The following is a 57,671-nucleotide window of genomic DNA, read 5'->3' as shown; positions in this document are numbered from 1 at the left end:
ATCATATGTTCCTTCGCGCACTGGAAATGGCCTTGCTGCCAGCGCAGACGCTGCCGGAACGAGGCGTGAAACCCTGTCGGCTTCTCGTCGTATACCTTCGCGTCGTGCGCCCATACAGGGATAATGCCACGGCGCACACAGCGAATACCAAACTCCAAATCCTCGGTGAGGCCTGTCGCCTTCCAACCCATTTCCTGCAGCAGGGTGTAATCAATGCATAACCCGGTGCCGCCAAGCGTGCAGGAAAGGCCGAGCTTGCGCCGCGCATGCTGCCACAGGCGGTTGTCGAACCAATAGGAAATGGCGAGCGAAACGCTGATCCAAGTATCGAAAGGATTTTTCGTGTCCAGGTAGCCCTGGATGACACGTTCACCGCGACAGAGATGGTCGTTCATCATGGCTAAAAATTCTGGATCGACCAAGTTGTCTGCGTCGAACATGACAATCGCGTCATACTCCGCCTCCATCTTTTTCAGGCGGTTGAGCATCCATTCGATCGCGTAACCCTTCCCCTGGTCAGACGCATTCTCACGCAGGTGCACAGTCGCGCCGTGCATCCGTGCCACATCAGCCGTGTGATCGGTGCAGTTGTCGGCAATTAAGTGAATTTCGTACAGATGCTTCGGGTAGGTCTGTTCCTTAATGCTGTCGATCAACGGACCAACCACGCGCTCTTCGTTATGCGCCGGAATGATCACCGCAAACCGCTTCTTCGGCGCATGGCTGACGACCTGTTTGCGGTGCCACAGCCCGTACAAGGACAAGACAAGCTGATACACGGCCACGATGCCCGTGATCAGTTTGAGAGCCCCATAGAATGTATTAAACAACGCATATAACAGCGTCATTTCAAAGTTCCTCGCTTTCTGCCGGGCGTCTCTGCGGATGTTTCCGGCAAGGTGCGTCCCCATAGCAGGATAAGTCCGACAATGATGAAATAGAGGCTAGCGGTGTAATTGTACTCGAACAGGTTCTCGACAAAGCTATGAACCAAGGCCGCCATGATGCTGGTCAATCCCGCCAAGGCCAGAAAGCGATCGCGCCCCTTCGCTCTCCGCACGACTGTCGTTGCGATCTCGCGGAGAATCGCGACGTGCATCGCAATGAACAGGACGAGGCCGATAAGCCCCGTTTCACCGAGAACCTTCGCGTAGTAGTTGTCCGAAAACGACGATAGACTGTGCGAGGTCGCCACGTAGCCGCCATATTGGCCCAGTCCTGCTCCAAACAGCGGGTTTTTCGCCATCGTGTCGAACGCTTGTTGCCAGAGCAACATTCGTCCCCCGGCCGACGACTTGACCGCGTATACTGGGTTGAACAAATCCATCACACGCGTGTGGATGGACGGAATGAAAAAGGCGATGACCCCCAGTACCACCAGGATCGGCAACAGGCGTCGCTCATAAACAACCGCCACAATAAGGACGGCTGCACCCAGACCGAGCCATGAGCCGCGATCGTACGTGAAAAATAAAGCGGCCAGTGAACAAACACCGCCGGCGACGTAGACAATACGCCGAACAGGATGGCGATCGACGGCCAGCAGCCCAAACATCATGGGGATGGTCATCTCCAAATTGGCACCGTATTCGGCTGGTGACTTCATGACCGAAAAGACCCGCGTCCGGACCACTTCGCCGACATCCAGCCAGTTGCCCGGAATCGGCACTTTGATGGCGTATTGAAACAGACCGTCCACCCCAAGTAGCATCGATGCCGCGATCACGCCATACAATAGTCGCAGCACGTCCCTCGATTCCACGACCCAGGGCAGCAACAGGGCGACAACAATATACTCGACATCGACACTGAATCCGTCAAACGCGAGTACGGGGTGTTTCAAACCATACAGAATCAGCGTTCCACAGTACAGGATATACCAACCTGCGTAGCGACTCCAGCGAAAACCTTGACGGCGCAATCCATATGCAACCCGGACCAGAGCGATGGACGCCAAGCACGCTATTGCGATGCTTCCCCATAGATTTCCTAACCCGGACAAGACAGAAATGTCAAGCCCTTGGTTGACGATTGCAAATGCGCCGAGAGCGTAGACACACCATCTGGCCAGCGCGTCACCATAGTACGTTTGAGCGTCAGACGGGCGGTCTTCTGTCATCGGCACAGACGTCTGCACCATGGCAAAACTCCTATACGTTTGATCAAGCCTTCCGAAAGCAGGCTCGTACACTTCACTATATCAATTCTACCCGAAATTCCCCGGATACCATACTACAGGTTTCCGACACGTTGTCGAATTTTTCGACCGGCCTCGCACATTTGTTCAAATTGTGACAGTTGGCAGAGAGGTTGAACTTACGGCCAGCCTGACGAGTCGTTTCGAGTGTTTAACATCATGGAGTAGGGATGAAGCGCGTGAAACTGCGGAAGAGGAAAAGCCGACCCAAGAATGTGGCGTCCGACAGACAAACCATCGGAAAACGTCGGACATTTCGTGTACGCGTCGTGTATGGTCTCGTATTTCTTTCGTTTTCATCGCTCATTTTACGCATGGCCTATGTTCAGGTCGCACAAGGCAAGACGTTCCGTCAGTCTGAGATGACCACCCAGTATGCCCGGGTGCCTATTCTCCCGCAACGAGGATGGATTTACGACGCGAACGGTCAGGTGTTGGCATGGGATAAGCCCGTTCTCGCAATTGAGTTGGATCGATATACGCCGATGACCGACGCTCAAATGCATCAACTGGCTGCGATTCTAGCGCCGGTATTGGAGACGACGCCAAATTCATTGTATCAAGTTATGCAAAGTCAACCGGGTGCTTTGCAGGTCACCCTGGCGTCGAATGTAACAGATGCACAGGTTGCGTTTGTGGTCGAACATCAGACTGAACTGCCTGGCGTACAGGTTGTACAGGACTACCAACGCCAGTATCCATATGGCGATCTCGCCGGGCAGGTACTTGGTTATGTAGGCGCGATCACCGCCCAAAACGCCAGCCAGTACAAAGGCTACTTATATAGTCAAAAGGTTGGAGAAACAGGCATCGAGTACGAGTACGAACATATGTTGCAAGGCAAACCTGGATATGATCTTGTCACCATCGACAGCGCGGGTAACGCGGTGGGGAGCGTGGGTGAGATTGCACCTGTTGACGGAGATAACATTCAACTGACGCTCGATGGGCGCGAACAGGCCGAAGCGCAGATGATTATGCAAAACATGATCGACAGTAACAGTGCCAATAAAAATAACATTACGGACGCTGCGGCAGTGATGCTCAACGTGAAAACGGGTGGCGTGATCGCGATGGTCAGCTATCCTTACCTGGACCCCAATTGGTATACGAATGGATCGTATGTCCACCACGTTAACTACTTGGAGAATTCGGGTGCGCAGTTGAACAATGCGATTGACACCTATAATTATCCGGGATCGACGGTCAAGCCGGCGAATATGCTGACAGCCCTGAAGGCAGGCGTTGTTACCCCGAAGACATTGATTGAAGACGACGGGTATATTTACATTGGGACGCAACGCAAGAATGAAGATGAAGGATTCGTGTTTGGCCTCGTCAATCCGATCGAAGCCATCACCGTATCGAGTGATGTGTTCTTTTATGAGGTCGGTCTCCATTTGGGTAAATGGTTTGGCAGCACCACGACGAGCGGCGGGGGGTATCCGAGCTCGGATGGTAATTACCAAAACTATCTCGATACGGACTTTGCAAAAGGGATCAACGGGCTATTTCAGGGAGAGGAGAATTTCGGTCTCGGGCTTCCGACGGGTATCGATCTGCCGTATGAAGCGTCAGGAAAGTTCTATATTGAAGACTATCGTAAAGGCAACATACAGGTCCCTTATGATTTGAAGGCGAGCGAGCAGTCGATTGCGAAGACTGGACAGTATGTAAACTATGGATCTCCCGCAAGTCTGGCCGATGCGGCCATCGGTCAATCGCAGATGTTTACGCCGATGGAATTGGCGGACTATGCGATGACCTTGGCTGATCAGGGGCTGCGCCTCAAGCCGCACCTGTTGGAAAACGTCTTTGGCCCCGACGCGACACCGAAGTCTGGGGCAAAGCCCTTACAGTCGTTTAAAACTCAAGTCGTTGGGCAGGTCAAGGGAGATCCTTGGCAGTGGCATCTCATTCAACAGGGCATGTATGGCGTGACATCGAATCCAAGCGGAACCGCGTACTATGCATTCATGGGCGCTCACTACCAGGCGGCGGGCAAGACGGGGACTGCGCAGATTTATATCAACGGCAAGCCGACAGACAACTCGGTCTTTATCTGCTATGCGCCACTCAACCACCCTTTGGTGGCTGTCGCCGTGATGGCGCCAGGCGGCGGCTACGGGGCGCAGTTCTCGGCTGTGATCGCGCGTCAGATGATCGATGCGTATTTTAACGAGCATCACGAGCCGTTCATGCCGAAAAGCGGGTGGACGAGTACGGCTATTCCTGCGAGTTGGAAGACGTCGGCCGCTTATCTCGTGCCAGAACAAAGTCACTAATGCTCCATTGAGAAGCCAACCGGAACGGATTATCATTCAAGTGGGCGAGCCAAGAGCCGCGGGCGCGGTAGGCTCGCCCCTTTCTTGCCTGAATAAAGAGGTGCTGAAATGGGGCAGCGAGAGCAAAGACAGGCCGCAACATGGCGGCGTTTTATCGCGTTATTTGTATTGTTAGTGCTGGTTGCCATCGTCTTTTCGGTCGCACGCGATTCAGCGCGGATGCGCCTTTTGCCGGAGGTCGAGCGAGAGTCCATCCAATGGGGATTGGCCATCATCTGGTTCGTCGTGGGCGTGTTGTTGATTCGCCAGTTACGACGAACGATTTCTTACGTCACGCGTGTTCACACGAGTGCGGACGTGCGGGTGCAAAGCCTGATCGATCGCGTCATCTCCGGGGTCGGTTACGCCTTTGTCCTGATGGTCGGATTACATTTGGTGCAGGTGAAGATTGGAAGCATCCTTGTGGGTGGTGCGGTGACCGGCGTCATCGTCGGCGTTGGTGCGCAGTCGACGCTCGCCAATCTCATCGCGAGCATGGTGCTGTTCACGCTTCGTCCATTCCAAATTGGTCAGTATGTGAGTGTGCGGACGTATCTATTCGGCGGCATCGAATACAGTGGAACCGTCGTCGATATTAACTGGTATCACACGATCCTCCAGGAAGGCGGTATTCGCCGTATTTTGCCCAATTCATCGGTTATCGGTTCTGCGATCACGGTCGGCGCTAATGTAGGCAACAAGCTTTGTGTCGTACCTTTGCCATATACCACGCCCTTTCGAGCATTTGAGCAGCGGCTTGCGGAGGTGACAGGGGGACAAGCAAGCGTCTCCATTAAGGAATTCGGAAGTGACACCTACGTCGTACAGGTGCAACTTCCTGCACGCTTCGACTTGGAGCTCATCCGGGAAGCGATCGCCGATTTTCGCCGTGGGGATCCATTGTGAAGCGTTATGAATTGGGGGGCAGCCCTCTTACGAACCGCCTGCTCAAAGAGAGTATGGCCCATAGTGCGACCAAGGCAATCGTGCCAAACGTGAAGGCATGAATTTCGTGCGTGATCGCAAACCAGCGCTTACCGAGAAAGCTGCCAGCGTAGGTCAGCATGTACACCCATGGGAAGGAGCCAATGAGCGTGTAGGCAACAAAGGGACGGGCGGGCATGCGGGAGACACCTGCGGGGAGGGAAATGAATGTCCGTACGATGGGCAGCATGCGAGCGACCAAAATGGCTGCCTTACCGCGTCCGGCGAACCACCGCTGCGCGAGTTGAAGATGGCCCTCGGAAAGCCGGGTCAGACGAGCATAACGCATGATGGCGAGCATGCTGCCGTAACGGCCAACGGAGTACGCGATCGACGCGCCGAGCACATTGCCAAAGGTACCGCAGGCAACTACGCCCCAAAATTGCAGATGTCCCAATCCAGCGAGATACCCCGCAAACGGCATGATGAGTTCGCTAGGCAGAGGGACACACGCACTTTCCAACGCCATGGTGATAAATACGCCGAGGTATCCTGACGCTTGCAAAAACGACATGATGGCATGTGACACGCTGGTTTCCCCCTGATCTTGAGTATCACACCTAAAGACTAGGTTTGCGGCGGGAAAGTTCATATAGATGAAAGGGACTGGCCTCCAGGCGATCGCACGGAAGAATTAGCTTTCGGTCGAGATCGTGTGATGACTCTATCCTTATATTGAGTTCATGCTGTATACTGGTCGTGTGTTCCACCAAATCGATTTAGCGGGGCGGTCGGGGGTGATAGCGCGCTAGGCTTGGTCTTCGCTTGCAAGGCAGATGTTGACCGTGTATCTGACAGAGCCGATGCGTGGTTGGCGTCCGCGAATCAACTATGCGGGCAGCATCGGGCAGATGCTCTACCCGCCTGGTTGAGTGCCGTGTTTGGCGTGTCGATTATCTATAAGATGTGGCTTCCGAACATGCCAAGCAAGTAGGAGATGACGCCTACGATCACGCCGGCAAATGTCATTTCGATGCCACTGGACCACCAGGACCGAACGGTGACAAGACTTTTGAGTGCACCGACGACAAAGTGTGCGAGCAGGCTGACGATGGCCGCGGCAATCACGGCGCCAATACCGCGCATGATGAAAAAAGGGATGAGTGGGACAATACCACCGATAAACGTCGAGATGGCTCCAGAAATCGCCGAACCCCAGACGTTTCCGCGGCTCGCTTCGTGAACGCCGTGTTTCTCTTGCGCCATGGTCTTTACGAACAGTTCGTCATCTTCTGCAATCCGGTGTGCAATTTCATTTGCTTCGTCGGCCGTAAAACCCTTTGTCTCGTAAATCAACGAGAGGATCTCGATTTCTTTGTCACGGTGCTGCTGGATGCTTTCTTTGGCTTCGTGAATCGCCTTTTCCATCAACTCGTTTTCCGATTTGGTGGCCAACCAAGCACCTGCACCCATTGACAACGTGCTGGCGAGAGCACCGAAGAATCCGGAGACGAGAATGGTATGGCTGTTTGGCGTGTAACCCGCCACGCCAGCGATAATGCCGAAGATAGCACCCAACCCGTCGTTGACGCCGTAAATCGCATCCCCTATCCAGCCTGGGGCTTTTCGTTTTTGTTCGTGTCCTAACAGCTCATCGAGTCGTGCCGATGCTGACATGGTACTCAATGTAATCTTCCTATCCATTGTGAAGTGTCATTGCGCGCGTGGATCCTGCGCATCAACACGGTACCGCGATATGGCAATATAAGTCAATCCTAAATCGGCGAATTTGAGTAGCCTTACTGCAGCAGTTAGGAGACAAACAGTTTTGCAGAGGTTTGGATGTTCATCCAGGTGGATACACCAAAACGCGGCAGTCGATCAGCGATGTTCGCTGCAACCGCCACGCAGGTGCTGACTGGACAATGACTGGACAAGGCATGATGGATAGTTGCGCTCATTTCCGGAGCGTAATCCCGTTCCACAGCTTGCGCACGAGATCGTTCGTTCCAAAGCGGATGCCAAAGGGAGATCGCTGTTGGCTGTATGTTTGGAGCATGGCCTCGTACACACAGCGAGTGGCGATGTAGCTTGATTGTTCCATTCGTATGCACCTCTTTCCCGCATCTGCCTTCATCATACGGTGGCGTTGGGGACTTGGATCATGATTGAAACGCTTCCAATGTGAACAATGCTCCAGGTGAAGCGGTTGCTTTGTGAACGTTTTGATGTAACCGGTTACTCCTAGCTCGATATATGATGAGGAGGACACACAGTGAACCATATATATCGAAATATTCCGTCCCTCGGTGAGCGCTATCGTCCATATTTTCGCATTGGCGCCGCCGTCAATGCGAAGTCGCTACACACGCACCGCGACTTGTTGGTCAAGCATTTTCATAGCGTGACTGCAGAGAATGAAATGAAGTGGGAAGAAATCCATCCGGAAGACAGACGGTACGAATTTGCGAAGGCAGATGCGTTGGTGGAATTTGCACGCAATTGTGGCATGTATGTCCGGGGGCATACCTTGGTATGGCACAATCAAACGCCGGCGTCGGTGTTTTTGGACGATTTAGGCCAACCCGCTGCAGCGTCTGTTATCGAACGTCGACTTGAGGAGCATGTGGCAACGGTGCTGGATCGATACAAGAACGACATTGGCTGTTGGGACGTGGTCAACGAGGCAGTCGTCGATAACGATACAGGATTTTTACGTGAAAGTCGCTGGCTGCAAGCCTTGGGCGATGAATATATTGCCAAGGCCTTCCGTATCGCGCATCAAGTGGCGCCCGGCGCACTGCTCTTCTACAACGACTATAACGAAACAAAACCCGACAAATCGGAGCGTATTTACAAACTCGTTGCTGGACTGCTCGATCAAGGCGTTCCCATCCACGGGATCGGTATGCAAGGCCATTGGATGCTGGACGATCCGGCGCTTGGTGAGATCGAACGCGCCATCGACCGTTACGCTTCACTCGGTGTCCGCCTTCACATTACAGAACTCGACGTGAGCGTCTATGGCAATGTTCATGGTACAGGCGGACAGTCAAAAGCGATGCTGCCTTATGATGACGTACTCGCGAGACGTTTGGCCAAGCGCTATGGCGACCTGTTTTCGCTGTTGCGCGATCGGGCCGATGTCATTGAGAGCGTCACGTTCTGGGGGATAGCCGACGATGACACATGGCGTGACAATTTCCCTGTTCGCGGGCGTAAGGACTGGCCGCTCCTATTTGACGTGAATCACGATGCCAAACTGGCCTTCTGGAGTGTCGTCGAATTTTGACAAGAATGTTATGACTTCTTCCAATTTTGATGGAAGTTGTGGTAGAATCGGGTAGCCAGGGAATGGTGATTGTCACAATGGTGATTGTCACAATGAGAAGCTTACTCGGGGGGACCACATGTGTCTGCAAAAACGAATTTGATCTGCTCGTCGATGGCCGCGATCGCCATTGCGGCGCTGCCGATTGCCGCAATGGCGGAGCCGGTCTCGGCTCAAAGCTTCTTAACGAAGGGCCAGTTTTTAACGATATTTTTAGAATCGGTCAACGTAAAGCCCGATTCATCCGGTAAGTCGACGTTTCAGGACGTGTCATCCAAAGCGGCTCTTTGGGGATATGTGCACAAATCCATGGAATTGGGGTTGGTCACGCCGGATGACAGGACGAAGTTTGGTGTATCGGATGCTGTTTCGGCGGCGTTTGCAGCCAACGTGGCGGCTAAATATTACCACATGGATCTCGCTGGACAGCAACCAGCGACATGGGCGGTCAGTCAAGGGCTGGTCGCAACAGCTTCCGGAAATCTGACGTTTGCGGCAGGAAAACAGTTCATCGCGAAGTTAAAGACCTTAGCTTCCTCCATTGCGTCTATTCCAGGTTCTTGGACGCTTTCGGCAGCACAGCATAAAGAGTTTTCGGGTGCGCTGGCCAGCTACGACGATGCGAGTTTCAGCCAGACCACTTGCGTAGAGACAGATCGCCTGCAATTCCAAGTAGCTCCGAAGTGGAGATCCAACGCGTCCCTCATTTCAGCTTTACAGTCGCAAGCGAATCAATATGAGCGTTACACAAGCACGTATGACGTAGGCACTGTCAATGGCCAGAGTGCCGCCATTGCACAGTCCACCTTGGTCGAGGGAGAGCAAGGCAGCAGTTTTGCGAACACTGAAGGAACGTGGTCGTATGTCAATTACAATAATGATGTATATGTCAACGATGGCTCCAGCGCTTGGTCGAAACAATCGAACTACGGATGGATGACCCCTGAAAGTGTGCAGATTCCCGTGTTTACGACGGGCACGTTACAGGATGTGAAGTATAAGAAGGGCGTCGGCGAAGACCTTTTCAGCGGGCAACTCAAATCTCCAATTGCGGCGGACTATTATGGACCGTTTATCCAGGGATTCTTATCCTCGGCGTTGAATACGTCAACCGTGCCCCAGACTTTGATCAAACAAGTAGCGGAACAAATCGCCACGACCGTTACGCTTCACGTTTCGTTACAGAACGGGGATCCTGTGCTGACGGCAGAAGATGTTCATACGATCGTGCCCTTGCCGAAGAGTGTCATCAGCCGTATGGGTGGAACTGGAGCTTCCGCCAAACTGGCGTCCGAGATCATTCAGGCGATGGACGTCGTCATGTCCGCACATGCGACCATTGCGTATGATCATGCACCTTTGACATTGCCATCCGGATTGACGATACCGGGTTGGCCAAATAGTGCTTCGAATGATACCGGAAATGCAACCAGCAGTTCTGGCAATTCGACGATCAATTCAACAGGCAATGGGGTATCGGGTACTGGAACAGGGAATGATACGGCAACGAATACCACGGCTGCATCAACCAGTAACACGACGGGCAGTTCGACAGATGCGCCAGTGTCAAACGGGATCGGATCGAATAACTCCCCATCGTGATCGACAAGGCTGGTTTTCTGTGGTCATAGGAGGAAAACGAATGGAGCTGAAACGGGTAGCAGACGGTGTTCACGCGTTGGGTGAAGACGGAACGCGCATCGGATACGTATCCTGTTCGCCAATTGGCGAGCGCGCGTGGTCCATTGACCATACGGTTGTCTCACCTGATTACCAAGGCCAAGGGTTGGCTGCGAAATTGATTCGCGATCTGGTGGAAATGGCTCGCGATGAAGGTATTAAGTTGCGGCCCGTTTGCTCATATGCCGTCGCCCAATTTGAACGCCACAAAGAGTACGCGGACGTGCTGCTGTCCCATTGATTGCAGTTATTACGAAAGCATCTCGCGTGGATATCAGCAGGCCGGTCGAGGTGAGGGGTTCCGCACCGACCGGCTTTTGCACGTATTTCAAGATGCTGTGACATTGTCGACAAGGCTGTTCACACTTATTTCATGTACGCCGTCACCAATGTCCGTAATATAAAATGAAGGCTCTCGATCCGTGCGCTGTTTGTATTGTTGTGCAACAGACGCCGTAAACGTGGATACCTTCTCCCGTGCCACGAGACTGACCGTGCATCCGCCAAAGCCGGCACCTGTCATCCTTGAACCGATGCACCCTTGCGCATTCCATGCGGCCTCGACCAGTGCATCTAACGCTTCGCCGGTCACTTCGTAATCGTCGCGCAGGGAACGGTGTGATTCGTTCATCGACTCGCCGAATGCCTGTAGGTCTCCATTTCGCAATAAGTCCGCCGCACGACGGGCGCGATCGCTTTCAAAGATGACGTGGCGCGCACGGCGGACTAAGACGTCGATGTCATGCTCTGCCGATTTCGCCTGTTCAAGCAAGGCAACAGCTTGCGGCCACTGCGCAGGTGAAATATCAGCCAAGGCCGTAAGCTGAGGCCATTCCTTGCGAAGGATGGACAGCGCTGCTTCGCATTCGGCACGCCGCTCGTTGTATTTCGAACCTGCGAGCTTACGCGGTACATTCGTGTTGGCGATGACGAGTTGGTAGCCACTTGCGTGCATCGCCACCAGTTGATACGCGAGCGTCTGGCAGTTGAGGGAGAGCGCAGCGTCTGCCTTCCCCATCGCGACGGCGAACTGGTCCATCACACCACAGTTGACACCGACAAATTCATTCTCTGCACGTTGTGATAAAAGCGCCATCTTTTCTTTGCTGAGCCCGGCGCCTGCGAGTGCATCGACGGCCGCCGCAGTTGCAACTTCTACCGATGCGCTAGATGACAGGCCTGCTCCAATGGGCAGATTGCCATGAAAGAAGAAATCTGCTCCCTCGATTTCGACGCCCTCTCTTTGCAGGATGTCGATCACGCCAAGCGGGTAGTTGGCGTATTCGTATGCGGGATCGTAGGAGATTTGCGCCCTGTCGACATCGACAATGAGATCAGAGAACGTCGATGCGAAGCGAAAACGCCGATCGTTCCGTGGGCGCACGAGCACCCACGTGCCAATACTGAGCGCTGCCGGCAGGACGTAACCCCCATTGTAATCCGTATGTTCACCGATTAAGTTCACCCGGCCCGGTGCGAAAAACGCGCGCAAGTCGGCCTTTGAACCGGGTGAGAATGTCAAGGTTTGTTCGAGGATGTCAGACCAGCGGATCGACATGTTGATTCGCTTCCTTTCGTGTTTGAATGGCGGCTTTGAGCACAGGTGCCGTCTGTTCCACTGCCATTGGGTTACACGGCGCCCAAGCGCCCGTTTCCGAAGAAGCGAGGTATTTCAACCGCGTTTCCGTTTGCAACGGCGGATAGAACTCAATATGGAAGTGAAAGTCTGGTGCGTCTCCGTCCTGGTTCACAGGACTTTGGTGGATGGCCATCATATAAGGGAATTCCCGGTGAAACAGTTCGTCCATACCGCTTGTGACGCGCTTGAGTATACGCGCGAGGTCTGTCCGCTCTTCATCCGTGAATTCTGTCATCGTTCCGACGTGACGCTTTGCTGAAATGAATGCACCATACGGATAATCTGTGAAAAACGGTATATACGCAAGGAAATGTTCCGTTTCGTCCAGCATGCGAATGCCGATGCGCTGCTCTTCCGCGTTGATGTCGCACATCAGGCAGTGTCCTGTCTCTTCCCGGTGCAATGCAAACGACTCTAACTCGACCCGCAGTTTTTGCGGTACGTACGGGTACGCGTAAATCTGGCCGTGTGGATGCGGCATGGTCACGCCAACTTCCGGACCCCGATTTTCAAAGATGAATACATATTTGTGACGCGGATTTTCGGACAGTGCCTGAAACCGTTCCGCCCACAGGTCAACCAATTTACGAATGTGTGCCACAGGAAGCTGTGGCAGGCTTGTCGTATGTTCCTTCGAATAGAGAATCACTTCACACTTGCCGTAAGCCGGCTGTACATGATACAAGTTGGTCGCCACGTCGTCCGGTGTTGGCGGGTTTTGCGACAGCGCAGGAAAATCATTGTCATACGCCAACACTTCATAGTCGTCAGGAACCTTGCCTGAGCCGGGACAAAATGGGCAATTGGTCTTTGGAAGATTAGGGCGCTTATGGCGGTTGGACGCAACCATCGTCCAATCGCGCAACAACGGGTTATAACGAATTTCTGTCATGGTTGTCACCTCATCAGGATAAGCTATCTGATGCAACTGGCACCGGTGTTTCGACAACATGTACATTCATATCCTGCAGTGCCTGACGTTCCGCATCCCCAGGAAGTTTATCTGTGATCAGCACATCGATTTCATCCAGACCGGCAAAACTGCACATCGCTTCGATCCCCCACTTGGTGTGGTCCGCCAGTACAACGACCTTAGCAGCGCGTTCCATCAGCACCCTGTTGATGGACGCCTCATGCAAGTTCGGCGTCGATAGACCGTGGTCGATATGCATGCCGTTTGTGCCCATGAATAGGACGTCTGTTCGGAATTGGCGTGCCATTCGCTCCGCAACAGGTCCCACCAAGGCGTCGGAGGGCGTTCGGTAGAGGCCACCGGTGAGCAGGATATCGGCGTAGCCATTGCGGCACAATTCGCTGGCCACGTTCACCGAGTTGGTCAACAGGGTCAAGTCCCGAAAACCAACGATGGATTGTGCCAACATCCAGGTTGTGGTTCCCGCTGCGATCCCGATGGTCATGCCGGGCTCAATATGCTGTAACGCAGCCTTTGCGATAGCTGATTTTTCGCCAATCTGCATAATGCGCTTATGCATGTAGGGCAGTTCACTTGAGACTTTTGCCACTTGCCCGCCGCCAAACGCCTTTTCCACCAAGCCTTGATCCTGCAGCGCTTTCATATCGCGCCGCACCGTGATCTCGGAGACACCCAGGCGTTCAGCCAGTTGACGGTAGGATACGAAGCCGTGTTGGGCGAGCAATTGCAACAGCAGTTCCTGCCGTTGTTTTGGATACACGCAAACGCCTCCATATGAGAAACCACTGCATTGATCAATGATTATCATACCATAATCGAAGGATGATCAACATGTGATAATGTATGAAAATTTACCTGTGAATAACCATCATGAATTATTCGCTTAGCGAACGCATGGAAACGAAGGGGTATGGATAATCTAACGGCGAGCATGAAAAACAACAATCTACATGTCACGTGGAGGTAATTCATTGATGCAGCAGCAACAGCAACCGAACGCCCCATACGGCGCACATGAAATCATCGGAATGCACGAGGCACTCAGCACAAAGTCAGCCAACGTCGAGATGTTCTCGTTCTTAAGTCAACAGGCGCAGGATATGCAGTTGCGCAATCTGCTCCAACAGCAGGCGCAAATGATTGAGCAGCACTACGTGCAAGGCGTTCAAATCATGCAGGGATCTGCCCAAGCCGGGGGTCAGATGGCGTACCAACCGACGATGCACGTGCAGCCCAAACTCGGTCTTCGCAATCCAAGTCATCCGGCGCCGAATATGAACGCACAATCGTTGTCGGATCGTACGATCTGCACAGTTGCACTCAACCTGCATAAGTTCGGAGCTGTTGCTTGGACGACCTTTGCACTCGAGTGTGTAAATCCACAGTTCCGCGCTTACCTCATGGCGGGAGCGAGTATGTGCGATCGCATGGCGTACGACATTTTCTCGTTCATGAACCAGAAAGGCGATTATCAGGTGCCAACACTGCAACAGAACACGACGCAGACCATGATTCAGTCCTATCAGTTGCCGCAACAACCGACCATGCAGCAACCCCACGTGCAGTGAGGACTCGCTGAAAAAGGCCACGGGCGATCCGCACCTTTGGCGGATCGCCCTTTGCGCGTTTCAAACCTAGAATTCAATGTAACTTCGAAACAGATTGGGTATCCTGTTTGACAGAGGTCACCACTTGTATCCAACCCAAAGCAGATGAGGCAAGGAGTCTGGTTTATGCAGTACTATGCAAATGTTGAGCAGACGATGGTTGCGTATTGCTTTGGCCGACCCGAAGATTTGTCGAACACGTTCAACCATTTCGAGCACACTGTGGACGAGCTGCTGCATGATGGTGAACTGGTCTGGACAGCATCCGATAGTGCTGGGCTTGTGTTGAGGGGAGAAAGTTGGTACCTGTGGTTTCAACATGCACACGAAGATGGACGCGTGGAGGGAAAGGTTTACGAGTTACAGGATGACGGGGCGGTTTTGGCTCGAGTGAGCGAAGAACTGCCATGGCTCGATGCCGATTGTCGCATGCGTTTGTTGCGGTCATTGTTGGCCAAGCGAAGAGGCGCATAACGCCTCCTTGCTTGGTGTAGCCGCGTTGTATTTCGAAGGAAAGCACAGCATTCCGTGCGGGCCTTGATCCGAATATGCGGATGGTCAACCGGATGGGGTACCACGTCGTCGCACCGCGAAGCGGCTTTGGTGCATAGACTTGTAATTTTGAACATGTTTGTCTAGCGATCGAGCAGGAGGTTGCGGCACCTTTCTCTAAATAGTCTGATGCGAGCGGTTACAATCGCGGTTGGATTGTAGCTGGCTCGGATTAACGACGATGCGGGGGAATGTGCGTGAAACGAATACGGAGATTTGGTTCTTGGGCGCTAGGCGGCGCGATCATCGCAACGATGGTGGCTGCCGGTGCAGGTATCGCATCCGCTGACACGACTGGTGCAAGTACGCCTGCAACAAGCGACAATAGCTCGTCCAGCGTGGGAAGCGGAGCGGGCGGGTCCAGTCCAATGGGCAGCGATGTGCTGGGGCAAACAGTGGAAACGCCTTCGGTGATCGACTTTAGCGATACATACCCGACAATTGGTCAACGTGTGTCGTACAGCGCATCTGGGCTTGTTCCTAAGCAAACCTATCGAGTGCTGTGGGAGACCTTTCAAGGTACCTGGGACGTGGATGGCAACACGTTTATCGGTGAATCCTACACGCCTGCTGTCACAGTGTTGGGTACGGTGACGGCGGACGCGAACGGCGAGGTGCATAGTGTACTGCAAATCCCAACTGGTTATGGTGATATTCACCAAATAGGGCTAGCTGATGCCAGTGGGATCGTCGTGGCACAAGGCAGCGTTACCATCAAACCATCGGTCAGCGTCAGCCGAACGCAGGAACCGGAAGGAAACTTTTTTACCCTTCGCGTGCAAGGCATAGGGTATGGCGCATACTCGAGTGCATACGAAGTCTTGTATGACAATCATCTAATGGGTAACATTGCGGCCGTGACGACAAACGGCACAGCGGTCTTCCAGGTACGTGCAGAGGGTATTGGGCCACATCTGATTGAAATTGCACCCTGTTCCATCGGTTCACCATACCTCAATGAACAACAATCCCCCTATAGTTGGAAGCCAACTTTTTCGATCCCAGTCACCGTTACGAAGGGGCACCCCGGCGATGTTCAGGATCCTATACCCGCGCCTTCTATCAGCACCGGAAATCACTTGACTGCGTCTCCAGGGCATGGTGTTGTTGGCAGCACATTTACACTGACAGGGCAAGGGCTTCCCGCAAATGAATCGTTGACGATTGAATGGTCGAACACGGTCGGTAATCACGTGACCGCTGCTGGGTACCATGCGGCAGAGACCGTGCTGGGACATGTGACGTCAAGTGCTGCCGGTACGTTTGCGACAAAGATTCAGGTGCCGGTGAATGTAGGGGGGCCGCCACACACCGTGCAGGCAGTCGATGCAGCCGGAAATGTCGTCGGTACAACGACGTATCAAATTTACCCAAACCTCGTGTCTGCACCGAAGGCGGTCAAAGAAGGGCAGATGTTCACGATTCATCTGCAAGGCGGGGGCCCGGACACCTATGACAACTGCTATAGCGTGCTTTACGACAACAGTTCGATTGGGTACGCCTGCGGCTTCAACACCAATGGCGATATGCAAATCCAAATTCGCGCAACGGGTGCACCAGGTATTCATGACATCGATCTCTATCCAACGATTCAGCAAGGTAATCAGAAGGTACCCAATCTCTACGTTTTACCCTTGTTGACCTATAAATCCGATCACCCAGGAGAATCGGAGCCTGCGTTCCATTTGGTCATTGATGTCCAACCGTAAGCCGATGTTGCTCGATGCTGAATGATTGTATTGACAGGCTATCCATTGCCTAAAACGATTTAGTTGTTCGTGCATCATGTCTGCGCCATCTGAAATTTGATATATTCGTACTGTTCCAACGTGGGTATGATAGCGCTTTTATACCACACGTGCCAACCGTCGCTTCAAGTGAGATCTCGGATTTCAGGCAGAGAGGGGAAGTCAAATGGTTAAGCGGGTTTTAGCAGGATTGGCGGCGACATCTGTCGTCCTCGGCACTGGTGTTCCCATGGCCATGGCAATGACGTTGCCATCATGGTTTCAAGCCACCGTATCTGTCGGCGGGCAGACGCTCAGTCAGCCAGAAACCTTTGCGTTGAACAATCAGACCTACTTGCCGGTTTTCTATGTTGACAATGCGTTCGCAAAACTTGGTTACAAGGCGAACTGGAACGGTGCGAAACACGTATGGGATCTCGAACTCCCATCGAATCTCGCATCCGAGGCAGCCTCGGCCAAATGGAGCGGTTCGGGCAGCACGTCCATCTCCATTAATGGCCAGGTGGTTGGAAAGACGGCAACCACCGTTGAGGCCGATCCCGCAACCAATAGCAACACCACTTACGTTCCGGTATCCGTGCTGCAATCTTTGATCAATGCAATCAGTGCGGGAAGCTGGAACGCCAATCAGCGCACGTTGGATATCAACACGCCGAACTCGATTACGGCCGTCGACGCGTACAACGGTCAGATTGTCGTTCAATTTGCAAATTCGTTCACCGTTGCACCAAGCGGTAGCGAAATCAGCATCACTGGCAGCGATGGTTCAACCGTGACCCCAACGGCTCAGCAATTGAGCTCGGATGGCAAGACCGTGACGTACACCATTCCCGAGATCACACCACCGAATCCAGTGCCACACTACAGCGTTTCCTATATGGGAGGCAAGGCCGTGCTCGGCTATGAACCTGTTGTGGCCGTCAACGATGGAACCCCGGGCGTGACATCGGGGGCTTTGCAAGTGGGCAAGACACTTACGGTAAGTGGTGTCAGCGACCAATGCAAACCGATGCCAAGCTTGACGTTCACTTCTGACAACACTTCTGTGGCCACGGTCGCGAGTGATGGCACAGTGACAGCCGTTGCACCAGGCGTCGCACATATTCAGGCGACGGACGGACAAGGGTTCCAAGCGAAAGTGCCGTTCACGGTCTATGTACAGGGTTCGAGCGATCCGACCATCCAATCTGTTACGGAAAGTTCTAACAATCTCGTCGTCACGTTTGATCAAGCTTTCACCGCTGCGCCGGCGGCTGATGAGTTTATCGTGACCGAGACAGATGGTTCGACCCCGACACCCGTGGTCGTCTCCGGTGTGTCGCTTAGCAGCGACGGCAAGACCGTGACACTGTCCTTGCCGGCACCAAGCAGTTCTGGGTCTTCTTCAAGTTCCTCCAGTTCTGGCTCGTCATCTTCCAGTGCGGCGCCGCAATACAGCGTGTCGTTCCTTGACCACACGGCTGTCTCGACTTCCGCAGCAGCAAATGGTTCTTCAAGCTCCGACAGCACGTCGTCGAATGCGAGCAACAGTTCGAACTGAGTGAATCGCGAGGATCAGACGCACGGGTAAAGAATCGAATCCGTTTTTGCCAGGTGCCCCAGGGGATTTTGGGGCACCATTTTCATTTACTCAAAATGTCACAAGGTCTTCATCTATGCATGACGAATACAATCGGATACCATCGAATCTTGTAGAGAGAAACGTCATGTATCACAAAGATCGCGAGGGGACGCTTGTGAAGACGTTAGAAGGTATGCAGGCACTGGACGTGGCCACGCGCTACGGAATCACGTTGTATGATACATATTACGGAAATGAGGTGACCGTTGCGGAGGCTCGCCAATTTATCGAAAGCAGGCGAGATCCATCGACATTCATCCTGAAGGATTGGCCGGACACGGAGAGCGAGGCCGAAGATGTGCTCCTTATGCACATATACCGAGCGCTTAAGGAGAATCAAATCCACAGCGGGCGAGTCGACTTGCTGCTGGACAAGGGACCCGGTCCCCGCATCAACTTGGCTGCGGCTGAGCTTGCGGCACTGCGGCTGGGGGATCGCAGGATCCTGGAGGTTGAAGATAAGGATGACGGCGTCTATTACCATGTACCGCAAACGACCTATTTGACACAGGAGTTTCTGGGCAAGTTGTCCGAGTTCGTATGTGACGAATGCAGGCACATGGATCTTACGGGCCCGTTTCACGAAACCTGTCTGCATTCGCTGATCGACGCCATTCGCCGCGGCCAGTTCGCGTTTGAGGATATTGCGGAAGAGCGGCCAGGTGAGGGTGAGACTCCTTTGAGCCGATTGTTCCAAGGAAACCTCGGGCAATGGTCGCGGCGTGTATCGGAGACGAAATCGAAGCTGCAAAAGGCTTGGAAGGCTAGACGTAAGGCTGTCGTCACAAAAGCCGAAAAACATCGCGACAACCGTGGCACGGTGGAGTCTGATCCCGATTGGCCAACCATTTCGGTTCCGCACCGGACGCTGGAGGATTTGCAGCAAACTCGGCTGGCCGCTCGCGCTGAACAGCGGCACGACGAATCTTCGATTCATCCACAGACCAGCGAGTCATGGCGGCAGGAGCCGATGGTTGATGCCGTCTCGCCAGGATCGTTCGACGGGGATATGGAAGTTGCGTCAGTGCCGGCAGATTCCACCGCAAACCAGCGAGAGCGCATTTCGAAGAAGGAATTGATTGCGTATCTGCAGCGGATCGAGATTGTTGACGAATCTGGCGAACAGTTGCGTCAGTTGGCGGATCTGAGGCAACGCTGCATCGAACTCGAGGCTCTTCTGGAGTCGGCGAACACCCGTTACGACAGATTGCGCGGCGAATGTGAACATTGGAAGGCTAAGTGCGACGACTTACAGAAGGACATGGACACGGTTCTGCAGGCGATGCAAATCGCTCGCAAGCATGCTTCGCAAGAGAGAGACGGATCGCCATTGTAAAACATCGAAGACCGCCTGCGACAGCCAAGGCGGTCTGACTTTTTATCGGGCTGTATGATGTGTTTCGTTCACACTGGGTAGCATGCCGGGCTTGCGCACCACCGTGATCGCTGCGCACGTAACGCTTGCCAGTAACGCCCCCGTAACCCAGAATACGCCATGAATCGAAGTGATGTCCGCGATCGCGCCTCCGACAAGCGGGCCTAAGGTATTGCCAATCTGGTTTGCAGTCTGATTGAGCCCAAACGCGCGCCCGCGGAACGACTGCGACGTCGAGCGCACAATGAGGCCGTTGATGGCTGGATATACCGCACAGAAGAACATGCCGTAGACGAACCGGATAGCCGCGAAGGCGACCACATTGTGAAAGGGAATTTGCATCAGTGTCCAGACCGCACCGCCTATCAGGCCGACGATCATGACTTTTGGGAAACCAACCTTGTCTGCCGATTTGCCCCAGATTGGCGCGAAAATCACACTGGCGATGCCGGCGAGAGAGAAGACGACGCCTGCGATGAACGAAGCATTTTTTGTCGAGGGATCAAGTTGTGTCACATATAGGGTGAGCACTGGTTCGATGGTCATGATAGAAAATGATACGACCATGTTTAGAAGGAGTGCGGTGACCAGTTGGCGGTTGTGCAGCGCTTCGCCGATGGCGCGAATCACGGACGGCCGGGTGGTGGCTCGCCGAATTTGTGCTTCTTTGACCCAAAAGATAGCGAGCAATGCTGAGATCAGTACGAGGATGGAAGCGCTACCAAAGGCGACGCGATTTCCTGCGAGTCTGGCAATCGTCCCGCCAAGCAAGGGACCGACGATACCACCGCCCGAACTGGCTGCGGATATCATCGAGAGCGCATAGCCAACCTTGTCCTCCGGTGTGTTGCTGCCAATGAGTGCGATGGAACCGGGGATGTATCCGGATAGCAATCCTTGCAAAATGCGTAGGCCGAGAAGTTCGTACGGATTCCGAACAAAGGCTGTTAAGCCGTATGTAATGAACAAGGCGATACCAGCCCGGATGATCATTGGTTTTTGACCGAATCGGTCACCCACAGAACCCCAATACGGCGCCGCGATCGCGCCGGCGAGGAATGCGGCACTGTATAAAGCGCCGGACCACAGTTCGGTGTGCGAGTGCACGCCAATTTTCAGAAGAAACAAGGGTAAGAACGGAACGACCATCGAATAGCTTGCAGACGTGAGAAGTGTGCCAATCCAGAGGACGACGAGGTTTCGCTGCCAGGTTTCCATGCTGATCACCAACGTTTTTCTTTCATCTTACTCCTCTTTCGGCCCATCGGAGCGGAAAATTTCAGATCTCGTAAAATTCGCAGACACTTGACTCTGGATTGGTATATGATGGTCGAAGAGATATTCTCGAGGTTGTGACATCCTACAACGCGAGTTTCTTGCATGCAAAGAAACGAGGAGGACATGCGATGCCAGCCATTCGTCAAGTAATCAGCACCCTCACTCAGGATGGAAAGGAATTGATGGGCCCGGACGTTCTGGCCTACCACTACCCCGACAACAATATTCTGAATGGTTCGTTGCTTACGGTCGAATCGAATCACTTTGCCGTTCTGAAGTCGCGGGGCGCCATTTTGAACGTTTACGACACGGGTCAATATGTGATTCAGACGCCGGATCGCCCCATTATCGGAGCCTTTCAGCAGGCATTTTTCGGCGGAAACAGTCCGTGGCAGTACGAGGTCATTTATATCAACCGTGCGAAACTGATCCTTGAAGTATCCGGCATCGCATACTCGCGGGAAATGGCTGAAATGGGCTACCATGTCAGCTGCTATGTACATGTGGATACCAGGGACGACGCCTTGAAGCTGGTTCAGCACATGCCGATGGCGGGTCACTATGTGAGCATGAAAGAAGTCAACTGGTACGCGGGTCCGGTGATCGAGCAGTCCATTAATAAAATCGTTCAGTTAACCGAGTTGGAGCGGGTCAACGAAAAGATGCCCGAAATTCTCGAACTGGTGAAGGATCATCTGCAGGAGTTTTTATCCGTCTATGGGTTGACCTTGAACGATGTCAAAGCGCTTGTGTATCCAAAGGACGAACGCATGAAGGAACTGATTGCTCTGCGGGCGTTTGGCCTGTCGGAACTCGATGCGGTGCGCTATTATACCGCAATGATAATGGCCAGCAAAGGTGTTGTGTCGGCGCCGAACATGGCCATTGGCGAACCATTCTTTGTCGGTAATCCGCAGGTGGCAACGGATCGCATCATGAAGCTCGACGGCAGCCAATCGTAAGGGACGAAGGGAATGTAAGACATGAGTGATCTCATGAAATATGGCATCGCCCTTGCGCCGCGCGGCGTGGTGAACGAGTTGCTCACGGGGTGGATGAACGCTTGGTTCGTCAATGTGAAAGACCCAAAGTATCGATTGCGCGAGCGCAGTCGAGCGCTGCTCAACGCGGTTGACAATGCTATGGGGCAGTATTTGACGCAGTTGCGCCAAGACCTCAAAAGGCTTCGCCAGGCGTTGCCTGAGCCGACGCGTGACAATCCGTACCCCCCTTTGGACGGCCTGGCAGCCGTGAAGGAGATGGAACAGTACATTCGCCGCGTCGAACACGTGCGGACCGTCGCCTTATCGGCCCCAATTCCACCAGACGAGTACGTGTTTCATAGCACGCTGGAAAATGAGCAAATGTTGCGCGAGTTACTCGCTGTGGACGGCGAGATTGCGACGGCCATGCAGACTATGGATGAGACCACCATTGACCACATAGAGGGGCTTCTCGTTCGCCGCAACGCATTATTGCAGCAATGTACCGCACCGTAATCCGTTGCCTTGGGGCATGTACGGCGGGCGGACTCACGTTTACAAGCGCGGCGGCGTGCGTGGAATCATCGACTCGGCGACTGCGCGGGCCGTTTTGTCAGCAGCACCTCGTGCTTCTGCATAGAACTGCATCTGGGAAGCACAAGGCGTATCACCTGCGCCTTGTGCAACCTTCTGGTATCGGCCTGAGGGCAGCAGCAGCCAGCGATTGACGTTATCTGCAAGCTGCATGTCGAGCACATGCTTCAAGCGCTCTTTTAAATTGGCCTGAAGGACGGGGAAGAGAATTTCCACGCGGCTTACCATGTTGCGCGTCATCCAGTCCGCACTGGCCAAAAAGACTTCCTCGTTGCCTCCGTTGTAAAAGTAGTAGATGCGGCTGTGCTCCAAAAAGCGTCCGACAATGCTCGAAACATGAATGTTTTCGCTCACGTCTGCGAGACCGGGCCGCAGGCAGCAAATACCGCGCACCAGCAAGTCGATCTCGACACCCGCCTTCGATGCCCGATACAACGCGAGAATGAGGTCTTTATCGGTCAGCGCGTTCATCTTTGCGATGATGCGCCCCGGACGGCCGGCTTTGCAGTGCTCAATTTCGCGATCGATCAAATCTAAAAACTTCTGCTTCAAGCCATGTGGCGCTGTGGCAAATTGATTCCACGCGGGCGGATCGGCAAAGCCGGTGAGATGGTTGAAAAACAGCGATGCATCTTCGCCGAAATCCTCCCGGGCTGTGAACATGCCAATATCGGTATACAGCTTGGCGGTGCTGTCGTTATAGTTGCCTGTGCTCAGGTGCACATAGCGCACGATATTGTCGCCCTCACGGCGTACAACCAGCGTGATTTTGCTGTGTGTTTTCAGGCCAACCAGGCCATAGATGACATGACATCCGGCCTCTTCCAGCTTCTTTGCCCAAACGATATTGTTCTCTTCGTCAAAGCGGGCTTTGAGTTCCACCAGTACCGTGACTTGCTTGCCGTTCTCCGCGGCTCTCGCCAAAGCCAAGACGATTGGCGAATTGCCACTGACGCGATACAGGGTCTGTTTGATGGCAAGTACCTGTGGATCGTTCGCCGCGAGGCTGACGAAGTGTACAACCGGATCGAATGATTCGTATGGATGAAACAGTAGAATATCCTTTTTTGCGATGGTATCAAACAGGTTGCTTTCACCGATGAAGTCGCGAGGAATCTGCGGTGAAATCGCCGCAAAGCGCAGATGTGCATATTCGGGTTCGGCCGCAAAGCGCATGAGAAATGTGAGATCCAGCGGGCCGGGAATCGAGTATACATCTTCGTGCTCGAGTTCGAGCCAGTCGCGCAGGGTTTCGACCAGTTCCGGAGACATAGCTTGCTCCACTTCCAGGCGCACCGCCGCCCCCCGGTTTCGTTTTTTTAGCTCCTTTTCAATCTCCTCGAGTAGATCTTCTGCGCCTTCTTCATCGACGTTGATGTCCGCGTTGCGCGTGATGCGGAAGCAGGCTTGTTCGACAACCGTATGACCAGGGAACAATGTGTCGATAAACAGTTGAATCACGGTTTCTAGCAGCACGAACGCCCGTTTGTGATGGGTGGCATCGATCTCGATGTACCGCGGCAACACGGACGGCACTTGCACAACGGCGAACAAGGGCGGATCGTCCTCGCGACGGCATTCTATAGGTTGAAGCAGAACGGCCACATTCAGTGTTCGGTTGGCGAGCATGGGAAACGGGTGGCTCGCGTCGATGGCAAGCGGCGTCAGCACGGGAAAGATGTGTTCGTGATAATAGTTTTCCAAATACGCCTTTTGCTGTATGGTCAACTGCTTGCCCGCGAGAAAGTGAATGCCTTCGCGGCGCAACGCAGGCAACAAGGTGCGGGACCACATGCCGTAGAGCCGATCGACATCGGTGTGCACGCGCTTTGAAATCTCGTGCAGCTGTTGTCCGGCAGACATTTGCGTTTTGTCGTCCCGTCGATCCATTCCAAGTTTCAATTGATCTTTTAGGCCAGCGACACGAACCATGAAGAATTCGTCCATGTTCGATGCGCAGATGGCCACGAACTTCAGCCTTTCAAACAAAGGATTAGCCGTGTTGGTCGCTTCTGAAGCCACACGTTCATTGAATGCCAACCAGCTCAGTTCGCGATTGATAAAGTGTGATTTATGGTCCAAGGGCTGCATGTTGAGCTCATACCTTTTCATAGGAGTGGATCGGATGTGTACCGATGATATTCGTATATGCATTGTCGCCGCAATGATGTGGGAAAGCAATGGGGAACCAGTCCGTTCGGAAATAGGAGGCAAGTCGGTTACGGGTTCACCCGGCTCAGGCAGCTTGCCTCCTGTGGGTAGGGGATGTGGGAACTAATCGTTGACGCGAGGTTTTGTTGGGTCGCCCTCGGGTTCAGGGAGATCGGTAACCTCGGCGAGTTTGGTCAGGTAGTACAGTTCTTCGCGCGCCATGTGATCTGGCAAAAGAGGCGCCAGGACGCCGAGCGCTTGGTCGGATAAGCGAAGTTCTTCAAGCTCGTTCAGAAATTCCTGAAATAATTTCAGTTCCATGCCCACTTCCACGTTGAAGCGGCCCAGGGCAGGGAAGTCTCGCAATTTGGTACGTAGGTAGCCTGCGAGTTCGATGGCCTTTAGATAGTATGCCTCAAATTGCTTGCGGAAGGCGTAACTGCGCTTCGCCAACTGGTGTTCTGCCGGATCGACATCGTCGTGTAGCGTGGCGGCGTGACCCATCGCATCTTGCAGCCACAGGACGTGGTGATGAAGTGGATGTTGTGCTTCAGGAATCTCGCCTTTGCAAAGATGGAGCAGGATGCGCAGGTACTCGTCAAGCTCGTTCAGCATGTGGTTGATAAAGGTTGGCGGCAGGTATGTTTGGATGCCACCAATCAGGTGACGGCGTAGAAGATGCAACTTGAAGGCGCGGAATTTGCGTGACAACGTAAGACTTTCCTTACTAAGCTCGATGTGGGCTGCCGGATCCGGAGCCATGGTGTTCACACTGTGAAGGAGCGCATCGTACGCTTGGATGAAGTATAGCGAAGTTGTCAGCTCTTTCTCTTCATCGACAGACAGGCTGTCGCGGATGAAGCGGGCGTGATCGCCCAACACTTGCAGCCAGAATCGCTGCTCAAACTGGGCGGCCTGGACGAAACTCATCGGTTCTCCTCCTCTTGCGGCGATGTGGTAATGTATGCGCCCAAATGAGCCATGGTGAGTGTGGAACGAAGCGTTTGTAAGCGTCCGTTGGTTGTGATAGAGTAGTACGGGTTATTTGTAGCGGAGGGGGCGGCGGCATGTGGTGGCGGCTGCTCGCTGTGTTGCTTTGGATGTGTGTTCTCGCGTATGGGACATGTAGTAACGATCCCTTTCATTTTTATTTGAGTGCGTTCCACTTCCATCCACATGCGAACTTCCGTGATTTACTGCAGCTCGACTTTCATTTTGGCTCGTGGAAATATACGGTTTCGAAGCTTTCTCACTTCTTTGGTTTCATGATTTTCGAGGCCTTGCTGACGAGGCTGCTGCAGCGGCCGCGTTGGTCTGCCACGATCGCGCTTGTCTTCGGCGTAGGCACGGAGCTATTTCAACTGTACTTTGGGCGCGATGGTCGGGTATACGACATGGTGATTGATGCCCTTGGCGTTGTGGTATCCTATGCGTTTCAAAAGTGGAACAAACGTAAAGGAAGCGAAGGATAAAAAATATGGCCCCGAAGGGGGGCCATATCGTGAGAATCAAAAATTTATTAGAGCGTCGGATATGAAGCGGGATATGGTGGTTGCATTGGCTGATAGCCACCGACCGTGGCAGATGTGCCGGACGTCGTCGCTGCGTCAACGACCGCAGGTGCAACGCTCAGAAGTGTAGCAGCAACGAGAGAACCAAAGATCAGAGCCTTTTTTAGATGTTTCATCGAAATTTTCCTCCTTAATCCTCGTATGTAAATGTATCTACGACCTTGAGAAACGCGTTGACAACTTGTGGGTTGTACAACTTTCCACTAAGCGACGCGATTTCACGAACTGCATCGGTCTTCTTCCGAGCAGGTTGGTAAGGCCGATTTGACACCATTGCATCGTAGCTGTCCACCACCGCGACAATCGCTGCCGGAAGATAGATTTCATCTTTCTTCAGGCCGTACGGATACCCACTTCCATCGTAACGTTCGTGGTGTTGTTCAGCCACCTTACTTCCGACATGTAGAAAGGGATTCTCCGGAGAGTCCATGATATCCCTTCCAAAAATGGTGTGCTGTTTGATTATATCAAACTCTTCTGGACTTAGCCTACCAGGTTTCATAAGAATTTCATCAGGAATTTGAATTTTCCCGATATCATGAAAAAGAGCACCGCAACTCAGCGAAAGAAGCTCGATCGCATTAAGATTTAACTCGCACCCAATCATGAGCGAATATCGGCGTATGCGTTCGCAGTGCGATGCCGTGTATCCGTCTTTGAGTGCAATTTGTACTGCGAGTTCATGAAAACCGCTTACTGACCTTTGGTAGGATTGGAAGACTGGCGCCGACGATACATACAAAAACTCGCTATTCTCCATCGCAACTATACACACATGCTCGTGTACCGGGGACGCCACAAGTTTGTCGCCGGGGTAAAGCACAGATGTCTCACTACCGTATGTTACTCGGAGTGAGCCTGACAGTAGACACAGCGACTCCAGCTCATCCCAATGGGTCGCCGGCGTAAGGCCCATTACCCCAGTGCGTGCTAGCCGATGATGGATGATTTCGGTTCCATTTTTACTGGCAATCAATCTGACCATCATGTTATTGGTATATACCGTTTCAAGTCCCTCTTCGCGAGAGAATATGTTTATCCATGAGGACGGTGTCGTCGATGAATTGAACAAGCTCAGCACCTGCTTTTATTATAGATAGTTTTTTCGTACCGGACGCGAAAGCGACATTTGTAGACACGTTGCATCCCTAACAGTAAAGACAGCCAGTTGGCCCGTCAATAGCGAATGATCATCATGTGTTCATGTATCCTTCGACGTGTCAGTGATACTGCCTTGATAGAAGTATCCATTCGAAAAGTGTCAGGGCGTCGAACACACCATAGCAGCTTGCGAACCACAATTCTGTTCTGTCGCCTCCAAAACCTACGACCAAGAGGCCAACGACGATGATGAGAATGAGCAGGGCTAGATGTATACTGAGTGCTGTTCCACGAGATGCTCGCAATCGGCGGAAAATCAGTAAAGCGGTAAGTAGCGTCACTATGCTCAGCACCACGCCAGGATGCGTCGACAATCCGGCCATCAGAGCCGTGAGGATCACGGCGGCAAGCATCAGATAAACAACCCCGAATGTACCGATGGACACTGGCCTTTTCATTGGCGATCCCTCCGCAGTGCAGTCAGTTCATAGCATTTGTTTGTTCTAAACGTAATTATAGCCACATTCTTATCGGGAAAGACAATAGGTTTTTCCATGGCATGAGTCTCGGCACAACGAAGTGATTTCTATGAAACACAGCGAAAAAAGAAAGCATGAACTCCCCGAGCGCTCGGGGAGATGAAATGGAAGGCAGCCGTTAGATACGTTGCGCTTTCACACGGGAGAGACTCCGGGAGGGGCGTCAACTGGTCGATGACCAAGGAATTCGATGCCTCCCCTCAAGAATTACACGGGATGCCCCGCCGGGGGGCACCCCTCCATGTACAACTCATCGAAAAGACGATTTTCTATCAGCTTCAAGCCTGCGTTTACGGAGCGCTTGGACGTGGCTCTGATGTCGGTGTAAAAGCTCTTGCAGGCGAGATTTCGTCGATTCATCGACATCGAATTCTGCGCCGTACTGGAAGATGCTGTTTTGCAGTTCTTTTGCCCATACCACGTAGCCTTCCACCTCGATATTCACGTCTGCCAGCGTATAACGGAATCGCAAACGGAGTTCATGTCGATCAGGCGGAAAGCGAAGTTTGGACAAGAAGCTGATGCCACCAGCACCAGCGTCGACAATGGAAACCTGCGTGTAACCGAGAGACAGCGGTTTGCCTGAGATGGACGCGAGCGTCACTTCGCCCGGCAACGGCTCGTCGAACGACAATCTGACATACTTGCGGCGATTCGTTTGCGTCCGTTGCGCCGTGTCCATGGCTGTCGGTCGGATCGATGATTGAGCGAGCAGTCGTTCAAATGTACCTGCAGGAACAGGTTTACTATATAGGTAGCCTTGGACTTGATCACATTGTTCGGCTTGTAGGAATGCGAGTTGTTCGGCGTTTTCCACGCCTTCGGCGACCACCGTCAGCTTCAGCTGATGAGCCAGTCCAATGACCGACTTGACAATCTGGGAGGGAGCCCACGCGTTTGGCACGTGATCGATAAACGACTTATCAAGTTTTAAGCCGTCTAGTTGAAATTGATGTAACCAACTCAGCGACGAATAACCTGTCCCAAAGTCGTCAAAATAGATGGCAATTCCAGCCTTCCGAAAGGCTTGAATGGTATCGGTCACGGCCGGATCGTTAGGCATGACTGACGTCTCGGTGATTTCGAATTCGATGGCCGAGGCAGGAACGCCACACTCATTCAGAATGGACAACACCGTTTGCACTGCGCCTTTTGCCTGAAACTGCTTGACGGCGACATTGATCGAAATTTTGATAGGTGGATAGCCCTTATTTCGCCAAATTCGAAGTTGTTGGCATGCTGTACGAATCACCCAGTAGCCGAGATCGACAATGTATCCTGTTTCCTCTGCAATTGGGATAAACTCGACGGGCGAGACCAACCCCCATGTTGGGTGTTCCCAGCGTATCAGGGCCTCTGCCGCAACGATTCGTCCACTCTGCACATCTACCCGAGGCTGGTAATACAGGAGAAACGCGTTGTTTGCCAGGGCGTTCCGCAAGTCGTTCGCGAGGACAAACTGTTTGTATGTACCGGTGTGAAGTTGAGTCGAATAGGTCTGCACACTGTTCCGAGTTGCGTCATTGGCACGGCGTAAAGCAACACCGGCACGTTGCACCAAGGTGGCGATGTCATCCCCGTCAGCCGGATAGAAGCTGACGCCGATGGCTGCGGTGACGTAAATAGTGTGCCCTGCAGACGCAAACGGTTCTTCAAACGCTCGCAGCAGCTCGCTCGCGAGGGCGAGCATCAATTCTGTGCCGCGTTCTTCTTGCCGCAGCATGATAGCGAATTCATGATCGCCGATGCGCGCACAGATGCTGTCTTCGGGCAAGCGGCATCGTATCCGCTCCGCCGCGAGGCGAATGACGAAATCGCCGACCGTATGGCCCAAATTCTCGACGATGCGTTCGAACTGTTGTATACGCAGAAGCATTACGGTTAGTGGGTGTTCCGACCCCAATTCGGTAATCCAAGAAGTGGATTTTTGAAAGAAGGCCTTTCGATTCAGGAGCCCTGTCAGTTCGTCGTGCTGTTCGAGAAACTGCATCTGTTGTCGAACAGACCGTGCTTCCGTCACATCGCGAAAGCGAAGCACAACATGTGTTTGACCACCCGGGCTTGTCCACGTAAATAGGGATGATACACATTGGCGATACGCCCCAGAACGGTGTTGAAAGCGAAATTCAATGTCCAGTTGCTCCGTTCGACTGTATGCAACCTTTTGACATGCAAGTTCAAACTCTGTTCGATCCGCTGGATGCACAAGTCCGGCTGCAGACAATTGATGTACATCGGATGGGGCCATGCCAATGACGTGTTCGACGGCTGCGTTTGCGTACAGAATTTTATATTGCTCGTCTAACAACAAGAAGACATCGGAAGCATGTTCGATGAACGGCCGCAGGCGCGATTCGCAGACCAGCGCACGTTCGATGGCATCGGCCGCCCCGGATATGGGCGTGTACATAGTCATCAAACCTTTGGTCACGCCGTTTTTATCATAGAGCGGCCCCAATGCAACAGATACTCTCCGCAGTGATCCGTCCTTATGCAAACGGACTGTGTCGAGCCAAATGGTACCTCCCGTATTCACGACGGCTTGATACAGTTCATGCGTAGAGGACTCCAGGCTCTTGGGGAGGTATGGAACGTGTTGAAATAACACTTCGTTTTCAGACCATCCAAAGAGTTGCTCCGTCCACTGATTTATATGGATAATGCCAAACTCGTGATCGAGAGCAATGGCGGCCTGAGGTTCACGGAGAAAGCTCCGATCATGCCTCAAAAACAGGCGAGTCACAGGCGTATCCAAGAGTGTCGTCACGTCGCGAACCGTACCTTCCAATCCGGACATATGACCGTTGTCGTCGTACGTACAGCGTGCGGTGTATTCTACATATTTTATGCTTGCTCCGACCTTGATTCGGTAGGAGAAACTGCGCCCGACTCGTTTTCCGGAACACAGCATGCGCCAGCAGTGTAGAACCAGGTCGCGGTCCTCCGGAACAATAGACGCGATGAACGGATCTGGGCGTGTTGGTTTGCCAAGTGTATGAAGGCCATAAATTTGGTCCATCTCAGGTGAACAGTAAACTTCATTTTCCTTTAATTTATATTGCCACCGTCCCAGCGCAGGGAAATCAGATTCACCTCCATTCCGATCCGCTTTGCCTCTTAACCACGAGTGTTTCATCATGTTCGTCCCACCCTGTGTCCACAAATGAAAAAAGACAACCGTGACGGCGGTTGTCCCAAACCGAACCACGGCAGCTGGCTGGCATAGCTGCCTGCATTGGTCAGCGTTAGCCCCTGTAGCTTTGCGTCCTCTCCGTTTCCGGAGGGTTGCCTTTTTCGTGCTTTTTCTACATCAATCGACAGAGCGATTATTTCGACAAAATCGTCAGTAATCCTTCCGATTTCGGAGAAAAAGTTGCATAAAGTAGGAGACAAATGAAAAGGCATGGCTCGGGGCCATGCCACATGTCGCGATGAGCCAACTTCACCCCTTGACGGAACCAGCCAGCAATCCGCGAATGAAATAACGTCCAAGCAGAATGTAAACAATCAAAGTCGGAAGTGCCGTGAGTACGGCCCCTGCCATCTGTACGTTCCATTGGACGACGTCGCTGCCGGACAAATTTTGCAAGGCAACCGTCACCGGTTGATGCGGCGGTGACGTCAAGGACACGGCAAACAAAAATTCGTTCCATATGCTTGTGAACTGCCAGATCCCTGTCACCACAAAACCTGGGATGGCAAGAGGCAGCATGATGCGCATGAAGACGCCCCAATAGCCGTTTCCATCGATTTGGGCAGATTCGATCAGATCATCCGGTATGCCAGCGTAAAAGTTCCGGAAAATCAGCGTCGTGATCGGCAGACCATAGACCGTATTGGTTAGGATCAAGCCTGGAATCGTATTGTACAAGTGGATAGCCTGAATGAACTTGAGCAACGGGATTAAAATGCTTTGGTACGGAATAAACATACCGAACAAAATGACTGGAAAGACAACGTTTGAACCTGGGAATTTCCATTTCGAAAGCGCATAGCCATTAAACGCACCGATCACGGAAGATAGCACAGTGGCTATGATGGCGAGATAAAAGCTGTTGCCAAGGTTGGGACCCAATTGCGCCCACGCCGCTGAGTAACTGGCCAACGAGAAGTGATGGGGCAAGGCCCACATATGCGCGATATCGACTTCGCTGTTTGGTTTGAAGCTGGTTGTCAATAATACGTAAATGGGAATCAGGAAAATGAGCGAAAAGAAAACCAATAACGTGTATGTTGCACTTTGTCCAACCCGGCGCATCACCATAGTCATTGCCCTTCCTTTCGCAGACTGTTCCAGAGATATGGAATCACGAAGATCATCATCAAGACGAACATGACAATCGCGATCGCAGATCCCTGTGCGTACTGGTTGGCTTGGAATGTCGTCGTGAACATATCCAGCGACGGAAGATCCGTGACATATCCGTTGCCAGGCCCTGTCATGGCGTATACCAAGTCGAACGTTTTCATCGAACTTTGCACGAGAATAATGACAACGGTCACCGTGACGGGACGTAATTGCGGGAAGATAATCCGCCAAAATGTCTTCCAACCGTTAGCGCCGTCGACATGGGCCGCTTCCTTGATCTCCTCAGGGACAGCGCGTAAGCCCGAGAGGTACAGGGCCATCGCAAAACCGGACATCTGCCATACACTCGCAATGAGGACTGCAATCATGGCAATCGGAAGACCAAATTGAATTTGTCCGACGTGGAAACTTGGTACGATCCGCGTGCTGGTGTACCAAGCTGGCGGATGGCTCGCGCCCAGGGCTTCGAAGATCAGGTTGACGCCAGTCTTCGGATTCAACAGCCATTGCCATACGACACCTGTAACAATAAAGGACAAGGCCATAGGGAACAAAAAGATGTTCCGAAATATGTTTTCGCCTTTGATTTTTTGATCAACCAAGATGGCGAGAAATAAACCCACGACCATACAAGCGAGAATGAAGAACACGGTAAAGAACAACAGGTTGCGAAGGTCTGACTGAAACCGATAATCCTGGAACAAGATTTGGTAATTTTTAAAGCCCCACAGTTGATAGTCCGGAAGGATGGAATTCCATTTTGTAAAGGACACATATCCTGTCCAGCCTAAAAAGCCATAGACAAAGATGAGCACCGCCGCAAGGGACGGTACGAGCGTTAAAAATGACCACATCTTATCCCAGCTGAATTTTTTCTTTTTGTGATATGCGACCGATGGTTTTGCGATAGTCGCCGACTGTGAAGCCAGCACGGGTGTTTTCTCCATTCCTTGATCCCCCTTCAGGGCAGTGGTCAAGTACAGTCTGTACTTGACCACGGTACAAGCCCCGTACGCCTGATTACGAAAGCGGATTTTCTTCAGCCGCCGTGTTGAGGGCGCTGATAAATTCGTTGACGTTCTTGGTGCTGATGAGCATCGTTACAGCTTGTGTAGCTGCCGTTTCAAACGCTGGGTTCGCAGCTTCGCCGTTTGCCAAACTTGGCACTAAGCTGTCCTTCTTAAAGTCGCTCATCGCTTCTTTGCTGTACGTATCAAACAGACTCATGTTCGCGTCCGTACGCGGCGGAATCGAACCCTTCAGCGGGTTGAATTCGTCCTGTCCTTGCTTGGAAGCTACAAGCTTCAAGAAGTCCATAGCTCCGGTCGGGTTCTTCGCACCCTTTGGCAAGCCGAACGAGTCGATTACGTATTCAAAATCGTTGTTCGTGCCCGGGAACGCGGTCCACCCAAACTGGCTGCCTTCCTTCAGGCCCTTCGACTGGAAGTATGCCTTCGCCCAGTCGCCCATCAGGTTGAACGCTGCCGAGCCGTCCGCCACCATTTGATCCGCTTCGTCCCATGTGAGAGCCGAATGGTTCGAGTTGGTGTACTGAAGCAACTCCAGGAACGTATTGGTCGCCTGCTTCACTTGCGGATTATTGAACGAAATCTTGCCTTGCCACAATTTGTCGTAATTTTGTGGACCCATCGTCGCGAGCAAGACGTTTTCCCAGAGCATGACGGAACCAAGCTGATCCTTGTCACCATACGCCAGTGGCGTGACGCCTTTTGACTTCAGCGTCTTCAGTTCGGAAATGAACTGGCTCATGGTTGTTGGCGCCGTAAGATGGTACTTTTTCAACACGGCTGGGTTATACCACAACACGTTTCCACGGCCGACATCCACTGGCACCGCATAGACATGTCCATTCTTCGACAAGTCGTTGATGATCGCTGCCGGAATGACTTTGTTGAGCCCCATGCTCTTGTACAGGTTGTCCAGTGGCTGCATTTTCCCAGCGTTGACCCACGCCATCAGTTCCTGACCAGCGTGAACTTGGAATGTTTCCGGTGGGTCGCCCGCTTGCATGCGGCTGGCCAAGACGGCCTTCGCATTCGATCCACCGCCGCCTGCGACTGCCTCGTTAACGATCTTTTCCTGAGGATATTCTTTGTTGAACGTTTTGATCAGTGCGTTCAAGCCATTGGCTTCTCCGCCTGCCGTCCACCAGCTGAAGATTTCCACTTGATGGGTGGTTGTGCTCGCAGAGCCGGATGACGAAGCATTCGATCCCGTGTTGTTACTCGGTGCACCGCAAGCGGTTACAACACCAAGTGCCAAAACGGCACCGCCGGCAAGAGATAAGTACTTTTTCTTCATCTTAAACCCCCCTGATTATGAGAGCGAGTAATGAGAGATGGAATCGGCCGTGAACGCTTACATCGATTCCGACATCTCTTCTTCGTCGTGATCATAAACTAAGGTGTCGAAAGTTGCAACTTGTTTTTTGGTTTTCAACGGATTGTTCCATCAAAAAAGCGCTCAAGGAGGTTGGGATACGACAGAGTTTTCCTTCGATGGTTTAGACAACTTTCCAAATGGGGTTACATGCATGTACACGTGGGCCGCGTAAACGGGACATGACATGCAACCCCAGTCGTGCATTGGCTAACCTAAGAGCGATGAGCATGCTAGACCTCAAGGGTCAATAGTAGAGTTCGCAACTCACTTGCCATTTCACTCAGACGACCTGCCGTACGATTGATGTGCTGAATGGCTCCCAATTGCCCATTGGCCGTCGAAGCTAATCCTTGCAAGTGGTGGTGGACTTGAGACGTTTCATCCATGAGTGTTTCCACAGTCATCAACCACTGTCGGACGTCTGAAGCGTCTTGTGTCTCAGCCGTCTGTCCGTAGCTGCCCGCGTCAGCAGCGGCTTGTATGGACCAAGACATTTTCCCGCCCAGCTCCTGCAGCTTTGCGAATTGAGACGAGATGGAGTCGTTGAGATGATGAATGGCGTCCGCCATGTGCAGGGCACCGTGCGCCGTGAAATCGCCACTCTCGACGAGTTGTTCAAAATCTGTGTGCAATTCCTCTGCGGTTTGCGCCATGCGTGTAATCAATTGCTGCAAACCACCGGTCATCCGTTCGAAGCTGCGGGCTAGACTGCCAAGCTCATCTCTGCGACGAGTGGATTTTCGGAGATTGACGACAAAGTTGCCGGTGGCAACCTCATTCACGGCGGACATCATAGCCTGCAACGGTTTGGATAAGACTTCGCGCGTAAATAGCCAAGCAGATACCAAGGCGAGGGCGAGAGCACACAGCCCAATGTATAAGATTTCGCTCAGCAATATATGGTTGGAACGGAGATCGCCTGCTATAGACAGCTTGACATCGGCACTATAGGGCATTCCACCGTACCCTGTGAGCGGTACGATGAGATTGATGATGGTTCCGTTGAGCGTCGTCAACACCCTGTGTTCACCCAGCGCAATAGTGCTGGAAGGGGATGCCTGGGTGCCGATACGCCGCGGATTGGTCGACGCGATATCATACAAAAAGTCGTTGAGCTTATAAATATCGAATGATATCAAATCGGGTTCTTGTTGTTTCAAATTCAATAGTACAGATTCAAACTGGTAGTCTGGGACATCGCTCAGTAGGGCCGAATCGATGGTTTGAATCATTGAAACCGCTTTCTCCTTGGAAAGCTGAATAATGGTTCGACGACTTTCCACATAGACGATGGTCAATGTTGCTGAGAGAATTACCAGGATAACCACGCTGAAGAGAATCACCAATTTTCGAAACAGTGACAAGAAAGCTCCCCCTTAATCGCCACTTCTGTTCGGGCGCCGGACAGCGTATACTGATACGTAACATGCCTTGCTCGATAGGCAGATAGGCAAGTCTACGAGCACAATGCTAGGGCATTCGCGACTGCTTTGCAATAGACTCGTACCAGTCAAGGGGTGACCGGCGTTCATGCATGCGAATATCGACGCATCGGCGATGCGCCGGATGAATCGCGCCACTGTTCTCAAATTGATCCGTGATTTGCGGACGACATCCCGCATTGACATTTCCCAGATGACGGGTTTGAACAAGGCGACTGTGTCCAACATTGTCGACGAACTGATATCCGAACAGCTCGTGGTAGAGGTGGGATATGGCTCTTCGAGCGGCGGGCGAAAGCCTATTTTACTCCGCTTTAACGCCAATGCGGCATATGCTATCGGCGTCGACGTGCAAATTTCGCATATGACGACCGTTGTTTGTAATATCCGGGGAGAGCCTGTTTATCGACAGGTTCGCCAGACATCTTTGGCAAGCCCGGGAGATCCGCGTGATTCGCTGCTGGATTTTATTTCGGAGGAGATTTCGAAAGCGGTTGCGGCCGCGCCGTCAAGTCCGTATGGCTTGGTAGGGGCATGTATCGCGCTGCCCGGGATGGTCAATTTCCACCGCGGTCTTGTTTATTATTTGCCGAGTGTGTTCGCAGGCGAATGGGATATTCGGTCACAGCTCGCACAGCGCGTGTCGATCCCGCTGTTTTTCGATAACGACGCAAACTGCGGTGCGTGGAACGAGTATATGGGGCAGGCGATGCGCCTCAAGAATCTCGTCTTCGTAAACATGGGCGTTGGGATTGGCGCTGGCGTCGTGATCGATGGCAGATTGTATCGCGGACGGGACGGAATTGCGGGGGAATTTGGGCACATGACCGTGAATCCCATGGGTTCCGCTTGCATGTGTGGCAGCTATGGATGCTGGGAGGAATATGCATCGGAACGTGGCTTGCTTCGTTATCTCCGAGAAGCAGGTGCAGATGTTTCGACATTGAGCGTTGGTGAGTCGTTGTTGGAACAGGCCATCACGCAGGCGCAAAACGACAACCGCGCGTTCATCCGGGCATTTCATGCACTTGGTCAGCAATTGGGCATGGGCGTTGCGAACATCTTAAACGTGCTGAACCCGGAAGAAGTCATCCTTGGAGGAAACGTGGTAAAGGCTGCTACGTTTGTGTTGCCGGAGGTGGAGCGCGCGATTAAGCACCGAGCACTGCTTACGAATAAGCAAGTACCTGTCCGTATGGGCAACGTGCATGCGGTTGCTGTGGGTGCGTCATCGCTTGTGATGCATGAGATCCTATTTGCTTCCGCCGAACTGGTTGCTCCGTAAGGATAGTGCGATCGCGACGCATTGCAGGGCATGGTATGATCAAGTTACGAAAACCTGTTTTTTATTCACATGGCTCGAATGGATGTGTAATGAATGCGAAAAACTGAATTTTGGAAAAGGAGATAGTCAGCGATGAGAGTTTCATTGTTTGTCGATGGGGCAAACTACTACTACATGCAAAGAGATAAGCTGAAATGGAATATCGATGCCCAAAAGCTCAGGGATTGGGCGGCTTCAAAGGGCGAGTTGGTCGATGCATTTTATTACATTGGAAAGAGCGCTCCGTCCGATTTACGTGAACAAAAATACTTGGATATGCTCGCATATAGCGGATATTCGCTTGTCACGAAAGAGATTAAAGAAATCCTCCAAGATGATGGGTCAATCACGCGCAAAGCGAATTTGGACATCGAGATCGTCCTCGATATGTTCAACACCATTGACAACTACGACATGGCTATTCTCGTCAGCGGCGACGGGGATTTTGAACGGCCGCTGCAGTTGTTGCGGGCGCGGGGCAAGAAATTCATCGTGCTGTCTACGGCCGGGTTTGTCGCTTCCGAAATCCGTATGGTTGCCGGTATGCACTTTGTCGACGTCGCCAACTTACGCGACGAGCTGGAACGAATCACGTGATGCAAATATCCATATGGACGCCACGAAGAAGGGGCAGGCCACATCAGGCCTGCCTTTGTTCAACTTCGCGTAGCGGACGTTGTTGGCGGATAGCAGGTGCCAACCCATATGTGAGAAGCGCTGCCAGTACACTTACGCCGGCTACGCAAAGAAAGCCGCTCCCGATTCCGATGCCGTCGTCGAGCCAACCGACGATGGCTGGGCCGCCAAACATACCAAGTGCGTAAATGGCTTGGTAAAAGCCCATCGCCGTGGCACGTTTGCGCGCTTCCACATGACGGATCGCCAGTCCCATGAGAACCGGCATGCACAGCCCCTGTCCGAAACCGTTGCACGCCTGCGTGATGTAAAGCAACCCTAAATCGTGGACAAACGGAATGGCCGCCGTAAACATCGCCGCGATCACAAAACCGGCCGCGACCACGTTTCGTGCGCCCAACCAGCGAGAGAACGCGCCGCCGCTGTACAGCGACGCGATGGCGTTTGGCAGTGTCGATGCGAGGGTCAACCAACTCAAATCCATTTTGTTGGCGTGCAAGAGCGTTGCCGCCGTTGTCGTGAAACCAAACATCGTCGTAAACGTGACGATCTGCGCGAGAATCGCGAGCGTCGATACGCCAAGTACGACTCGATCGCGCCCGACGGCAAGCATTTCCCGCGGCTCGATGCCCGCATGATCCTGCGACGGTGCGTTATCCGGGATGCCAAAGGCCAACGCGATCCCGATAGCGCCGCCAAGGGCACCGAGCCAAAATGGCGCGTGCCAGCCAAACCGCTCTGCCACCATCCCACCCAGGGTCGACGCGGCAAGCTGACCGAGCGAAGTGTAAAAGCTGATGACGCCCATTGCCTTCGGAGCCTCATCGGGCGTGTGATAGCTGGCATAAAGGACGGTGAACACGACCCAACTTGCTGCTGCCACTCCGGCAAGCAGGCGGAAGATCAACGTCGCGATGACCGAGTGTGTGAGTGCCAACCCCAAACTGCTTACCGCGCCCATGGCCACCCCGCCAATGACGAACGGCTTGCGCCGACCGATGCGATCCGACCATATTCCCAGCGGAATTCGGATTAACATTTGGGAAAAGCCGTACGAACCGACGATCACCCCAGCCATGCTCAATGTGCCGCCAATCGCGAGCACATACGGCGACAAGAGAGGCACGTAGGTATATGTAGAAAACCAATACAACATGGTGACAAAATAGAATAGCCAGAGTCGCTTTGACATATGGCTGCCCCCTTTGCCCGTGCCGCTAACGGCAACTTCGGCTCAACGTTCAGACCGTGCGACCTTGGCGATGGTTTGATGCAGGGAATAGAGTGTGTCGATCAGCATCGGGCCGCATTGTAGCACTTCCCCTGATAGCTCGTAGACGTGCCCTTCGCGCACGGCTGCGATTTGCGCAAACCCTGGTCGCTCACAGAACTCTGGATGCCGAAACGGCTTGCCGCACCACGATGCAAACACAAGGTCAGGGTCTGCCGCGATCACGTCATCGGGCTTAACGACGCGATCCGCTGCCGAAAGTCCTTCAATGGCCTTGGCTCGAAAGACGTCTTCTCCCCCTGCCAATTCGATTAGGTCGCTGACCCAGCCAATGCCCGTGATGAGCGGATCCATCCACTCTTCGAAATATACGCGCGGCCTGCGCGGAAAACGCTCGGCTTTGACGCGAACCTCGTCAATTGCCAGTTGCAGCCGTGCGTTGAGAGCCGAGGCTCGGTCGGATGCACCCACGACGTTGCCGAGAAGTGAAATGGTCGAAAACAGATCCTGCAATCGCTGGGGATAGAGGTGTATGACGGTGATGCCAGCCTGACCGAGCGCGGCCGCCAACCCGTTCTGAACGGCGGACGTCAGAATGGCAACATCCGGTTTTGTCTCGAGAATCTTTTTGATACTTCCGTTTTGAAAGCCAGAGACTTTGGGAATGCTCAACGCTTCAAGTGGACGTGTGGTATAAGCAGAAATGCCGACCACGCGGTCGAGCGCCCCAAGTTCATTCAGGATTTCTGGAATTTCCGCCGCGAGGCAAACGATGCGTTCCGGATACATAGAAGATGCCTTCTTTTCGTTAAGGTGCCCTGGGCAGAACGCCGATATGGGCTCGAGCACCATCCTACCGCACCAAACGGCGAATCGGTAGGGCGTTTGCCAGCCGATTCGCCGAAACTGGCCGTTAATGCTCGACGAGGTTGGACACGTGCACGTCGTATTCCTGTTCCGGCCGTTCCAAGGCGTAGACGCGTGCGGTCTCGTTCTCGAGATCGACCTGTTGAATGTAGATGCGCTGTCCATTGTGCGTGACATTGGCCATGACTGGAGATTCGGAAATCTCCTTGGCGCGATGTGCGTTCAGCATGCGCTTGCCACTCCTTTCGTTGCGAATGAGCAAAGGTGCAACTGTAGAGTGTCCATATGCGCCATGCCATACACAATGCGAATGTGGCGCGAAACCCTCACGATTTTGCCACATCGGACAGACCGCCGTCCGCACAATTTGCGCTATGATCAAAAGCGACAATCTTCGACAGGCGGTGTCACGGTGCAAGGATTATTTGAAATTGCCGGCTTGGTTGTATTGGTTTGGTTCATCCTGCGTTACCGGCGACATGGAGGCTGAGGAAATCACTTATCTTCTTTGCCCCAGCCCCAGTTGACAAATGCCGGTGTGATACAAAGAAACAGAAATCCCCAGTGGGACGTCACCGCCGAGACGATGAGGCTCGCGACAGGGACGGCAATCGAAAGCACAGTAAGCCATCGCGTTGGATTCAATGGAACCACCAATTCCATGGTATCACAATCGCTTGGTTACCCAGAACAGCGCGTTTGTCACTAGTTGCTGTACGCTCGGATGTGCCAGTCCGTCCGGTTTATGGGCTGGCGTGATGCAGCACACGCGTCCGTCGCCATACGAATGCGCCCAACCAGCCGTGGATTCGCCGTCGATCGACGTCGACGACACAAGGATGTCCGTCGGTCCCGAATGCAGTTCGACGAAGTAATGTTCGTCCACGATGGTGAAGGGATCGATCCCGTCCGTGATTGGATGGCTTGCCGGCGTGTATGTAACGGGGGCGTTCACTTTTGGGTGCGATACAAAGTGCCCGCGAAGCATAGATGTATACGGGCCGGGGACAGGGTAACAGGACATACCGGCATGCCACGCGAGCCAACCGCCTCCTGCCTCGACATAGCGCACGATGGCTTGTGCGGCATGTGCATCTTGCCAACGCGTCGGTGGATTTAGCGTCGGATCGACGCGGTCTTCTTTATACATGACGACGGCAGCCGGTTGCTCAAGGAGGCGATCCACCAATTCCGATTCATGGATTTCGGCATAGGTGTAGCCTTGCTCGCTCATTGGTTCAAACATGGCTGCAAACGCTTGCGAAATGGGCGCGGAGGGGTGGTAGTAGTCTCCAAAGACGACGTAGATATGCTTGCTCACCAAGGTCCTTCCTTTCGTGGCGCAGGTGCTTGTTCTACGATGGCGGCGACTCTGCGCGCTAAGACTGTTATGATTATAACTGTGAGACTCGCAAGGGCACAGGTTCATATCAGGTGAAAGGATGTCTGTATGCGCTTCCTCGTAGCTCCGGATTCGTTCAAGGGTTCACTTACCTCGGTTGCGGCAGCCCAGGCCATGGCTCTAGGCGTGCAACGTGCGTGTCCAGAAGCCGATATCCTAGAATTCCCGATCGCCGATGGCGGCGAGGGCACGCTGGCCAGTCTGCTTCGGGCGACGGGCGGCGAGCGAGTGGAGGTCGATGTTCATGATTCGCTTGCGCGGCCGATCCGGGCGGGCTATGGCGTTTTGCCGGACGGCACAGTGGTCATCGAGGCGGCATCGGCGGTGGGCTTGAACTTGGTGCAACCGGCGGATCGCGATGTTTGGCAGGCGAACAGTGTTGGTCTTGGCGAATTGCTGCTTCATGCACTCGCACGTGGTCATCGCAGAATCGTCGTCGGACTCGGCGGCAGTGGTACCAACGATGCGGGGATTGGCTTGCTTTATGCACTGGGTGCCCGTTTTTACGACGCAAACAATCGCTCGTTGCAACCGACTCCAGCGGCTTGCCAGGCTGTCAAGCGTGTCGATCTCGCCAACTTACATCCGGCCCTGCAAACGGCCGAGATCTGGGCGGCCTGCGACGTCGCCAATCCACTGTGCGGCGAGCGCGGAGCGACATATGTGTACGGCCCGCAAAAAGGCGCCACCGGTAAGGATGTACCGCGCCTCGATGCGGCGCTCGGTTCCATCGCCGCCGCCGTAGAACGGGCGTTTGGCCGGAGTTGCCAAGAACAGTCTGGCGCAGGAGCGGCAGGTGGGATTGGCTTTGCACTGTTGGTTCTCGGTGCGCGCTTCGCCCGCGGCGTCGATCTTGTGCTTGACGCGATGAACTTCGATACACACGTACAAACTGCGGATCTCGTCCTGACCGGTGAGGGATGTACGGACGAACAAACGTGCTTTGGCAAGGCGGTGGCGGGCGTGGCTCAACGTGCACAGACCGCCGGTGTACCCGTGATCTGTATTTCCGGCGCCGTTCAAGAGGGCGCTAAAGGCTTATACGATCTCGGTGTCAGTGCCATGTTTTCGATTGCAAACGGTCCCATCTCATCACAGGATGCAATGGATTACGCGTTCGAATTGGCGGCCAACGCTGCGGAGATGGCGGTACGAGCATTTCTGGCAGGTCATCGGCGGACGCAGGCACGATGAATTCCTTATTGTGCTACAATTGACGTGTCCCAATGGATCGCAGTTCTTTCGGAAGACGACGAAATTAGCCAGTTTTTCGATTCCTTTGTAACCGCTTCCGAGCATGGAACCACGAAAGGGGTGTCCGCCTTGCGCCTGTTTGACTTGCGTGGTCGTACAGCCTTAGTCATCGGTGGCACTGGCGTGTTGGGTAGCTATATTGCGGAGGGTCTCGCTGAACACGGTGCAAATGTCGCCATTGCCGGGCGGGACCAAACGAAGGGCGACCAAGTTGCGAAGCGTCTGCAGGATGTCGGCGGTAGCGCGCGTGTCTTTGCAGTCGATGTCCAAGATCGGACTTCCATTGCGGACTTGGTGCGCGATGTGGCGGCGTGGGCCGGGCGCATCGACGTCTTGGTCAATTGTGCGGGTGTCAACAGCAAGACGCCGTTCTTCGACATTGAGGAGAACGAGTGGGATCGCATCGTCGGGACAAACGCCAAGGCTGTCTTCCTGGCCTGCCAGGTTGTTGGCAGGCACATGGTTGAACGTGGCGGTGGCTCCATCATCAACATCTCATCGGTTTCCTCGAATCCTCCTCTTTCCGGCGTCTTCGCGTACTCTGCATCGAAGGCGGCTGTCAACAACATGACGCAGTACCTGGCGCGCGAGCTGGCTCCTCATGTGCGTGTCAACGCAATCATCCCAGGCTTTTTCCCGGCGGAACAAAATCGAAAAATCCTGACGAAAGAGCGGATCGACAACATCGTTCGCCATACGCCGCTGGGCAGGTTGGGGGAGCCCCACGAACTCAAGGGGATAGCCGTCTGGTTGGCGTCAGATCGAGCCTCTAGTTTTGTGACTGGCGCGTTGATTCCAGTCGACGGCGGTTTTACGGCCATGACGATTTGAATGTGGTGTGAAGATTGTAGGCGAAGGTGGGGATTCCATCATGGCAACGCAAACTGAACTCGCGGCGTGGGTGCGCGAAGCCGTGGCGACAGTCAGGGTCACCGACATGCACACGCACCTGTTTCCGCCCTCATTCTCGGCACTTCAGGTGAGCGGTGCTGACCATGTGCTCACGTATCACTATTTGATCGCCGAGGCGATGCGCGTTGGGCAGTTGTCTTCGACGGATTTTTGGGACCTGTCGGCGCCATCACAGGCGGACTGGATCTGGGAACAGTTGTTTGAAAAAACGACGCCGCTGAGCGAGGCGGCATTGGGGGTCGTGCAGATTGCGCAGGCTTTTGGCGTCAATCTGCGCACAGAAAAACTGGCAGGGCTGCGCGCAAAGCTTGAACCAACCGCGACGGACACGTACGCCAACCATGTGCTGGATCTCGCCGGGGTTGACAGTGTGGTCATGACCAACGATCCGTTTGACGAGATCGAGCGGCGTTACTGGGAGCAGGGAACACCGCGCAATCGACGCTTTCATGCGGCGTTGCGGCTCGACGTCCTCTTGAACGACTGGCCCAGGGCCCAAGTGTACCTGTCGAATACTGGGTACCATGTGGGGCCAGAGCTCGGCGAGGTTGACATGGCAGAGGTGCGTCGATTCCTAAAAGACTGGGTCGCGAAAATCAAACCGGTCTATTTCGCGTTTTCGGCACCTGATACGTTCGCGTTCCCGGAGGACACCGTGCGCGGGCGGTTGCTTTCCGATGCGATTTTGCCGGTGTGCAGAGAACAGCGGCTGCCGCTTGCACTGATGATTGGCGTGCGCAGACAGGTCAATCCACACCTTCGTTCTGCCGGCGACAGCACAGCCAAGGCCTCCATGTTGCCGATTGAAGCGCTGGCGCGGCGTTATCCCGAAAATAAGTTTCTGGTGACGTTTTTGGCGCGCGAGGATCAACACGAATTGGCTGTCACGGCGCGCAAGTTTGGCAATGTCATGCCATTTGGGTGTTGGTGGTTTTTGAATACGGAGACGCTCGTTTCGGAAATATCCAATATGCGCTTGGAACTGATCGGCCCCACATTCGTCATCCAGCATTCCGACGCGCGCGTACTCGAACACGTGATTTACAAGTGGCGCCGCGCGCGCAAGGTTGCAACGGCGGTCTTGACGAACAAATATCAGCAGTTGCAAGAAGCGGGATGGGATTTGACACGCGAAGATGTCGATCGCGACGTCAACCAGTTATTCTCCCAAAACTTCTGGGATTTTGTGCAGCGCTGATTGTAAGAGGGGGCATCAGAATTGTCAAAGGTCATGCAATCGCTTGGCCGCGTGCTCACGTTTGGCGAGCCGATGGTCGTGTGTGTTCCCAAAGAGGCCGGGAAGTTGACGGAAGTTCGGGAGTTTCGAACTGACTGCGCTGGGGCGGAGATGAATACCGCTATCGGGTTGGTTCGGCTACAGGTTCCCACATCGTATTTGGCGCGCGTTGGCGACGATCCGTTTGGTGAATTGATTCGCAGACAGCTGCGGGCGGAAGGCATCGATGACACACTCGTCGATGTATCGGTAGAGAGGCCGACGGGGGTGTATTTCAAACAATGGCATGGCCTCAAAAAACAGACGCAAGTGTTTTATTACCGTGCGTTCTCGGCGATGGCGGGCGAGGGATTTGCCGTCGATCGTGCGATCTCGCAGCTCAAAGCCAAGGAATTTGCATGGGTACACGCGACGGGTATCACCTGGATGATTGGCAGCGAAGCAAGACAGTCGAGTTTCGCGATCGTCCAATCCGCTATGTTGGCGGGCGTCCCGGTGTCGTTCGACGTGAACATTCGACTGAAATTGGCGCCTATCGATGCGTGGCGGGAGCTAGTACGCGAAGTGTTGCCGCATGCGGCCTGGATCTTTATGGGGGATGGCGAGGCGGATCAGTTGTATGGCACGAGTGATGCTGATGAGATTTTCAAACGACTTCGCGATATGGGATTCACCGGGACTGGCGTCGTTGTCAAATGTGGTGAGAAAGGCGCCGAGCTCGCGGCCAGCGACGTGCGGTTACAGGTCGGTGCCTGGCCAGTTGAGAACGTGGTGGATACGGTCGGTGCGGGCGACGGGTTCAACGCGGGATTTATCGCAGGGATGATGCGAAGGCTGCCACTCGAGCGTTGCTTGAAGCTCGGATCGCTCGTTGGCGCTTATGCGGTAACAGGAAGTGGCGACTTTAGCCAGTATCCGACCTGGGCGGAAGTGGAGTCACATCTGAACGGAAAGGGAGTTGTGCAACGGTGATATCCGATATTGTGGCGTGGCTGGCAGAGGCGCGAGTGGTCGCGGTGGTAAGAAGGCTGCCAGAAGAGGTGTTTCACGACGTGATCGCGGCCTTGGTTGAAGGCGGCATCACGGCCATTGAGGTGACCATGGATGCAGAGGGCGGTTCGCGCCTCATTGCGGAGACGCGCGAGCGCCATGGTGCGAAAGCGCGCATTGGCGCGGGTACCGTTTTGACTGAACAGCAACTGTTGGACGCGCACGCCAGCGGCGCTGAATTTTTCGTCTCCCCCCATTTCGATCCTGCACTTCTAAGTCTGGCTGCGAGCATTGCGAAGCCGATGGTGCCAGGCGTGCTCTCGCCGACAGAGGTGCGTGCCGCGCGCCAGGCCGGAGCCGAAGCGGTCAAGATTTTCCCGGCGGCGGCCATGGGACCGGGCTACGTGCGCGATTTGCGCGGGCCGTTTGGCGATCTGCAGGCCATGGTCACAGGTGGCATCGACGAGACGAACGCGCGCCAGTTTATCGATGCAGGCGCCATAGCTGTTGGCATGGGCAGCTCGTTGTTTCCGAAGGCGGAAATTGCCGCTCGCGACTTCGCGAGCATCGCGCACCGCGCAGAACGCTTGCGGGCATTGTTAGGATAACGCGGCAGGAGGCGCACATCGATGCAAATGTCTTTTCGATGGTATGGCCCCGACGATCCAGTGACACTTCGCAACATTCGCCAAATTCCAGGGGTCGTCGGCATTGTCACGTCGCTTTATCACTTGTCCGCAGGTGAAGCCTGGCCGGAGGATGAAATTCGCTCGCTCGTGCGGACCGTGGAAGCTGCAGGATTGCGATTGACCGTGATCGAAAGCGTGCCCGTGCACGAGGACATCAAACTGGGGCGGCCAACTCGCGACAGGTACATTGCCAATTATCAGACCACGTTGCGGCGCCTGGCTGCGGCTGGCGTTCGCACCGTCTGCTACAACTTCATGCCATTGTTCGATTGGCTGCGCACGTCGCTCACGTATGAATTGCCCGACGGATCGACCACGCTTGCGTATTTCGACGAAGAAGTCGATGAACAGGCCTTGCTTGCCGGGCGGCTGCGCTTACCGGCATGGAACTTGGAGACGGATAGTCAGCGTTTGCGCGACATGCTTTCGCAGTATCGCGAGATGGGCGCCGCCGCCTTGTGGGATCATCTCGCGTATTTTCTGCAGGCCGTTATACCGGTCGCGGAAGAAGTAGGCATTGCCATGGCTATTCATCCTGATGATCCGCCCTGGTCCGTCGTCGGTATCCCGCGCATCATCGTCGATCGCGCCGCCTTGCAGCGGCTCATTCGCCTCTGTGACAAGCCCGCAAATGGCGTTTGCTTTTGCTCAGGCTCGCTCGGTGCCTCGGCAGATAACGATCTGCCACTCATCCTGCGCGACTTGGGCGAGGCGAAGCGGGTTCACTTCGTGCATCTGCGCAATGTGCGCCGCATTGGCCCGCGATCCTTTTACGAGTCTGGCCACCTTTCCGCCAACGGTTCCATCGACATGTTCGGCTTGATACGGATACTGGCCGAGATGGACTATGCGGGCCCCGTTCGCCCTGATCACGGGCGCATGATCTGGGGTGAGAACGGCAACCCAGGATACGGCTTGTACGATCGGGCTCTTGGTCTCGCCTACCTCAACGGCCTATGGGAAGCCGCGCGGGCTATCGGGTAAACCTGAACGGCAGATGGCGGTCGTGTTTGGACATACCCGGTATAATGGGCATGGAGAGTCCGTCAGGCTCAACTTGCCAAGGAAAGGTTTGTTCATCGTGATCGATACATCGCTGTTACAGGCCGTTGCACAGTTGGTGCGCGATGCGGGCGATATTGTTGAGGATATCGCGAAAAAGGGCTATGACACGCAATTCAAGGGGGCCTCGGATCCGGTCACCACGGCTGATCTCGCGTGTGATACGTTTTTGCGAGAGCGCTTGCTCACACTTTTGCCTGGATCCGGTTGGCTCTCGGAGGAGACGCGCGACGATCTATCAAGGCTGGATATGGAATATGTTTGGATTGTCGATCCCATCGACGGCACGCGCGAATTTGTCGAAGGCGTTCCGCAATATGCTGTCTCTGTTGCATTGGCTGAACGCGGCAAAGCGGTGCTTGGGGTCATTTGTAACCCGGCTTTGCGCGACCTGTTCGCCGGGTTGGCCGGCAGTGGAGCGTGGCTCAATGGCAATCCGATTCGATCTTCACGGGCGCGCGGTGAACGGTTGACGGTATTGGGTAGTCGCTCGGAGATCAAGCGGGGAGAATTTGTTCCATTCGAGCGAACGATGAGTGTCGAAGCCGTGGGATCCATCGCGTACAAGTTGGCCCTGATTGGGGCGGGCCACGCCGACGCCACGTTTAGCCTCGGGCCGAAAAACGAGTGGGACATCGCGGCGGGTGTCGCGATCGTAGAAGCAGCTGGCGGCCGGGTGACCGACAAGACGGGTAGGCCTTATGTGTTCAATCAGCGCCATACTTTGGTCAATGGCATTGTGGCTGCGACAGCTGAGGCGTATGCGGATGTGATGGAGCAGCTTCACGTCGAGTGACGGTTGTACCTCGTTCAGCCGCGCACACCAAGTTGTGTCGCGGCGATGCCGAGGTATTCGCGCACGGCAATGGTCGTATCGGAGAGCCCTGCGATGGATGGCAACCAGCCAAATGCGTCGTTGCTCGCCGCGCGATTGACCAAGTAGCCAACAGGATAGGGTGTGGCTGTTACACCAAATTTGTTGAAATCGAGTACGGCGCGCCGCATGTGGTACGCAGAAGTCATGATGAGGGGTGTTTGCGCGTGGTGCGCCCTCAGGATGATCGCAGAAAACGAGGCGTTTTCTTCTGTGTTGCGACTATTCGGCTCTTGCCAGATCATGTTGTTGGGCACGCCGAGGGCGGCGAGATCGCGAGCACCGATGGCGGCAAACGAATATGATCGGCCGCCTGACCTCGTATTGGGCCCGCCGGACAAGAGAATTGGGACGTGCAGTCGGCGGTACAACATGGCCGCTGCCAGCAGTCGGACAGACGAGTCCCCGTAGAGGTTGCCCAGACCAGTGACATCCGGCGTCCCCGTCGTAAAACCGCCGCCAAGCACGACGATGGCATCTGCGTGCGGGTGTTTGGGTTGGGGATACGCGGATTCGAGCGGTCGTAAAAGCAGATTGGCGAACCATTGGGTCGACACGATGGCGATGATCAGCGCGATCGCGATGTTTGTCCGCGCCAGCCATGCATATCGGCGCAGGCCGAAGAGCCCGGCGAGTACGAGGGCCAAAACGAACAGGCCGGGCGGGATCAACAAGCTTTCGGCGATTTTTACGGCGACAAACATCGTATGCCTCCTGAACCCCCGGTGTTGGGATTGTGTCTCAGTCGAACAGCTTCAGGTACTCGCCATAGCCTTCTTTTTCGAGATCCGCTTTCGGAATGAAACGCAGCGCGGCGGAGTTGATGCAGTAGCGCAAGCCGCCGGTCGCGCGCGGGCCGTCTTCAAAGACATGGCCAAGGTGGGAGTCAGCTTCCTGGCTACGCACCTCAGTCCGGATCATCCCGTGGCTGTAATCCGGTCGTTCGATCAGGACGTCGGATCGAATGGGTTTCGTAAAGCTGGGCCAGCCACAGCCAGCGTCGTACTTGTCGCGCGATGAGAACAACGGCTCGCCGGAGACAATATCGACATAAATACCTTCCTCGTGATGATTCCAGTACTCGTTGTGGAACGGCGGCTCTGTGGCGTTGTTCTGCGTCACCTGATACTGAAGTGGTGTCAGTCGCTGTTTTAGGTCGTCCTTATCCATATCGGAAATCATCCTCCCGCGATGGTGTGTCAAGTGGCCGGAGTACATCGTGATCATCCTTGCCTCTATTCAATGTAGCAAGGTTCTGCGTTGGAGTAAAAGATCCACGGCCGACTCAGCCGCCATCGTCGATTGGGGCTGAGCGTTTGTGTTTGCGTCAATGAGATGTTCCGACTTCTTGTAACTTTGAAACAGGCACTTCCGTGACGGCGCCATTCTCGTACCGAACCTCCGCGTACGGGCTCGATTCAAAGACGCGATTGATGTACACCGGTGTCCCTTCGTATTCGACCGGTATAAACTCCTTGGAAGCGATGATGTCTTTTGCGCGATGGACGTCCATCCATGCTCCTCCTATCCAGTTTCCTTTTGCTGACACACATGTAGCATGTCCCAGTTGGGTCGGCCTATGAGAATGTGTGATGGCAAAGAGGGGCTTGTGTCGCAAAGGGACAGTATGAAAAAACCACATCAAAAAACCACGCCAGGGTAGGCGTGGTTTGTTCGGATGATGCTTATTCGTGATGGGACGACTCTTTGCCGAGTTCGTCGAGCATGGCGGTAGCCAGGCGAATACCCTTTTGCACATTGGGATCTTTCAGCAACTTCAAGAGGCTGAAGACGCTGTACACCGTGGTATCGTGTTCTGCACGTTCCTTCGCGGCGTTGTAAGCGCGCAGCCCCTTCTTGGCGACATCGACTGCCGGGTGCGTAAACTTTTGGAACATGTTTGAGAACCCTTCGAGGGTATCCCCATCCGTGACAACGTCTTCTGCAGCTTGGTAGACACGTCCTAACAGATATACGATCTTCGAAAGACGGGGAAGGTTTTCAATCACGGTGGTCAAACTCGCGAGGGTCTCCTCATCCTTCGTCAGAGCCGTCATCACTTGTGCAATTTGTGGAAGCTTCTCAAGGATGGTGTTGAGGGATACTTGTACGGCGGGATCGAGTAGGACGTCAGAGACGTCGACGGTTTCGTGGGTTTGCGTTGCCTCACTCACTGAATGTGCCTCCTTGCCTTCGTTGCACCGATGGAACCGCGTGCGATCCTAGGATTGTCTGGGACGTTGCATTCCATTGCCCAGTATAGTGGACGCGCGCGACAATGTCTAATAGATGTTGCCTCGATATTGCCGTACATGCCCTTGCACCTGTATGATTCAGACTGTGTAGCAAAAAGAATTGTGTGATTTGTCGCAAATGGAGTGATGGTGCCGTGTTGATGGACAACGCATGCGTCCATTGCCAACCAGGGCTTGGGACGAAGGTGCGTGGTGCGGGCTTTGCCGAACACGAGGCGCCATATGTTCAAAGTATTCGCTCTGGACTCGACTCCTATTTATTCCGGTTGCAAACTGACGGCCAAGCGCGTGTCTTAATTGGCAATCGCCTGTTGGTTGTCGAGGCTGGCGATCTCGTCATGTTTGCGCCCGGGCAGGTGTACGAGTTGCGGATCGAAGCGAACGATACCGACCGGGCAACGACAAACGACGTGCTATCGACGGACCTATACTTGTTTTGCGAAGGTTCGTGGTTGGATCGATGGTGGCAAGGTCGTCCGCGAAGGACACACCTGCGGCTGGCTCTTCATGAGAACTGTGTTTATCTTTGGCGGCAACTGATTGAAGAACATCGGCGTCCGGGGCAGCCGGATATGGAGTTGTGCGACTATCTATTGCGGGCCCTGTGTCTCACCATTGATAAATATGGTTACGATCCCGCCGCAGCCTCACCCATTCCGTTGGCGGCAGAGCGCATTCGCTCGTATATTGAGAAACACGCACCGGAAGAGTTCAGTTTGCGCGATGTCGCCGAGGAAATTGGGCTTTCCGTCTCACGGGCGGTGCATGTATTTAAAGAGGCTTATGGGCAGACGATTGTACAATACCTTCAGGATGTACGGTTGCAAATGGCGTGTGATCGGATGCGGTTTAGCAATCTGAACTTGGAGCAAATTGCGGACCTCTGTGGATTTCATTCGTATTCCTACTTTTACCGCGTCTTTCGGGCCAAGTACGGCGTTTCCCCAAGTGAATTTCGACAACGGGCACAATGACCGCCATAGTCGCGGCGGTCTGACCTCGTCCCTCATATCCTCAAAATACCAGACGATAGGTCAAATCGGCTCAGTTTTGGTGCCAGCCAAATTCGTCATCAGATGACCAAATCGACAATATGCAGCCTCTCCCGTTTGTGGTTAAATGACATTCGTGTCGCACCAACTGGTGTCGGAAAGTGGGAGAGGAGAGACGTTTGTGGAAGGCGTGTACCGGCGTTTAAGCCGCTTTTACCGTCCTTATTTGCGTTTGCTGTATGTCAGTTTAGGCTTGCTGGTTTTAACGACAGCACTTCAACTCGCCTATCCGTACCTGCTGAAAATGATCGTCAATCGGGTCGTGATCGCACATCATTTTCAAGAGCTGCTGCCGCTGTCTGCTGCCATTTTGATAGCGTCGCTGATCAAAGGCGTTTTCAACTTCTCGCAAGCGTATTTGGCGCAGGTGTTTGGCAGCAAAACTGCGTTTGACTTGCGTAATGCACTGTACAAAAAACTGAATCATCAACCGTTTTCCTATTATGACAACGTTCATACAGGGGATTTGATGTCCCGGATGACGGCAGACTTGGACGCGTTTCGCATGTTCTTTGCATTCGGCATCAACAATCTGATGAGCCTGGGGCTTACGGTTGTATTGGGCATTAGCATGATGCTGACGATGAACTGGGTGCTGGCGCTAGTTCTCACAGCGCTCATGCCGATTTTGGCTGTGACCGCCATCCGTTTCGATCGGCAGTTGCATCCGGTGTTTCAGACTGTGCGGCGTACGCTTGGTAGCCTGAATTCAGGCGTTCAGGAAAATCTCATGGGTATGCGCACGGTGAAATCGTTTGCAAAAGAGTCGTTTGAGATTGACAAATTTAACGAGCGCAACGATGCCTACTACGGTGCGAACATGCAGGCGACGAAACTATGGCGCAAGTTCTTTCCGTTCATCGAACTTGTCGGCAACATCGGCGTCGTCCTTATCCTGCTAGTCGGCGGCTGGCTCGTCATGTCCTCCCATATGAACCTAGGTGATCTGATCGCATTTTTGTCTGTGGTCTGGTACATGATTTGGCCGATGTCGCAGCTGGGGTTCTTCCTCAATAACTGGACGCAAGCGACGGCCGCGGGCGAGCGTTTGCTCGAGATTCTCGAGTATCCAGATGACCTGGATGCCTCGCAAGAACAGATCGCCAGACCCATGCAAGGAAAGGTGGAGTTTTGCCAGGTTGGGGTCAAGATGGGCGAGAAGTGGGTGCTCTCGGATATCAACTTCACTGCGGAGCCGGGGCAGACCATCGCGTTGCTTGGCTTGACGGGTGCTGGCAAAACGACCTTGACGTCGCTCATTGCGCGGTTTCGCGATGTGACGGAGGGACAGATACGGATCGACGGGATCGATATTCGATCTTGGAACCGTCACGCTTTGCGGTCACAGGTCGGTGTCGTTTTCCAGGAACCTTTTCTCTTTTCGACGACCATCTTTGCCAACATTGCGTACGGTCGTCCCCAGGCGAGCGTCGAAGATGTGCGACGGGCCGCGGCGATGGCTGACGCGGCGGAGTTTATCGACGAACTTCCGGAGGGTTACATGACTTTGGTCGGTGAACGCGGAATGGGGCTTTCTGGCGGACAAAAGCAACGTGTAGCGTTGGCGCGGGCAATCTTGCTCAATCCAAGTATTCTGGTTCTCGACGATGCGACGAGCGCTGTCGATATGGAGACAGAATACGAAATTCAGCAGGCTTTGCAAAAGGTCATGGCGGGACGGACGACGTTTATCATCGCGCACCGGATATCGTCACTCAAACGCGCGGATCAAATTCTTGTGCTCGACGACGGGCGGATCGTCGAACGCGGCACACATGAGGAATTGCTCGCAAGCAATGGTTTGTATCGCCATATCTTCGATATGCAGTTTCAGGATTTCGCGTCGATGAACGACGGCAGGGAAGCGGTACAGACGGGAACGGAGGGGCACATCGGATGAGTGTGAACGCAAAGGAACAAGGGCGATCCGAAGCGTCCAATCGCGAAGAGTTGCTGCGTGCACCCTTCATTTATCGCGATGACGAGGCTTTGGAAAAGAGCTTTCAATTTACCCTGATGAAGCGGCTCGCATCGTACATGCGACCTTATCCTGGACTGATGGCGGCAGCGTTTTGCGCAACACTCGGAAACCTGGCGGTCACACTCATAGCACCCTACCTGGTTGGTCGCACCATTGATACGGCCATTGCACACCACCGCCTGCATGCGCTGATGGCCTACGGCGGGGTTCTGATTGGGCTCTACTTGCTAAACTTCGCAGCCTCGTCGTTTCGCATTTATCTGACCAATCAGCTTGGTCAGCGCGTCATTCAAGGGTTGCGCAGACAATTGTTCATTCACGTACAGGGATTGTCGAGTGATTTCTTCGATGCACGACCAGCGGGTTCGATTTTGGTTCGGATTTTGAACGATGTCAATTCACTGCAAGATCTGTTCACAAATGGCGTCATCAATTCCATTACCAATCTGTTTACACTGATTGGAATTATTGCGATTATGTTCTCTCTAAACTGGCAGTTGTCGATTGTGACATTGGTTGTCGTTCCATTCATGTTTATGTTGTCGCTGCGGTTGACAATCCAGATCCGCCGCGCGTGGCAACAGGTGCGTCTTCGCTTGAGTCGAATCAATGCGCACCTCGCGGAAGGCATTCAAGGCATGCGCGTCACTGAATCGTACGTGCGCCAAGATGAGAATCAAGAGTTTTTTGAAAAGATGAACCGCGACTACATGGCGACGTTTTTGCGGGCTCAGCGTTGGTCCATCCCGTTCGGGCCGCTGGTGGACTTGACGGGTGCCCTCGGCAGCGCCTTGCTTTTCTGGTACGGTGTGCATTTGTTACACAATGGCATCGTTACCGTCGGGTTGCTCGTTTCGTTTGCAAACTACTTGGGGAATTTCTGGACGCCAATTGGACAGCTCGGCCAAGTGTACAATCAAATTCTCGTCGCCATGGCATCTTCCGAGCGCATCTTTCAGTATCTCGACACCAAAGCGAATGTTGTCGATTGCGATGATGCCATCGCATTGCCGCCCCTGAAAGGGAGGGTTGAGTTTCGTTCGGTTGGCTTTTCGTACGAGGAAGGCCGGCGGGCGTTGAGCGATGTGTCCTTTGAGGCACTGCCGGGACAAACGGTGGCGTTGGTCGGTCATACGGGCGCAGGGAAAAGTACGGTCATCAATTTGTTGGCTCGCTTTTACGATCCGACGGAAGGCTCCATTCTCGTCGATGGCAAAGACATTACACAGGTTTCTCTCGACAGTCTGCGTAGTCAGATTGGCATTGTGCTGCAAGATACCTTCATCTTTTCGGGAACCATAATGGACAATATTCGCTATGGCAATCCAGCTGCTTCCGATGAAGAGGTGAAGGCGGCTGCGCAGGCCGTCTACGCGCACGAGTTTATCGAAAGCTTACCAGAAGGATATTACACAGAGGTGCGCGAACGGGGCAGCCGCCTATCCCAGGGACAGCGTCAACTCATTTCATTTGCACGGGCCATTCTTGCCGATCCGCGCATCTTAATCCTTGATGAGGCGACAGCGAGTATTGACACATATACCGAACATCTGATTCAAAAGGGACTCAGTGTTCTGCTGGAGGGGCGGACGGCGTTTGTTGTCGCACACCGGCTATCGACGATTCGCGACGCTCATCAAATTCTGGTATTTGACGGGGGGCGAATTGTCGAACGGGGGACGCATGCACAACTCATGGCGCAGGGAGGCTATTACTACGATTTGGTAGCTGCGCAGTACCGTTTTCTTGCCTAAGGACGAAGAAGGGACAGCGTCTCTCTTCTGTTTACCGGTCGAACCATGTATACTTTGCACTGGCCCGGCTTCATGGCCGGGCTTAAACATTGTAAGCGGTACTATCGGAGGCGAATCATGGGACAAGAACAGGTCTCCAACGCGAATCGCTTTAGTCCTTTTATATCGTTCTCACGCAAGGAGTGGCGACAACTGCGCGCGTCCACGCCGCTTTTATTACAGGAAGAAGACTTAGCGCGGTTGCACGGGATCAACGAGCGAGTGTCGCTGGACGAAGTGGAGGACGTTTATCTTCCTTTATCCAGACTGCTCAACCTGTACGTGGGCGCGACGCAAAACCTATACGAAGCGACCCACGAGTTCCTCGGTCACACTGGCACCAAAGTTCCCTATATCATCGGGATCGCAGGTAGTGTCGCCGTCGGCAAAAGTACGACGGCACGCATTATCCAAGCCCTCTTATCGCGCTGGCCCAATCATCCGAAGGTCGATCTCGTCACAACAGATGGGTTTTTGTTCCCAAATGCCGAGTTGGAGCGCCGTGGAATCATGCATCGTAAAGGGTTTCCGGAGAGTTACGACACGCGGCGGCTCATTCAATTTTTGGCCGACGTCAAGTCAGGAAAGCCGATCGTCGAAGCACCGGTGTATTCCCATCTCGCGTATGATATTGTCTCGTCCGAGAAAATCGTCGTGCGACAGCCTGATATCGTCATTTTAGAGGGACTCAATGTCCTGCAGACAACGGTCGGTCACGTGCCCCGACGCATGAACATATTTGTGTCCGACTTCTTCGATTTCTCCATCTACGTCGACGCTCCGGAGCGGTTAATTCGCCAATGGTACATCACGCGTTTCTTCACATTGCGACAAACCGCGTTTCGCAATCCTGAGTCCTATTTCCATCGCTACGCATCGCTGACCGATGCGGAAGCCGAGGCGACGGCGTCGCGTATTTGGGAAGATATTAATGCAAAAAATCTCCGGGAAAACATATTGCCCACCAAGCCGCGCGCGCAGTTGATTTTACATAAAGGAGAGGGACATCGGGTACAAGAGGTGCAGTTGCGCAAGATATAAACGCGATTTGGTAGGCATTGCGCAACCCTGGTAAAGACGCTACACTACAAGTGATGGGACGATATTTGGATCGCGGGGACGTAAGGTGTCCCAGCGACGTACCGACCCGTGGACCATGGGCGGCATGTTGAGGAGAAGCGCTATGGAGACGACGGATTGGGCGGCGGTGCAGCGGATCGTTCCAGAACTGATGGATGTGTTGCAGAATCGGTTGCGCATTTTACAGCGGGTGAACGCCCTTGCACCCATTGGCCGTAGGGCTTTGGCACAGGCGATGGGGCAGTCAGAGCGAACTTTGCGCTCCGAGTTGGACGCGCTCAAGCAACAAGGACTGCTTCTTACGTCGGCATCGGGTGTCACCCTGTCGACTGAAGGCGCGACTCTATTGAGTCAGCTGGAGCCCGTCGCGGCCGCGCTCGCAGGCCGGTCAGACTTGGCTTGGCGCTTGTCACAGGCTTTGGCTGTCAACAGCGTGATCGTCGTCGAGGGCGACAGTGATTCTGAGCCGTGGGTGACGGATCGCATAGGCGCCAGTGCGGGTGAACTGCTCATCGACGCCATTCGCGATGGCGACGTGATCGCCGTCACGGGTGGTACGACGGTCGCAGCCTTGGCGAAATGGGCGCCGGTTCGTTCCGGGCTGCGCGATATTCAAGTCGTCCCGGCGCGCGGCACGGTGGGTGAAACGGTAGCCTACCAGGCAAACACCATCGCGGCCGAACTCGCGGAAAAAGTCGGTGGGCGCTCGGTGATGCTGCACATCCCGGA

The 57,671-nt window shown here is 53.8% G+C and carries 55 protein-coding genes and 1 riboswitch (2 of these 56 cut by a window edge); of the genes, 27 read left to right on the top strand and 28 right to left on the bottom strand.

What is annotated here, in order from left to right; translation table 11 throughout:
* On the bottom strand, positions 1–848 hold the 5' portion of the coding sequence (locus tag C7445_RS01345) for a glycosyltransferase family 2 protein (protein WP_134158234.1). 403 nt of this gene lie to the left of the window's left edge; the window shows 848 of its 1,251 coding nt (coding positions 1–848); its start codon is at positions 846–848; the stop codon falls past the left edge of the window.
* Positions 845–2,140 (bottom strand): O-antigen ligase family protein, encoded by a 1,296-nt coding sequence (locus C7445_RS01340; protein WP_134158233.1) that lies wholly within the window; start codon positions 2,138–2,140, stop codon positions 845–847. The genes C7445_RS01345 and C7445_RS01340 overlap by 4 nt, the downstream gene beginning before the upstream one ends.
* Positions 2,141–2,511: 371 nt before the next feature.
* Here C7445_RS01340 and C7445_RS01335 point away from each other — a divergent pair, with 371 nt between their 5' ends.
* Both C7445_RS01335 and C7445_RS01330 read left to right on the top strand, forming a co-directional pair.
* Entirely contained in the window at positions 2,512–4,482 is a 1,971-nt protein-coding gene (locus tag C7445_RS01335) for a peptidoglycan D,D-transpeptidase FtsI family protein (RefSeq protein ID WP_424922981.1), read from the top strand.
* A gap of 108 nt (positions 4,483–4,590) precedes the next feature.
* Complete coding sequence (locus C7445_RS01330; protein WP_166668937.1) at positions 4,591–5,427, top strand: mechanosensitive ion channel domain-containing protein; 837 nt, start codon at positions 4,591–4,593, stop codon at positions 5,425–5,427.
* 4 nt (positions 5,428–5,431) lie between these two features.
* On the opposite strand, the gene C7445_RS01325 is transcribed toward C7445_RS01330, so the two are convergent.
* The 3 genes from C7445_RS01325 to C7445_RS14500 all read right to left on the bottom strand — a co-directional run bounded on the left by C7445_RS01325 (position 5,432) and on the right by C7445_RS14500 (position 7,549).
* On the bottom strand, positions 5,432–6,034 hold the full coding sequence (locus C7445_RS01325) for a DedA family protein (protein ID WP_166668936.1): 603 nt from the start codon (positions 6,032–6,034) through the stop codon (positions 5,432–5,434).
* 368 nt (positions 6,035–6,402) lie between these two features.
* Positions 6,403–7,122 carry a VIT1/CCC1 transporter family protein gene (locus C7445_RS01320; protein ID WP_243834883.1) on the bottom strand — a complete coding sequence of 240 codons (720 nt, stop codon included), beginning with the start codon at positions 7,120–7,122 and terminating at the stop codon, positions 6,403–6,405.
* Positions 7,123–7,402: 280 nt separating this feature from the next.
* Positions 7,403–7,549 carry a hypothetical protein gene (locus C7445_RS14500; RefSeq protein WP_166668935.1) on the bottom strand — a complete coding sequence of 49 codons (147 nt, stop codon included), beginning with the start codon at positions 7,547–7,549 and terminating at the stop codon, positions 7,403–7,405.
* A 180-nt stretch (positions 7,550–7,729) separates the two neighbouring features.
* On the opposite strand from C7445_RS14500, the gene C7445_RS01315 reads away from it, so the two are divergent.
* The 3 genes from C7445_RS01315 (at position 7,730) to C7445_RS01305 (ending at position 10,697) form a co-directional block, all read left to right on the top strand.
* Positions 7,730–8,737, top strand: a complete 1,008-nt coding sequence (locus tag C7445_RS01315; protein ID WP_134158404.1) for an endo-1,4-beta-xylanase — start codon at positions 7,730–7,732, stop codon at positions 8,735–8,737.
* Positions 8,738–8,857: 120 nt separating this feature from the next.
* Positions 8,858–10,378 carry a hypothetical protein gene (locus C7445_RS01310; protein WP_134158229.1) on the top strand — a complete coding sequence of 507 codons (1,521 nt, stop codon included), beginning with the start codon at positions 8,858–8,860 and terminating at the stop codon, positions 10,376–10,378.
* A gap of 40 nt (positions 10,379–10,418) precedes the next feature.
* Complete coding sequence (locus tag C7445_RS01305) at positions 10,419–10,697, top strand: GNAT family N-acetyltransferase (protein WP_134158228.1); 279 nt, start codon at positions 10,419–10,421, stop codon at positions 10,695–10,697.
* An 87-nt stretch (positions 10,698–10,784) separates the two neighbouring features.
* On the opposite strand, the gene C7445_RS01300 is transcribed toward C7445_RS01305, so the two are convergent.
* Genes C7445_RS01300 through C7445_RS01290 form a run of 3 tightly spaced genes read right to left on the bottom strand, consistent with a single transcriptional unit; the run spans position 10,785 to position 13,789 of the window.
* Positions 10,785–12,014, bottom strand: a complete 1,230-nt coding sequence (locus C7445_RS01300) for a galactokinase (protein WP_134158227.1) — start codon at positions 12,012–12,014, stop codon at positions 10,785–10,787.
* Positions 11,995–12,987, bottom strand: a complete 993-nt coding sequence (galT, locus tag C7445_RS01295; protein ID WP_134158226.1) for a galactose-1-phosphate uridylyltransferase — start codon at positions 12,985–12,987, stop codon at positions 11,995–11,997. Before galT ends, C7445_RS01300 begins: the two co-directional genes overlap by 20 nt.
* Before the next feature lie 13 nt (positions 12,988–13,000).
* On the bottom strand, positions 13,001–13,789 hold the full coding sequence (locus tag C7445_RS01290) for a DeoR/GlpR family DNA-binding transcription regulator (RefSeq protein WP_134158225.1): 789 nt from the start codon (positions 13,787–13,789) through the stop codon (positions 13,001–13,003).
* Between the two features lie 214 nt (positions 13,790–14,003).
* Here C7445_RS01290 and C7445_RS01285 point away from each other — a divergent pair, with 214 nt between their 5' ends.
* The 5 genes from C7445_RS01285 to C7445_RS01265 all read left to right on the top strand — a co-directional run bounded on the left by C7445_RS01285 (position 14,004) and on the right by C7445_RS01265 (position 19,893).
* Positions 14,004–14,597, top strand: coding sequence for a spore coat protein (locus C7445_RS01285; protein ID WP_134158224.1), 594 nt, complete (start codon positions 14,004–14,006; stop codon positions 14,595–14,597).
* 165 nt (positions 14,598–14,762) lie between these two features.
* A complete protein-coding gene (locus tag C7445_RS01280) occupies positions 14,763–15,110 on the top strand; it encodes a hypothetical protein (RefSeq protein WP_134158223.1) in 348 nt (115 codons plus the stop codon).
* Between the two features lie 275 nt (positions 15,111–15,385).
* Positions 15,386–16,897, top strand: a complete 1,512-nt coding sequence (locus C7445_RS01275) for a hypothetical protein (RefSeq protein WP_134158222.1) — start codon at positions 15,386–15,388, stop codon at positions 16,895–16,897.
* A gap of 205 nt (positions 16,898–17,102) precedes the next feature.
* Positions 17,103–18,476, top strand: coding sequence for an Ig-like domain-containing protein (locus C7445_RS01270; RefSeq protein WP_134158221.1), 1,374 nt, complete (start codon positions 17,103–17,105; stop codon positions 18,474–18,476).
* Positions 18,477–18,642: 166 nt separating this feature from the next.
* Positions 18,643–19,893, top strand: a complete 1,251-nt coding sequence (locus tag C7445_RS01265) for a hypothetical protein (RefSeq protein WP_243834868.1) — start codon at positions 18,643–18,645, stop codon at positions 19,891–19,893.
* A gap of 42 nt (positions 19,894–19,935) precedes the next feature.
* On the opposite strand, the gene C7445_RS01260 is transcribed toward C7445_RS01265, so the two are convergent.
* Positions 19,936–21,150 carry an MFS transporter gene (locus C7445_RS01260; RefSeq protein ID WP_134158220.1) on the bottom strand — a complete coding sequence of 405 codons (1,215 nt, stop codon included), beginning with the start codon at positions 21,148–21,150 and terminating at the stop codon, positions 19,936–19,938.
* 188 nt (positions 21,151–21,338) lie between these two features.
* Between C7445_RS01260 and C7445_RS01255 the strand changes: the two genes are divergently transcribed.
* The gene (locus C7445_RS01255) at positions 21,339–22,172 is read left to right on the top strand and encodes an SPFH domain-containing protein (RefSeq protein ID WP_134158219.1); all 834 of its coding nucleotides are present in this window, start codon (positions 21,339–21,341) and stop codon (positions 22,170–22,172) included.
* 21 nt (positions 22,173–22,193) lie between these two features.
* The gene (locus C7445_RS01250; RefSeq protein WP_134158218.1) at positions 22,194–22,709 is read left to right on the top strand and encodes a hypothetical protein; all 516 of its coding nucleotides are present in this window, start codon (positions 22,194–22,196) and stop codon (positions 22,707–22,709) included.
* Positions 22,710–22,748: 39 nt separating this feature from the next.
* Here C7445_RS01250 and C7445_RS01245 read toward each other — a convergent pair whose 3' ends face one another.
* Both C7445_RS01245 and C7445_RS01240 read right to left on the bottom strand, forming a co-directional pair.
* Entirely contained in the window at positions 22,749–24,878 is a 2,130-nt protein-coding gene (locus tag C7445_RS01245) for an RNA degradosome polyphosphate kinase (RefSeq protein ID WP_134158217.1), read from the bottom strand.
* A 183-nt stretch (positions 24,879–25,061) separates the two neighbouring features.
* Positions 25,062–25,868, bottom strand: coding sequence for a DUF2935 domain-containing protein (locus tag C7445_RS01240; protein WP_134158216.1), 807 nt, complete (start codon positions 25,866–25,868; stop codon positions 25,062–25,064).
* 137 nt (positions 25,869–26,005) lie between these two features.
* Here C7445_RS01240 and C7445_RS01235 point away from each other — a divergent pair, with 137 nt between their 5' ends.
* Positions 26,006–26,410 (top strand): VanZ family protein, encoded by a 405-nt coding sequence (locus C7445_RS01235; protein ID WP_134158215.1) that lies wholly within the window; start codon positions 26,006–26,008, stop codon positions 26,408–26,410.
* 47 nt (positions 26,411–26,457) lie between these two features.
* Here the strand turns inward: C7445_RS01235 and C7445_RS14495 are convergent, their stop codons facing one another.
* From C7445_RS14495 to C7445_RS01200, 8 genes are all read right to left on the bottom strand, one after another.
* Complete coding sequence (locus tag C7445_RS14495; RefSeq protein WP_166668934.1) at positions 26,458–26,625, bottom strand: hypothetical protein; 168 nt, start codon at positions 26,623–26,625, stop codon at positions 26,458–26,460.
* A gap of 14 nt (positions 26,626–26,639) precedes the next feature.
* A complete protein-coding gene (locus C7445_RS14810; protein WP_279586201.1) occupies positions 26,640–27,269 on the bottom strand; it encodes an HD-GYP domain-containing protein in 630 nt (209 codons plus the stop codon).
* Between the two features lie 460 nt (positions 27,270–27,729).
* Positions 27,730–28,068 (bottom strand): hypothetical protein, encoded by a 339-nt coding sequence (locus C7445_RS01225; RefSeq protein WP_134158213.1) that lies wholly within the window; start codon positions 28,066–28,068, stop codon positions 27,730–27,732.
* A gap of 331 nt (positions 28,069–28,399) precedes the next feature.
* Positions 28,400–31,288 (bottom strand): EAL domain-containing protein, encoded by a 2,889-nt coding sequence (locus C7445_RS01220; RefSeq protein ID WP_134158212.1) that lies wholly within the window; start codon positions 31,286–31,288, stop codon positions 28,400–28,402.
* A 66-nt stretch (positions 31,289–31,354) separates the two neighbouring features.
* Positions 31,355–31,449: riboswitch (cyclic di-GMP riboswitch) on the bottom strand.
* Between the two features lie 142 nt (positions 31,450–31,591).
* On the bottom strand, positions 31,592–32,413 hold the full coding sequence (locus C7445_RS01215) for a carbohydrate ABC transporter permease (RefSeq protein WP_134158211.1): 822 nt from the start codon (positions 32,411–32,413) through the stop codon (positions 31,592–31,594).
* Between the two features lie 2 nt (positions 32,414–32,415).
* Positions 32,416–33,312 carry a carbohydrate ABC transporter permease gene (locus tag C7445_RS01210; RefSeq protein ID WP_424922980.1) on the bottom strand — a complete coding sequence of 299 codons (897 nt, stop codon included), beginning with the start codon at positions 33,310–33,312 and terminating at the stop codon, positions 32,416–32,418.
* 166 nt (positions 33,313–33,478) lie between these two features.
* Positions 33,479–34,780, bottom strand: coding sequence for an ABC transporter substrate-binding protein (locus tag C7445_RS01205; protein WP_134158209.1), 1,302 nt, complete (start codon positions 34,778–34,780; stop codon positions 33,479–33,481).
* 311 nt (positions 34,781–35,091) lie between these two features.
* Complete coding sequence (locus C7445_RS01200; protein WP_134158208.1) at positions 35,092–36,225, bottom strand: HAMP domain-containing protein; 1,134 nt, start codon at positions 36,223–36,225, stop codon at positions 35,092–35,094.
* 166 nt (positions 36,226–36,391) lie between these two features.
* On the opposite strand from C7445_RS01200, the gene C7445_RS01195 reads away from it, so the two are divergent.
* Complete coding sequence (locus C7445_RS01195; RefSeq protein WP_134158207.1) at positions 36,392–37,588, top strand: ROK family protein; 1,197 nt, start codon at positions 36,392–36,394, stop codon at positions 37,586–37,588.
* A 132-nt stretch (positions 37,589–37,720) separates the two neighbouring features.
* Entirely contained in the window at positions 37,721–38,224 is a 504-nt protein-coding gene (locus C7445_RS01190) for a LabA-like NYN domain-containing protein (RefSeq protein WP_058093788.1), read from the top strand.
* Positions 38,225–38,267: 43 nt separating this feature from the next.
* Here the strand turns inward: C7445_RS01190 and C7445_RS01185 are convergent, their stop codons facing one another.
* The 5 genes from C7445_RS01185 to C7445_RS01170 all read right to left on the bottom strand — a co-directional run bounded on the left by C7445_RS01185 (position 38,268) and on the right by C7445_RS01170 (position 41,682).
* Positions 38,268–39,455 (bottom strand): MFS transporter, encoded by a 1,188-nt coding sequence (locus C7445_RS01185; RefSeq protein ID WP_134158206.1) that lies wholly within the window; start codon positions 39,453–39,455, stop codon positions 38,268–38,270.
* Positions 39,456–39,497: 42 nt separating this feature from the next.
* Positions 39,498–40,283, bottom strand: a complete 786-nt coding sequence (locus C7445_RS01180; RefSeq protein ID WP_166668931.1) for an ABC transporter substrate-binding protein — start codon at positions 40,281–40,283, stop codon at positions 39,498–39,500.
* Positions 40,284–40,407: 124 nt separating this feature from the next.
* Positions 40,408–40,590, bottom strand: coding sequence for an H-type small acid-soluble spore protein (locus tag C7445_RS01175; RefSeq protein WP_424922975.1), 183 nt, complete (start codon positions 40,588–40,590; stop codon positions 40,408–40,410).
* A 266-nt stretch (positions 40,591–40,856) separates the two neighbouring features.
* Complete coding sequence (locus C7445_RS14485; RefSeq protein WP_208320814.1) at positions 40,857–41,006, bottom strand: hypothetical protein; 150 nt, start codon at positions 41,004–41,006, stop codon at positions 40,857–40,859.
* A 22-nt stretch (positions 41,007–41,028) separates the two neighbouring features.
* Positions 41,029–41,682 (bottom strand): ThuA domain-containing protein, encoded by a 654-nt coding sequence (locus tag C7445_RS01170; RefSeq protein ID WP_166668928.1) that lies wholly within the window; start codon positions 41,680–41,682, stop codon positions 41,029–41,031.
* 129 nt (positions 41,683–41,811) lie between these two features.
* Here C7445_RS01170 and C7445_RS01165 point away from each other — a divergent pair, with 129 nt between their 5' ends.
* The 7 genes from C7445_RS01165 (at position 41,812) to C7445_RS01135 (ending at position 48,703) form a co-directional block, all read left to right on the top strand.
* Positions 41,812–42,957, top strand: a complete 1,146-nt coding sequence (locus C7445_RS01165; protein ID WP_134158203.1) for a glycerate kinase — start codon at positions 41,812–41,814, stop codon at positions 42,955–42,957.
* A 129-nt stretch (positions 42,958–43,086) separates the two neighbouring features.
* The gene (locus tag C7445_RS01160; RefSeq protein ID WP_134158202.1) at positions 43,087–43,848 is read left to right on the top strand and encodes a glucose 1-dehydrogenase; all 762 of its coding nucleotides are present in this window, start codon (positions 43,087–43,089) and stop codon (positions 43,846–43,848) included.
* 40 nt (positions 43,849–43,888) lie between these two features.
* Positions 43,889–45,127, top strand: a complete 1,239-nt coding sequence (locus tag C7445_RS01155; protein WP_134158201.1) for a glucuronate isomerase — start codon at positions 43,889–43,891, stop codon at positions 45,125–45,127.
* 21 nt (positions 45,128–45,148) lie between these two features.
* The gene (locus C7445_RS01150) at positions 45,149–46,138 is read left to right on the top strand and encodes a sugar kinase (protein WP_243834867.1); all 990 of its coding nucleotides are present in this window, start codon (positions 45,149–45,151) and stop codon (positions 46,136–46,138) included.
* Positions 46,135–46,764, top strand: coding sequence for a bifunctional 4-hydroxy-2-oxoglutarate aldolase/2-dehydro-3-deoxy-phosphogluconate aldolase (locus tag C7445_RS01145; protein ID WP_134158200.1), 630 nt, complete (start codon positions 46,135–46,137; stop codon positions 46,762–46,764). Before C7445_RS01150 ends, C7445_RS01145 begins: the two co-directional genes overlap by 4 nt.
* A gap of 21 nt (positions 46,765–46,785) precedes the next feature.
* Positions 46,786–47,829 carry a mannonate dehydratase gene (locus C7445_RS01140; protein WP_134158199.1) on the top strand — a complete coding sequence of 348 codons (1,044 nt, stop codon included), beginning with the start codon at positions 46,786–46,788 and terminating at the stop codon, positions 47,827–47,829.
* A 97-nt stretch (positions 47,830–47,926) separates the two neighbouring features.
* The gene (locus tag C7445_RS01135) at positions 47,927–48,703 is read left to right on the top strand and encodes a 3'(2'),5'-bisphosphate nucleotidase CysQ (RefSeq protein ID WP_243834866.1); all 777 of its coding nucleotides are present in this window, start codon (positions 47,927–47,929) and stop codon (positions 48,701–48,703) included.
* Positions 48,704–48,717: 14 nt separating this feature from the next.
* Here the strand turns inward: C7445_RS01135 and C7445_RS01130 are convergent, their stop codons facing one another.
* The 4 genes from C7445_RS01130 to C7445_RS01115 form a co-directional block, all read right to left on the bottom strand.
* Positions 48,718–49,485 carry a YdcF family protein gene (locus C7445_RS01130; protein ID WP_134158198.1) on the bottom strand — a complete coding sequence of 256 codons (768 nt, stop codon included), beginning with the start codon at positions 49,483–49,485 and terminating at the stop codon, positions 48,718–48,720.
* Between the two features lie 37 nt (positions 49,486–49,522).
* On the bottom strand, positions 49,523–49,951 hold the full coding sequence (gene msrB, locus C7445_RS01125; protein ID WP_134158197.1) for a peptide-methionine (R)-S-oxide reductase MsrB: 429 nt from the start codon (positions 49,949–49,951) through the stop codon (positions 49,523–49,525).
* Between the two features lie 157 nt (positions 49,952–50,108).
* On the bottom strand, positions 50,109–50,294 hold the full coding sequence (locus C7445_RS01120; protein ID WP_134158196.1) for an H-type small acid-soluble spore protein: 186 nt from the start codon (positions 50,292–50,294) through the stop codon (positions 50,109–50,111).
* A 172-nt stretch (positions 50,295–50,466) separates the two neighbouring features.
* Positions 50,467–50,955, bottom strand: coding sequence for a DUF1641 domain-containing protein (locus C7445_RS01115; protein ID WP_134158195.1), 489 nt, complete (start codon positions 50,953–50,955; stop codon positions 50,467–50,469).
* A 221-nt stretch (positions 50,956–51,176) separates the two neighbouring features.
* Here C7445_RS01115 and C7445_RS01110 point away from each other — a divergent pair, with 221 nt between their 5' ends.
* The 5 genes from C7445_RS01110 to C7445_RS01090 form a co-directional block, all read left to right on the top strand.
* Complete coding sequence (locus C7445_RS01110) at positions 51,177–52,010, top strand: AraC family transcriptional regulator (RefSeq protein WP_134158399.1); 834 nt, start codon at positions 51,177–51,179, stop codon at positions 52,008–52,010.
* A gap of 199 nt (positions 52,011–52,209) precedes the next feature.
* Positions 52,210–53,988 carry an ABC transporter ATP-binding protein gene (locus C7445_RS01105; protein ID WP_134158194.1) on the top strand — a complete coding sequence of 593 codons (1,779 nt, stop codon included), beginning with the start codon at positions 52,210–52,212 and terminating at the stop codon, positions 53,986–53,988.
* A complete protein-coding gene (locus C7445_RS01100; RefSeq protein ID WP_134158193.1) occupies positions 53,985–55,823 on the top strand; it encodes an ABC transporter ATP-binding protein in 1,839 nt (612 codons plus the stop codon). The genes C7445_RS01105 and C7445_RS01100 overlap by 4 nt, the downstream gene beginning before the upstream one ends.
* A gap of 117 nt (positions 55,824–55,940) precedes the next feature.
* Positions 55,941–56,903: a type I pantothenate kinase gene (coaA, locus tag C7445_RS01095; protein ID WP_134158192.1), complete on the top strand. Its 963-nt coding sequence runs from the start codon at positions 55,941–55,943 to the stop codon at positions 56,901–56,903.
* Between the two features lie 142 nt (positions 56,904–57,045).
* Positions 57,046–57,671, top strand: partial view of a sugar-binding transcriptional regulator gene (locus tag C7445_RS01090; RefSeq protein ID WP_134158191.1) — the 5' portion only. The gene runs 415 nt beyond the window's last position; the window shows 626 of its 1,041 coding nt (coding positions 1–626); the start codon lies at positions 57,046–57,048; its stop codon lies off the right edge, out of view.

Source organism: Alicyclobacillus sacchari, assembly GCF_004366795.1.
GTDB lineage: Bacteria > Bacillota > Bacilli > Alicyclobacillales > Alicyclobacillaceae > Alicyclobacillus > Alicyclobacillus sacchari.
This window is presented reverse-complemented; position numbering and strand designations above follow the sequence as displayed.

Bases quoted from the DNA above. Each gene is read 5' to 3' on its own strand.
- C7445_RS01265 (WP_243834868.1), top strand. From the start codon at position 18,643: ATGTATCACAAAGATCGCGAGGGGACGCTTGTGAAGACGTTAGAAGGT.
- C7445_RS01305 (WP_134158228.1), top strand. From the start codon at position 10,419: ATGGAGCTGAAACGGGTAGCAGACGGTGTTCACGCGTTGGGTGAAGAC.
- C7445_RS01155 (WP_134158201.1), top strand. From the start codon at position 43,889: ATGGCAACGCAAACTGAACTCGCGGCGTGGGTGCGCGAAGCCGTGGCG.
- C7445_RS14500 (WP_166668935.1), bottom strand. From the start codon at position 7,549: ATGGAACAATCAAGCTACATCGCCACTCGCTGTGTGTACGAGGCCATG.
- C7445_RS01270 (WP_134158221.1), top strand. From the start codon at position 17,103: ATGGTTAAGCGGGTTTTAGCAGGATTGGCGGCGACATCTGTCGTCCTC.
- C7445_RS01260 (WP_134158220.1), bottom strand. From the start codon at position 21,150: ATGGAAACCTGGCAGCGAAACCTCGTCGTCCTCTGGATTGGCACACTT.
- C7445_RS01220 (WP_134158212.1), bottom strand. From the start codon at position 31,288: ATGATGAAACACTCGTGGTTAAGAGGCAAAGCGGATCGGAATGGAGGT.
- C7445_RS01195 (WP_134158207.1), top strand. From the start codon at position 36,392: ATGCATGCGAATATCGACGCATCGGCGATGCGCCGGATGAATCGCGCC.
- C7445_RS01250 (WP_134158218.1), top strand. From the start codon at position 22,194: ATGAGTGATCTCATGAAATATGGCATCGCCCTTGCGCCGCGCGGCGTG.
- C7445_RS01210 (WP_424922980.1), bottom strand. From the start codon at position 33,312: ATGTGGTCATTTTTAACGCTCGTACCGTCCCTTGCGGCGGTGCTCATC.
- C7445_RS01140 (WP_134158199.1), top strand. From the start codon at position 46,786: ATGCAAATGTCTTTTCGATGGTATGGCCCCGACGATCCAGTGACACTT.
- C7445_RS01190 (WP_058093788.1), top strand. From the start codon at position 37,721: ATGAGAGTTTCATTGTTTGTCGATGGGGCAAACTACTACTACATGCAA.
- C7445_RS14495 (WP_166668934.1), bottom strand. From the start codon at position 26,625: ATGAAACATCTAAAAAAGGCTCTGATCTTTGGTTCTCTCGTTGCTGCT.
- C7445_RS01240 (WP_134158216.1), bottom strand. From the start codon at position 25,868: ATGAGTTTCGTCCAGGCCGCCCAGTTTGAGCAGCGATTCTGGCTGCAA.
- galT (WP_134158226.1), bottom strand. From the start codon at position 12,987: ATGACAGAAATTCGTTATAACCCGTTGTTGCGCGATTGGACGATGGTT.
- C7445_RS01335 (WP_424922981.1), top strand. From the start codon at position 2,512: ATGGCCTATGTTCAGGTCGCACAAGGCAAGACGTTCCGTCAGTCTGAG.
- C7445_RS01225 (WP_134158213.1), bottom strand. From the start codon at position 28,068: ATGAAAAGGCCAGTGTCCATCGGTACATTCGGGGTTGTTTATCTGATG.
- C7445_RS01255 (WP_134158219.1), top strand. From the start codon at position 21,339: ATGCCAGCCATTCGTCAAGTAATCAGCACCCTCACTCAGGATGGAAAG.
- C7445_RS01300 (WP_134158227.1), bottom strand. From the start codon at position 12,014: ATGTCGATCCGCTGGTCTGACATCCTCGAACAAACCTTGACATTCTCA.
- C7445_RS01285 (WP_134158224.1), top strand. From the start codon at position 14,004: ATGCAGCAGCAACAGCAACCGAACGCCCCATACGGCGCACATGAAATC.
- C7445_RS01180 (WP_166668931.1), bottom strand. From the start codon at position 40,283: ATGTATCCGGAACGCATCGTTTGCCTCGCGGCGGAAATTCCAGAAATC.
- C7445_RS01320 (WP_243834883.1), bottom strand. From the start codon at position 7,122: ATGTCAGCATCGGCACGACTCGATGAGCTGTTAGGACACGAACAAAAA.
- C7445_RS01280 (WP_134158223.1), top strand. From the start codon at position 14,763: ATGCAGTACTATGCAAATGTTGAGCAGACGATGGTTGCGTATTGCTTT.
- C7445_RS01245 (WP_134158217.1), bottom strand. From the start codon at position 24,878: ATGCAGCCCTTGGACCATAAATCACACTTTATCAATCGCGAACTGAGC.
- C7445_RS14810 (WP_279586201.1), bottom strand. From the start codon at position 27,269: ATGGAGAATAGCGAGTTTTTGTATGTATCGTCGGCGCCAGTCTTCCAA.
- C7445_RS01340 (WP_134158233.1), bottom strand. From the start codon at position 2,140: ATGGTGCAGACGTCTGTGCCGATGACAGAAGACCGCCCGTCTGACGCT.
- C7445_RS01330 (WP_166668937.1), top strand. From the start codon at position 4,591: ATGGGGCAGCGAGAGCAAAGACAGGCCGCAACATGGCGGCGTTTTATC.
- C7445_RS01185 (WP_134158206.1), bottom strand. From the start codon at position 39,455: ATGTCAAAGCGACTCTGGCTATTCTATTTTGTCACCATGTTGTATTGG.
- C7445_RS01100 (WP_134158193.1), top strand. From the start codon at position 53,985: ATGAGTGTGAACGCAAAGGAACAAGGGCGATCCGAAGCGTCCAATCGC.
- msrB (WP_134158197.1), bottom strand. From the start codon at position 49,951: ATGGATAAGGACGACCTAAAACAGCGACTGACACCACTTCAGTATCAG.
- C7445_RS01110 (WP_134158399.1), top strand. From the start codon at position 51,177: ATGGACAACGCATGCGTCCATTGCCAACCAGGGCTTGGGACGAAGGTG.
- C7445_RS01215 (WP_134158211.1), bottom strand. From the start codon at position 32,413: ATGGTGATGCGCCGGGTTGGACAAAGTGCAACATACACGTTATTGGTT.
- C7445_RS01120 (WP_134158196.1), bottom strand. From the start codon at position 50,294: ATGGACGTCCATCGCGCAAAAGACATCATCGCTTCCAAGGAGTTTATA.
- C7445_RS01205 (WP_134158209.1), bottom strand. From the start codon at position 34,780: ATGAAGAAAAAGTACTTATCTCTTGCCGGCGGTGCCGTTTTGGCACTT.
- C7445_RS01175 (WP_424922975.1), bottom strand. From the start codon at position 40,590: ATGCTGAACGCACATCGCGCCAAGGAGATTTCCGAATCTCCAGTCATG.
- C7445_RS01235 (WP_134158215.1), top strand. From the start codon at position 26,006: ATGTGGTGGCGGCTGCTCGCTGTGTTGCTTTGGATGTGTGTTCTCGCG.
- C7445_RS01165 (WP_134158203.1), top strand. From the start codon at position 41,812: ATGCGCTTCCTCGTAGCTCCGGATTCGTTCAAGGGTTCACTTACCTCG.
- C7445_RS01130 (WP_134158198.1), bottom strand. From the start codon at position 49,485: ATGTTTGTCGCCGTAAAAATCGCCGAAAGCTTGTTGATCCCGCCCGGC.
- coaA (WP_134158192.1), top strand. From the start codon at position 55,941: ATGGGACAAGAACAGGTCTCCAACGCGAATCGCTTTAGTCCTTTTATA.